At 41.2% G+C, this 57,671-nt stretch carries 46 protein-coding genes, 1 pseudogene, 1 riboswitch and 1 other annotated feature (1 of these 49 running past the window's edge); of the genes and pseudogenes, 18 read left to right on the forward strand and 29 right to left on the reverse strand.

Annotated elements, in window-relative coordinates; genetic code table 11:
• Nucleotides 1–631 precede the first annotated feature (631 nt).
• The 4 genes from EKM81_RS00825 (at nt 632) to EKM81_RS00840 (ending at nt 3,886) form a co-directional block, all read left to right on the forward strand.
• Nucleotides 632–1,081, forward strand: a complete 450-nt coding sequence (locus EKM81_RS00825) for a helix-turn-helix domain-containing protein (protein ID WP_125646986.1) — start codon at nt 632–634, stop codon at nt 1,079–1,081.
• Complete coding sequence (locus EKM81_RS00830) at nt 1,032–1,493, forward strand: Rgg family transcriptional regulator (RefSeq protein WP_125646989.1); 462 nt, start codon at nt 1,032–1,034, stop codon at nt 1,491–1,493. The genes EKM81_RS00825 and EKM81_RS00830 overlap by 50 nt, the downstream gene beginning before the upstream one ends.
• 360 nt (nt 1,494–1,853) lie before the next feature.
• Nucleotides 1,854–3,452 (forward strand): Nramp family divalent metal transporter, encoded by a 1,599-nt coding sequence (locus EKM81_RS00835; protein WP_125646992.1) that lies wholly within the window; start codon nt 1,854–1,856, stop codon nt 3,450–3,452.
• A complete protein-coding gene (locus EKM81_RS00840; RefSeq protein WP_125646995.1) occupies nt 3,452–3,886 on the forward strand; it encodes a universal stress protein in 435 nt (144 codons plus the stop codon). The genes EKM81_RS00835 and EKM81_RS00840 overlap by 1 nt, the downstream gene beginning before the upstream one ends.
• A 965-nt stretch (nt 3,887–4,851) precedes the next feature.
• Here EKM81_RS00840 and EKM81_RS00845 read toward each other — a convergent pair.
• Nucleotides 4,852–5,361, reverse strand: coding sequence for a GNAT family N-acetyltransferase (locus tag EKM81_RS00845; protein WP_125646998.1), 510 nt, complete (start codon nt 5,359–5,361; stop codon nt 4,852–4,854).
• A gap of 242 nt (nt 5,362–5,603) precedes the next feature.
• Entirely contained in the window at nt 5,604–6,044 is a 441-nt protein-coding gene (msrB, locus tag EKM81_RS00850; protein ID WP_125647001.1) for a peptide-methionine (R)-S-oxide reductase MsrB, read from the reverse strand.
• A gap of 206 nt (nt 6,045–6,250) precedes the next feature.
• Between msrB and EKM81_RS00855 the strand changes: the two genes are divergently transcribed.
• Nucleotides 6,251–7,381, forward strand: a complete 1,131-nt coding sequence (locus EKM81_RS00855; protein ID WP_125647004.1) for a metallophosphoesterase family protein — start codon at nt 6,251–6,253, stop codon at nt 7,379–7,381.
• Complete coding sequence (locus tag EKM81_RS00860) at nt 7,371–10,112, forward strand: AAA family ATPase (protein ID WP_125647007.1); 2,742 nt, start codon at nt 7,371–7,373, stop codon at nt 10,110–10,112. Before EKM81_RS00855 ends, EKM81_RS00860 begins: the two co-directional genes overlap by 11 nt.
• A gap of 889 nt (nt 10,113–11,001) precedes the next feature.
• Here the strand turns inward: EKM81_RS00860 and EKM81_RS00865 are convergent.
• From EKM81_RS00865 to EKM81_RS00905, 9 genes and pseudogenes are all read right to left on the reverse strand, one after another.
• Entirely contained in the window at nt 11,002–11,502 is a 501-nt protein-coding gene (locus tag EKM81_RS00865) for a nucleoside deaminase (protein ID WP_125647010.1), read from the reverse strand.
• Between the two features lie 585 nt (nt 11,503–12,087).
• Complete coding sequence (locus tag EKM81_RS00870; RefSeq protein ID WP_125647013.1) at nt 12,088–14,427, reverse strand: glycosyl hydrolase family 65 protein; 2,340 nt, start codon at nt 14,425–14,427, stop codon at nt 12,088–12,090.
• 11 nt (nt 14,428–14,438) lie between these two features.
• Nucleotides 14,439–15,950 carry a PTS transporter subunit EIIC gene (locus tag EKM81_RS00875; RefSeq protein ID WP_225420135.1) on the reverse strand — a complete coding sequence of 504 codons (1,512 nt, stop codon included), beginning with the start codon at nt 15,948–15,950 and terminating at the stop codon, nt 14,439–14,441.
• Between the two features lie 18 nt (nt 15,951–15,968).
• Complete coding sequence (locus tag EKM81_RS11300) at nt 15,969–16,451, reverse strand: PTS sugar transporter subunit IIA (RefSeq protein ID WP_225420136.1); 483 nt, start codon at nt 16,449–16,451, stop codon at nt 15,969–15,971.
• 148 nt (nt 16,452–16,599) lie between these two features.
• Complete coding sequence (locus EKM81_RS00880; protein WP_125647016.1) at nt 16,600–17,169, reverse strand: UTRA domain-containing protein; 570 nt, start codon at nt 17,167–17,169, stop codon at nt 16,600–16,602.
• Nucleotides 17,170–17,190: 21 nt separating this feature from the next.
• Nucleotides 17,191–17,313: a GntR family transcriptional regulator gene (locus tag EKM81_RS11540; protein WP_125647019.1), complete on the reverse strand. Its 123-nt coding sequence runs from the start codon at nt 17,311–17,313 to the stop codon at nt 17,191–17,193.
• An 836-nt stretch (nt 17,314–18,149) separates the two neighbouring features.
• Complete coding sequence (locus EKM81_RS00890; RefSeq protein WP_125647022.1) at nt 18,150–18,986, reverse strand: TMEM175 family protein; 837 nt, start codon at nt 18,984–18,986, stop codon at nt 18,150–18,152.
• 270 nt (nt 18,987–19,256) lie between these two features.
• Nucleotides 19,257–19,934: pseudogene (locus tag EKM81_RS00895) on the reverse strand (histidine phosphatase family protein).
• A 420-nt stretch (nt 19,935–20,354) separates the two neighbouring features.
• Nucleotides 20,355–21,542: an MDR family MFS transporter gene (locus EKM81_RS00905; protein ID WP_125647032.1), complete on the reverse strand. Its 1,188-nt coding sequence runs from the start codon at nt 21,540–21,542 to the stop codon at nt 20,355–20,357.
• Nucleotides 21,543–21,761: 219 nt separating this feature from the next.
• On the opposite strand from EKM81_RS00905, the gene EKM81_RS00910 reads away from it, so the two are divergent.
• Nucleotides 21,762–22,601 (forward strand): alpha/beta fold hydrolase, encoded by an 840-nt coding sequence (locus EKM81_RS00910; RefSeq protein WP_125647035.1) that lies wholly within the window; start codon nt 21,762–21,764, stop codon nt 22,599–22,601.
• A gap of 763 nt (nt 22,602–23,364) precedes the next feature.
• Here the strand turns inward: EKM81_RS00910 and EKM81_RS00915 are convergent.
• The 3 genes from EKM81_RS00915 to EKM81_RS00925 all read right to left on the reverse strand — a co-directional run bounded on the left by EKM81_RS00915 (nt 23,365) and on the right by EKM81_RS00925 (nt 26,260).
• Nucleotides 23,365–23,922 (reverse strand): ferritin-like domain-containing protein, encoded by a 558-nt coding sequence (locus tag EKM81_RS00915; RefSeq protein ID WP_125647038.1) that lies wholly within the window; start codon nt 23,920–23,922, stop codon nt 23,365–23,367.
• Between the two features lie 95 nt (nt 23,923–24,017).
• On the reverse strand, nt 24,018–24,248 hold the full coding sequence (locus EKM81_RS00920) for a heavy-metal-associated domain-containing protein (RefSeq protein ID WP_125647041.1): 231 nt from the start codon (nt 24,246–24,248) through the stop codon (nt 24,018–24,020).
• A gap of 95 nt (nt 24,249–24,343) precedes the next feature.
• A complete protein-coding gene (locus tag EKM81_RS00925; protein ID WP_125647044.1) occupies nt 24,344–26,260 on the reverse strand; it encodes a heavy metal translocating P-type ATPase in 1,917 nt (638 codons plus the stop codon).
• Nucleotides 26,261–27,348: 1,088 nt separating this feature from the next.
• Here EKM81_RS00925 and EKM81_RS00930 point away from each other — a divergent pair.
• From EKM81_RS00930 to asnS, 5 genes are all read left to right on the forward strand, one after another.
• Complete coding sequence (locus EKM81_RS00930; protein ID WP_125647047.1) at nt 27,349–27,570, forward strand: P8 family protein; 222 nt, start codon at nt 27,349–27,351, stop codon at nt 27,568–27,570.
• A 255-nt stretch (nt 27,571–27,825) separates the two neighbouring features.
• Nucleotides 27,826–29,052: an ABC transporter permease gene (locus EKM81_RS00935; protein ID WP_125647050.1), complete on the forward strand. Its 1,227-nt coding sequence runs from the start codon at nt 27,826–27,828 to the stop codon at nt 29,050–29,052.
• Nucleotides 29,049–29,762, forward strand: coding sequence for an ABC transporter ATP-binding protein (locus tag EKM81_RS00940; protein ID WP_125647053.1), 714 nt, complete (start codon nt 29,049–29,051; stop codon nt 29,760–29,762). The genes EKM81_RS00935 and EKM81_RS00940 overlap by 4 nt, the downstream gene beginning before the upstream one ends.
• Nucleotides 29,752–30,870 carry a hypothetical protein gene (locus EKM81_RS00945; protein WP_125647056.1) on the forward strand — a complete coding sequence of 373 codons (1,119 nt, stop codon included), beginning with the start codon at nt 29,752–29,754 and terminating at the stop codon, nt 30,868–30,870. Before EKM81_RS00940 ends, EKM81_RS00945 begins: the two co-directional genes overlap by 11 nt.
• 90 nt (nt 30,871–30,960) lie before the next feature.
• Nucleotides 30,961–31,209, forward strand: a binding site (T-box leader).
• A gap of 65 nt (nt 31,210–31,274) precedes the next feature.
• Complete coding sequence (gene asnS, locus EKM81_RS00950) at nt 31,275–32,669, forward strand: asparagine--tRNA ligase (RefSeq protein WP_125647281.1); 1,395 nt, start codon at nt 31,275–31,277, stop codon at nt 32,667–32,669.
• Nucleotides 32,670–32,783: 114 nt separating this feature from the next.
• Here the strand turns inward: asnS and EKM81_RS00955 are convergent, their stop codons facing one another.
• Nucleotides 32,784–33,944, reverse strand: a complete 1,161-nt coding sequence (locus EKM81_RS00955) for a cation:proton antiporter (protein WP_125647059.1) — start codon at nt 33,942–33,944, stop codon at nt 32,784–32,786.
• A 169-nt stretch (nt 33,945–34,113) separates the two neighbouring features.
• Here EKM81_RS00955 and EKM81_RS00960 point away from each other — a divergent pair, with 169 nt between their 5' ends.
• The gene (locus EKM81_RS00960) at nt 34,114–34,935 is read left to right on the forward strand and encodes an alpha/beta hydrolase (RefSeq protein ID WP_125647062.1); all 822 of its coding nucleotides are present in this window, start codon (nt 34,114–34,116) and stop codon (nt 34,933–34,935) included.
• A 246-nt stretch (nt 34,936–35,181) separates the two neighbouring features.
• On the opposite strand, the gene EKM81_RS00965 is transcribed toward EKM81_RS00960, so the two are convergent.
• From EKM81_RS00965 to EKM81_RS00975, 3 genes are all read right to left on the reverse strand, one after another.
• Nucleotides 35,182–36,087, reverse strand: a complete 906-nt coding sequence (locus EKM81_RS00965; protein ID WP_164509143.1) for a cation diffusion facilitator family transporter — start codon at nt 36,085–36,087, stop codon at nt 35,182–35,184.
• Between the two features lie 128 nt (nt 36,088–36,215).
• Nucleotides 36,216–36,662 (reverse strand): Hsp20/alpha crystallin family protein, encoded by a 447-nt coding sequence (locus EKM81_RS00970; RefSeq protein ID WP_125647065.1) that lies wholly within the window; start codon nt 36,660–36,662, stop codon nt 36,216–36,218.
• A 149-nt stretch (nt 36,663–36,811) separates the two neighbouring features.
• A complete protein-coding gene (locus EKM81_RS00975) occupies nt 36,812–37,717 on the reverse strand; it encodes a YitT family protein (protein ID WP_125647068.1) in 906 nt (301 codons plus the stop codon).
• Between the two features lie 289 nt (nt 37,718–38,006).
• Between EKM81_RS00975 and EKM81_RS00980 the strand changes: the two genes are divergently transcribed.
• From EKM81_RS00980 to EKM81_RS00995, 4 genes are all read left to right on the forward strand, one after another.
• Nucleotides 38,007–38,876: a GRP family sugar transporter gene (locus EKM81_RS00980; protein WP_125647071.1), complete on the forward strand. Its 870-nt coding sequence runs from the start codon at nt 38,007–38,009 to the stop codon at nt 38,874–38,876.
• Nucleotides 38,877–39,582: 706 nt separating this feature from the next.
• The gene (locus EKM81_RS00985) at nt 39,583–40,482 is read left to right on the forward strand and encodes a helix-turn-helix domain-containing protein (protein WP_225420137.1); all 900 of its coding nucleotides are present in this window, start codon (nt 39,583–39,585) and stop codon (nt 40,480–40,482) included.
• Nucleotides 40,483–40,567: 85 nt separating this feature from the next.
• Nucleotides 40,568–40,745, forward strand: a riboswitch (Lysine riboswitch).
• Nucleotides 40,746–40,893: 148 nt separating this feature from the next.
• Nucleotides 40,894–42,477, forward strand: a complete 1,584-nt coding sequence (locus EKM81_RS00990; RefSeq protein ID WP_125647074.1) for an ABC transporter permease subunit — start codon at nt 40,894–40,896, stop codon at nt 42,475–42,477.
• On the forward strand, nt 42,477–43,229 hold the full coding sequence (locus EKM81_RS00995; RefSeq protein ID WP_125647077.1) for an amino acid ABC transporter ATP-binding protein: 753 nt from the start codon (nt 42,477–42,479) through the stop codon (nt 43,227–43,229). Before EKM81_RS00990 ends, EKM81_RS00995 begins: the two co-directional genes overlap by 1 nt.
• A gap of 176 nt (nt 43,230–43,405) precedes the next feature.
• Here the strand turns inward: EKM81_RS00995 and EKM81_RS01000 are convergent, their stop codons facing one another.
• The 4 genes from EKM81_RS01000 to EKM81_RS01015 all read right to left on the reverse strand — a co-directional run bounded on the left by EKM81_RS01000 (nt 43,406) and on the right by EKM81_RS01015 (nt 49,048).
• The gene (locus EKM81_RS01000) at nt 43,406–46,576 is read right to left on the reverse strand and encodes an AAA family ATPase (protein WP_125647080.1); all 3,171 of its coding nucleotides are present in this window, start codon (nt 46,574–46,576) and stop codon (nt 43,406–43,408) included.
• The gene (locus tag EKM81_RS01005) at nt 46,576–47,697 is read right to left on the reverse strand and encodes an exonuclease SbcCD subunit D (RefSeq protein WP_125647083.1); all 1,122 of its coding nucleotides are present in this window, start codon (nt 47,695–47,697) and stop codon (nt 46,576–46,578) included. The genes EKM81_RS01000 and EKM81_RS01005 overlap by 1 nt, the downstream gene beginning before the upstream one ends.
• On the reverse strand, nt 47,698–48,624 hold the full coding sequence (locus EKM81_RS01010) for an HNH endonuclease (RefSeq protein WP_125647086.1): 927 nt from the start codon (nt 48,622–48,624) through the stop codon (nt 47,698–47,700). It abuts the gene before it with no gap.
• Between the two features lie 100 nt (nt 48,625–48,724).
• Nucleotides 48,725–49,048: a hypothetical protein gene (locus EKM81_RS01015; RefSeq protein WP_125647090.1), complete on the reverse strand. Its 324-nt coding sequence runs from the start codon at nt 49,046–49,048 to the stop codon at nt 48,725–48,727.
• Nucleotides 49,049–49,229: 181 nt separating this feature from the next.
• On the opposite strand from EKM81_RS01015, the gene EKM81_RS01020 reads away from it, so the two are divergent.
• Nucleotides 49,230–49,481, forward strand: coding sequence for a hypothetical protein (locus EKM81_RS01020; RefSeq protein ID WP_125647093.1), 252 nt, complete (start codon nt 49,230–49,232; stop codon nt 49,479–49,481).
• A 52-nt stretch (nt 49,482–49,533) separates the two neighbouring features.
• Here EKM81_RS01020 and EKM81_RS11420 read toward each other — a convergent pair whose 3' ends face one another.
• From EKM81_RS11420 to rnpA, 7 genes are all read right to left on the reverse strand, one after another.
• Nucleotides 49,534–49,665 (reverse strand): hypothetical protein, encoded by a 132-nt coding sequence (locus EKM81_RS11420; protein WP_263853310.1) that lies wholly within the window; start codon nt 49,663–49,665, stop codon nt 49,534–49,536.
• A gap of 118 nt (nt 49,666–49,783) precedes the next feature.
• Nucleotides 49,784–51,349, reverse strand: coding sequence for a ClC family H(+)/Cl(-) exchange transporter (locus tag EKM81_RS01025; RefSeq protein WP_379880214.1), 1,566 nt, complete (start codon nt 51,347–51,349; stop codon nt 49,784–49,786).
• A 106-nt stretch (nt 51,350–51,455) separates the two neighbouring features.
• Entirely contained in the window at nt 51,456–53,360 is a 1,905-nt protein-coding gene (mnmG, locus tag EKM81_RS01030) for a tRNA uridine-5-carboxymethylaminomethyl(34) synthesis enzyme MnmG (protein WP_125647098.1), read from the reverse strand.
• 8 nt (nt 53,361–53,368) lie between these two features.
• Complete coding sequence (gene mnmE, locus EKM81_RS01035) at nt 53,369–54,754, reverse strand: tRNA uridine-5-carboxymethylaminomethyl(34) synthesis GTPase MnmE (protein ID WP_125647101.1); 1,386 nt, start codon at nt 54,752–54,754, stop codon at nt 53,369–53,371.
• 906 nt (nt 54,755–55,660) lie between these two features.
• The gene (jag, locus tag EKM81_RS01040) at nt 55,661–56,485 is read right to left on the reverse strand and encodes an RNA-binding cell elongation regulator Jag/EloR (protein WP_125647104.1); all 825 of its coding nucleotides are present in this window, start codon (nt 56,483–56,485) and stop codon (nt 55,661–55,663) included.
• A gap of 32 nt (nt 56,486–56,517) precedes the next feature.
• The gene (yidC, locus tag EKM81_RS01045; RefSeq protein ID WP_125647107.1) at nt 56,518–57,360 is read right to left on the reverse strand and encodes a membrane protein insertase YidC; all 843 of its coding nucleotides are present in this window, start codon (nt 57,358–57,360) and stop codon (nt 56,518–56,520) included.
• A gap of 17 nt (nt 57,361–57,377) precedes the next feature.
• Nucleotides 57,378–57,671, reverse strand: partial view of a ribonuclease P protein component gene (gene rnpA, locus EKM81_RS01050; protein WP_125647110.1) — the 3' portion only. It continues 72 nt past the right edge of the window; the window shows 294 of its 366 coding nt (coding positions 73–366); its start codon lies beyond the right edge, outside the window — the gene reads right to left on this strand; its stop codon occupies nt 57,378–57,380.

A 57,671-nucleotide genomic window follows, 5' to 3' on the forward strand; every position in this document is an offset into this window, starting at 1 on the left:
TAGGTGTTGTCATCGGAATGCCTCGATTCGTTTTTCCTCAGATTATACCTGAATTTTTAGTTTTCAGACAGTCCCTAGTTAAAAATTTTAATTTCCTTGTTTAACGAACTTCAAAGCATTAAAATTTCATCAAAAATTCAATCTATGGTTATAACTATATTACAATTATTAAATAAGTAAATGATTTTCATTAAATAATCTCATAATTATATTTTATTTAGAGCATTTTAGTCGAAGTATATCTCTTTCATTGCAAGTCTTATCAAAGTATCATTTATATTGTTCGCTTTTTATTAATCTCATTTTTCGCTAATATTGTGGTACCTTATGAAAAATATTTTCCCAGATAATCTGCCGAATCTTTTTTAAAAAAACCAATTAATTGTCACTAACTAAATAACCATCGTTTAATTTAATAATTCTTATTTCTGGGCCATAAGCAGCACGCGAACTTGATGTCGCTTAAGATATTCTTTCATTTGATTTATCCTTGTTCTCACAATAATTTTTCGCCTAACAAATTAATAGTTGAACACTTCTTTCTTTTAACGTTAAAATTAAGTGTACTTTATTAGTTCTAAAAGTACTGTTTTTTTAAGTATTGCGTCATCAATAATCGAGGTGTATCTATATGAATGATGGTGAATTATTTAGAAAGCTCCGCCAAGAACGGGGGCTGACTCAAGCTCAACTAGCCCGTGGCATTACTAGTCGTACGGCGTTATCTTCTTTTGAACTGCGACAAACTGAAATTAGCTTGCCTCATGCAATTAAATATTTAAATCGCTTAAACATCACTCTTGAAGAATACGAATTCATCTATCGTCAAAAAAGCACCTCGAAAAAACATACCTTTTCTCAATATTTAGAGAATAAAGATACCACTGAGGCTGAAAAAAATAGCAGATTGTTATTACAACAATTCCAGAAAACTGGCGACAATTACTTCTTCTATTTATATGCTCAAAGTGAACTGCTCAATCAAGTGCAATATGGACAAGTATTTACAACAAGCTATGACCTCTTAGTGAATGAAATCAAAGCTTATTTGGATCACGTTGAAACCTGGGGGCCATTTTGAAATCATTATGTTCTCAAATTGTATGTACGTCTTCAGCTCGGAATACATTGCCCACATCCTCAAAAACGTGTTGCCTCTATCCGAGGAGTATCAAGAAACTATTTATTATTCAAATAATATTGTTTTACTGTGTCAAAATGGTCTTGGCCTAGGTATCCAACGACAGAATTCTGAACTAATTAAGCTGTTCAAGGAAAAAATATATGCTCTTGAAAACACCGATAATAGTACCATCAGTGCCATTATTCGACTTTTCTTTCAGGCAATTGATACCTTCAAAACATCTGCTGATAAGGCGCAATTAAATAAAAAAATAAATGATGTCTGGCAATTAATAAAACTGCTACACCAAGAAAAATGGCAACCAATTCTGCAAAAGTATTTAACCGACAATCATATGGATCACTTTTAAAATATGGCCTTAATAATTAAGCAGTGATCGCATCGCGCTAGCATGTGGTTGCTGTTTTTCTGATTGAAACAATTCTATTTCTACTTTAGATTAATTCTCCCAACTTACAACACATCAAAAACTTTTAACTTGACTTCGCGAAGTTTTCAAGCGGTCACAAACGGCGAGCCTAACCAGATAGCTAACGATTTTTATTTTGTTTCTATAAATAAAAGTTTTACCCCAGACTAATTTTTTTATTCAACTAGGCTATATTTGTTGTATACTAAGTTTGGCCGATTACTGTTTTAAATATCACCACGCCAGTGATGGCAGTTGCATCGCAGTTGTGTCACGCGAGCAACAGAAGGGGAGGTTTCTATGAAAGAAGCACCAAATACAGCCCATAAGCATAAATTAATTGAATATGCGAATGGACCCTCACTAGAGGAAATCAACGGTACGGTGGAAGTACCTAAGGGCAAGGGGTTCTGGCGAACATTATTCGCTTATTCCGGACCGGGCGCACTAGTAGCAGTTGGCTATATGGATCCAGGTAACTGGTCAACAAGTATTACTGGTGGTCAAAATTTCGGCTATCTATTGATGTCGATTATTTTAATCTCGAGTTTAATTGCGATGTTACTGCAAAACATGGCAGCTAAACTGGGGATTGTCAGCCGGATGGATTTAGCCCAAGCTATTCGGGCGCGCACTAGTAAAACCCTAGGAATTATTCTTTGGATCATGACTGAGTTTGCCATTATGGCAACAGATATTGCTGAAGTTATCGGTGCAGCAATTGCCTTATACTTGTTATTTCATATTCCACTAGTCATCGCCGTTTTCTTAACCGTTTTAGATGTTCTGGTCTTATTGTTATTAACTAAAATTGGCTTTCGCAAAATCGAAGCGATTGTTGTTTGTTTGATTTTAGTGATTCTACTCGTTTTTGTTTATCAAGTTGCCTTATCCAATCCTGATTGGGCCGCAATTATCAAAGGGACTATTCCAGCTGCAGGTGCTGTAGCAACCCATCCAGAAGTCGGGGGCATGACACCATTAAGTGGGGCACTAGGCATTATTGGCGCCACCGTCATGCCCCATAATCTTTACTTACACTCAGCCATTTCGCAAACTCGGAAAATTGATCATGAAGATGAAGAAGACGTGGCAACTGCTGTTCGTTTTAGTCAGTGGGATTCTAATATTCAATTGGGATTTGCCTTTATCGTTAACTCATTGCTCTTGATCATGGGTGTCGCTGTCTTCAAATCTGGTGCCGTCAAAGATCCTTCATTCTTCGGTTTGTTTGAAGCCTTGTCTGACACTTCAACTTTGAGTAATGGCGTGCTGATTACCGTTGCCAAATCTGGCGTACTATCAATTCTTTTCGCCGTAGCTTTATTGGCTTCTGGCCAAAATTCAACCATTACAGGTACTTTAACCGGCCAAGTCATTATGGAAGGGTTCGTCCACATGCGGATGCCATTATGGGCGCGTCGTTTAGTAACCCGTTTGATTTCAGTGATTCCCGTACTGATCTGCGTCATGATGACTGGCAAATTAAATCAGGTCGATCAACACGAAGCACTAAACAATCTAATGAATAACTCCCAGGTCTTCTTGGCTTTTGCCTTACCATTTTCGATGCTGCCATTATTAATGTTGACTGATAGCAAAGCAGAAATGGGCCAGCGCTTCAAAAACTCAACTTGGGTCAAAATTTGTGGTTGGATTTCAGTAATTGGGCTAACATTTCTTAATTTATTGAACTTGCCGAAATCTTTCACTGATTTTCTGGGTGACAAACCCAGTGCTGACGCCGTCTTGAAAGCGCATATTGGTGCTTATATCTCAATCGCCTTGATTCTCGCATTATTAGTTTGGTGCCTAATCGATCTTTATCATGGCAACCAACGTTTAGCTAAACATCAAGCTGAAGTCACAAAAGAATATCATGCACAGGAGGCAAAATAATGACCAGTGATTATCAGAAAATTTTAGTTGCAGTGGATGATTCTAGCGATGCCCTGGCAGCCTTTCAATATGCCCTCCATCGTGCCAAAGTTGATCATGCGGCTTTAGTGATCACCTCAATTCTAGAGTCCGCTGAAATGAATGTTTATCAAGTCTTGAATAAAGATTACATTCATGGTGAACGAGCAGCACTAGAACACCACGTGAATAACTATGTCCAGCTAGCTCAACAAGCTGGTATTACTAATGTCCGCGCCGTCATCGCTGAAGGCGACCCTGGTGAAACCATTGTCAAAACGTTAATTCCCAAGTATCAACCTGATTTACTAATTGTTGGTGCCGAAGCCAAAAAAGGGCTAGCTAAACATTTTGGCAGTCAAGCAGCCTATATGGCAAAACATGCCAACATTTCAGTTATGATCGTCCGCGAATAATTAACGTTACTAAATATAGTCAGGATACTTCCAATTTAAAGTTGGTTTGGGGCAGAATAGATGACAACTCCGTTGCGGCCGGCGGGTTGTGGAACGCAAATAGTGCCAAGTCTTCCCCAATTTGAGAAGGTGGTTGCTGGGCGATTTTGAGGGCGTGGAACGGCGTGGGCGTTGATTTAAGCTTTTTCTACGAAAAATCTTAAATACAAGCCTTATTCTAAACGGTAAACCGTTAAGAATAATTTCACACCTGACGCCAATCGCCCAGCAACCACCAGATAAAACTAACAGAATTGAGCACCACTGTAAGCAAACTAGATTGCAGTATACAACAAAGCCTGTGTGACAATCTTTCAAGATAAAATTGAAAGATATCACACAGGCTATTTTTATCTAACTGTTCATTTATTATTGCTGAATGAACTAAGTTGCTTAGTCTCACTACAACTGCCTTAATCACTAGCGACAGTTAGGATTACTAACTTAACTCCAGACGGAATGGAGGGATCTTGTCGTCAGGCGCGAAATTATTGTTGGTGCTTTAGCACTTACAATAAGCCTCGAATTTGAGATTTTCGAAGAAAAGCTCAAATCGATGGCCGCACCGTTCCACGACAAGCAGCCCGGAATGCAGTCAGAACCAATTCCGTTTCAACAACCTCACCGGCTTTAGTGTCTTTGAGATTTGGTTTGTAATTGGCTTAAATCGATGTCGGCCGCGTTCCACAACCCGCAGCCCGGAATGCAGTCAGAATCAATTCCGTTTTGACTGCTTCACTGGATTTTAGTACTTTGAGCTTTAGTCTGTAATTGGCATCAATCAGTGTCGGCCGCGTTCCACGACGAGCAGTCCGGAATGCAGTCAGAACCAATTCTGCCTTAACAACTTCACTAGATTTTGGTTTCCTTGAACGTTGTTTGGCGACTAGTTTCAACGCTTCACTAGTAAACTAATCACACTTAGCCTACACGCCAAACTCTGGCGCATAAACAACTGAGCCATGCAATGGCGGTGCTAACGTTAACAATCGACAAGCAAAGAAATTTGTCGCCGGAAAATCAGCAGGCACAGTTACGCCCAAGCTAGCTGCTGGCTGATAACCAAACTTACGATAATAATGTTCGTGACCTAAAACAAGAACATAATTATAGCCTAATCGGCGTGCTAAGCGATGTCCCTGTTGAATGAGTTGGCGGCCAATTCCTTGATTTTGATATTTGGGTAAAACAGCCAGTGGTGCCAACGCCAACACTGTTTGCGCACCAACTTGTGCTTTAGTAAATAGAATATAACCAACAATTTGTTGATCAATTTCCGCCACTAGTGACAACTCAGGAATAAAAGCCGCACTAGTACGCAAAGCGGCAACTAACTCTTGTTCATGACCATCTGAATATTCTGCGCTGGCAAAAGCTGTCGTTACGACCTGCTCAACTTGATGATAATCTTTGGACTGTTCTGGACGAATCAACATGCGTGAAACTCCCCTTAAATGTACAATAAATAAAATTAATTGGCTTATTCAGAAAATAGCCAAACTAGCCAGCAGCAAAAGGCGTTAAAGCAATTTAAGTGCTGGCGCCATTCTGGTACTAACTAGTTAACGCAGCGTGGCGGCCATTATCAACAGCTTCATGACCCGCCTATTTAAGCATCAATTAATTCTAGCACATTTAAGCTTAGTCACTAGTTTCTGACCACAAATTACAAAACTTCCTATTGGAATAACTGGGCAAACTCGCCATAACCAGCCGTCGCTAATTGACTAACTGGGATAAACTTTAAAGCGGCTGAATTGATGCAGTAACGCAACCCACCACGATCAGCAGGACCATCCGTAAAAACATGGCCTAAATGGGAATGCGCTGTTTGACTAACCACTTCTTGGCGAACCATTCCGAAAGAATGATCCGCATGTTCAACAACATTTTCTGGCGCAATCGGTTGAGAAAACGCTGGCCAGCCACAACCGGAATCATATTTGTCAGTTGAACTAAATAACGGTTGACCACTAACTACGTCTACATAAATACCAGGCTCAAAGAACTGATCATATTTACCAGTAAAAGGTGCTTCAGTCGCTGCCTTTTGCGTGACTTGATATTCTTCTGCTGTTAATCGTCGTTGGAGATCTGCTTGCGTTTCATTTTTAGTCATGGCAATTCCTCCCGAAAATAAATTGTAGGCAATCTTTTCTTGCTTATATTATTCTAATTAAATTACCAGCGAAAGCAATTAATTTGCTCTCACTGCCGATTGTTTCCTAACAAAGATTGACGCCAACCCGCCTTAACGCTAACATATCATTATGGGAACAATTGTTCTACCCACTGTTATTTTAACCAACAAGGAGTTTTTCAATCATGACGAAAATCGTCCAAATCAGCGACGTCCATCTCGGTTTTGCTTATGCCGGACTAGCTTACCCTCGTCGTCAAAAGCAGCGCCAGCAGGATCTTTGGCAAACTTTTCTTGACGCGCTTCATTATTGCCAAAAAATTGACGCCAAATTATTATTAATTCCCGGTGATTTATTTGACACCCCTAATCCTGACGCAGCGCTAGTGCAGGATGTCCAGGATGCCTTTCGTGAAATTGCCCCGATCAAAGTAATGATTGCCACTGGTAATCATGATTTTGCTTACGCTGGTTCCTGTTGGGACGACTCGCAAAAGTGGCCTGATAATGTCTTCATATTTAAAAGTGCTTGGACGCAATTAGACTTGCCCGAATTACAACTGACTGTTTGGGGCGCGGGCTTTACAGCACCCTATGCGAAAACAAGTTTATTGCAGCCAGTACCCTCACAACCAAATCATTGGCAAATTGGCGTGCTTCATGGCGATGCTTTCACTCCTGACCACTCACCTTATAATCCATTAACAACTGCGCAAATTGCTGCTTCAGGTTTAAACTGGCTGGCATTAGGTCACATTCACAAAAGAATTCAAGCTCAAGCTGGGGCAACCGCATATGCTTACGCTGGCACGCCAGAAGGCCATGGTTTCGATGAGCAAGGGGCCAAGGGTATTTTAGTGCTTGATTTCAAACCTGGCCAAACTCAGCCGACTGTTACTTTTCAACCACTTGCCCAACGTCAGTACTTAGAATTAAAGATTGATTTAAGCGGTCTGGATAGTAATCGTGCCGCCGCGGCCAGAATCAAAACAACTTTAGCAGCTAACGACGGCCCAGACTATCTTCGTAATCTCTATAAGATTCATTTAACGGGCGCCTTACCACCTAATGCGCTAATTACTGAAAATGGTTTAGCAGCACAGTTACCAGTTTTTGATTTACGTTTGCATAACGAAACGCATTTAGCTATTGATTATCAACAACTGGCGCAATTGGATACCCTGACTGGGAATTTTACCAAAAAAATACTAGGTAAAATTGAGCACGCCACTGACGAAACCGAACGTCAGCACTGGCAGTTGGCTCTGGATCTAGGCCTGCGCGCCTTTCAGGAGGACTTAACTGATGCGCATTGAACAACTTAATTTAATCGATTTTGGCATGTTCCATCAATTCGAACTTAAATTGGATCAGTCAGCGCAGCTAATCTATGGCGCTAACGAACAAGGGAAAACCACTCTACTGAGTTTTATGCTATTAATGCTTTATGGCGACCAAGGTCGTGATCGTAAGGGCCAATTAACTATTCGCAGCAAGTATCAGCCTTGGAGTGGCCGAGAAATGGCCGGTAGTTTAATTCTATCGGCTCGGCACCAACGCTACCAAATTGAGAAACACTTTGGGAAAACATTCAGCAAAGATACGACTGAAATTATTAATCTCAAGACGGATGAAATTGTACCATTACCACCTAAAGTAGAAGTTGGCGAATGGCTTTTAGATTTAAACTTAGCCGGCTTTCTTAAAACTGGTTTTATTGGCCAACCTGGGATTTTCACTAACGGTCAAGGCCAAGATGATTTAACTGAGAAACTGGTTAAGAATTTGACCCAAAGTGGTGATGAGGCAGTTTCAGCTAATGACGTCTTGGCGCGCTTAACAAGTGCCAGCACTGATTTACGTTCAAAATCAGGTAGTAAGGGCCAACTAGTGGCCGCTACTGAACACTTAACGCAACTTAAATTGGAACAACAAGCCACCATTGAACGTCAGACCGCCCAAACCGCCCAAGTTGAACAACTGCAGACGCTTAGTCAACAACGGCAACAACGCGATCAAATTCAAACCAAACTGCAACAAGATCAGCAGCGCCAACAAACTCAGCAACGGCAACAACTTTTGCAAGCAATTCAAGCTAACGAGCAGCAAATCCAGGCCCTTAAGGCGCTAAATTTTCAACCGGAACAAGTCACAACAGTCCTGCCGAAACTGCAACAATTAGTTCAAGATGCAGTTAATGCGCAGCAAGCTGCAGCCGTTTTAACCCAAATAAACGGTCAGGAGTTAAGCCTGCCGATTAGTGATGCCGACTATGCCGCGACAGCCAAATTACAACAACAAACAACAACTATCCAGCAATTGCAGAATTTCTTTCAGCAAACATTAACGCCAGCCGCTGATCAAGCACTAACTCAACAAGCAACTTGGCGTGAGCTAACTCAACAACAGAAACAACTAACAGCGCAATTAGCCACTGCCAACGAATTAAAAACCCAAGCAACGCAATTAAAAATCGCACAACAACAAAATTTACAACAGCAGCAACGTTACCAGGACCTCATTGACCTTGCGCAACAGCGCCAACCAACTAATAGCCGCACTGTGAAACAGGCCAAACAGCAACAACAATCCCAGAAATTCATCACAGGTGCTGGCTTAATCGTGTTAATCGTCGGGTTATTGCTAGGCTTGACTAAGTTTACCTTCGGCTATGTTTTAGCTGGTGTTGGGTTACTGTTGGCTGTCAGCAGTTTACTGCGTAAATCAACCACCACATCCTCTACAACTACCTATTCAGATTTAACCGAGCCAAAAAATGCTTTACAAAAATTACAGGCCCAAGCGCTAGAATTGCAGCAAAAAGTAGCAGCATTAGCGCCACAATTAGGCCAGTTAACTGCCACTGAACAACAGTTACAACAAGTGGTTAATCAAATTCAGGCGGCTCAACCACGCTTAGCCACTGCTTGGGATCGCTGGAATACAAGCTTGGAACAATGGCAAACGCAATTAGCCACAACTAAACTGACCTTGCCTGAACTAACCTTAAACACCACCGCCCTAACCGAATTAAAACAGCAACTAGCCCTGCAATTAGCTAATACACAACAACAACTGATCCAACAACTCCACGCAAAACAAGTTGCCGATTTTACAACTTATCAAGTGAACTATCAATTACAACAAAAAGACCAAGTCCAACAGCAACAATGGCATGACTTACAGGCGCGACAACAAACAACTCAAACCGCCTTACTAGATTACTTTCACCAAATTGGCCACCCAGAAATAACTAATCTGACGCAAGCACAACAGGAATTAACAACTTTAAACCGAGTCGGCCAGCTTTACCAAACGACTAAAGCAACCGTTGATAGTCAACGACAAGTAACTGGTATCAAAATTAGTGCAGCTGAATTAGCAACTAGTCTGAAAGTAAATCCTAATGCCATCAGACTAACAACTGACCAACGCCAACAACTCCAAGACCAATTGGCCAAGTTTCCTAGTGATCTCGATGATCAATGGTATCAGTTACAGCATCAACTACAAGGGGTTGGTCGCTCACTGGATGAAATCAAACATGACCTACAAGAAGTTACCGAAACAGTCACTCATTTACAAACTCGCTATCAAGCTTTAACATTGGCTCAAACAACACTGCAACAAGTTATTGATGAACGGCGAAAATATTTCGCACCAGCATTAAAAGAAAAAGCCGGTCAATATTTAGCAACTTTAACCGACCGACGTTATCAAGAACTGCTAATTCCGAAAAGTTTCTCCCTAGAGGTTCGTGATCAGGGCCGCTACCACGAAGCTGATTATTTAAGTAATGGGACTGCGGATCAAGCTTACTTAGCATTGCGCTTGGCAATTACTAATTTACTAACTAGTAAGCCCGAGCAAAGTAGTTTACCACTCCTATTGGATGATATTTTGCGTGAGTATGATGACACTCGGGCAGCAAATGCTTTGAGATTTTTGCACGCGCAAAGTCAACAGCATCAGCTCATTATGTTTACCTGTCATCAGCACTTAGCTGATTTAGCAGCCAAAAATGGCTTCTCAGTTCGTAAGCTTTAAAACCGGTGACGATGTTAAAACCGAATTGGTTCTGACTGCATTCCGGGCTGCGGGTTGTGGAACGCGGCGGCCGTCGATTTGAGTTAACTACAGATCCAAGTTCAAAAACACTAAAACCTAGTGAAGCTTTTGAAACAGAATTAGTTTTGACTGCATTGCGGGCTGCTTGTCGTGGAACGCTGCCGGCATTGATTGAAGCCAATTACAAACCAAATTGTCTCCAATACAAGCCTTTGTCTAACCGCTAAAGCGGCAAGACAAATTTGGCTGCTACTCGCAAGCTCGGGCGCAAATAAAAACCATTGGCTGACGACAAGATCCCTCCATTCCGTCTGGAGTTGAGTTAGTGATTTTCACTGTTGTTAGTGGTTAAGGCAGTGCTAGTAGGATTGTTCAACTTAATTCACTCAGCAGTAATAATTAGACAAAAATAGCCTGTGTGGCATCTTTCGGTTTTATCTCGAAAGATTGTTACACAGGCTTTGTTGAATACTGTAATCTAGTTTTCTAATTATGCTACTCAATTTTACTGATTTCATTTAGTAGACGCTAAGCAATTTTTCCAGTACTGCCTTAAGATCGTTTAAATCTAAAGTGGACCAAACTAGCTCAAAACGCAGTGGAGGCCGCCGGGTTGTCAGGTGTGAAATTATCCTTGGCGCTTTAGCGCTTAGGATAAGCCTCGCATTTGAGATTTTCGCAGAAAAGCTCAAATCGATGGCCACGCCGTTCCACAACCCGCCGGCCGCAACGGAGTTGTCCACTATTTTGCCCAAAACCAACTTTAGATTTAATCCGCTGCTTGCGTTCGTACAATCGCCCAGCAACCACCTCTCCAAATTGGGGAAGACTTAAGCACCATTCCGCACCGCGCTTAACTTTTGCTTCATTAATAAAGCTGCTTATCCTTCTTAGCAGCAAACTGATTGAATGGCTCGATAGTCAAATCGTGATCATGTTGCTCCATTTGCAACACTTGATTATCTTGACAGCCATTGGCAATGTAATGATAAAGATAATCATCACGAAAACCGATCGCTGCAGCATCTTGAGCCGTATTGCCATAGTAAACAGTTTTAATATTGGCCCAAATAATGGCACTTAAACACATTGGACAAGGATAAGCGTTCGTATAGAGCACGCACCCGCTTAAATCATGACTACCTAATTTAGTACAGGCTTGTCGGATCGCCATAATCTCGCCATGGGCAGTTGGATCATGATTTTCTAACACCTGATTGTGCGCCGCAGCCAAGACATGGCCAGCTCGAACCACCACTGAACCAAAGGGACCACCTGCACCACTTTGCACATTCCCCAATGCTTCGGCTGTGGCCTCACTCATGAAATTCACTTGATAAGTTGGTGCTACTTCTTGATTCTGTGCCATCGTAATCCTCCTTGATTTAACTAAAACCATTTAGTGATATTCTTCATTAGTTGCTAACACCCACATTTTAACTGAATTTTTTTCAAAAAGATAGCCTATTTATCAGCTGATAACAGCAAAGTTTAATTATTTTTCGCCAATAAAATTCAAAGCTTGTTCTGACCGCTCGCTGATTCGTCTTGCTAACCAATCAACAGGACTTAAAAACAATTGGAACTGCTTAATACCAAATCAGTGTGTCCCCAAAAGGCGGTTAACAGGTGAGCATTAACGTAAAAATAGCGGGTAACAAAAGGCGAGCAGCTGGTGAGTATTAACGTAAAATACCGAACAATTCGTCAGAATTGCTCGGTACTTTGGCGTTAACAGCAACCGGCTACTTTTTAAAAATGCGTTTCAGCAGCTAAGGTTCATCTTATTTTTTGAGTGAACAGCCTATTATCACAGCTGGTTCTGCCATTAGCTCACTGACGAAACGGTCAGCTGACCCTCCGTCAACGTAGCTGCTTGCGCCTATTTAAATCATCACGAATTTAACAGACTTGCAACTGATTCTTTAGTTGGGCAACCTTTTAAACAGGACTGTTAAAATCTTGGGTTTAAAACAATTCGTGCTTCACGATTAGCAGTTAAGTGGATTTTATTCTCCTGAACAATAATACAAATATCCTGATCAGCCTCAACTGCCAAGGTATTGTTCTGGAAAGTAAAGCGTAACAAAGTGCCATGGAAGCGTTGCGTGAATGACAGGTACGTCCAATCATGGGGTATTTTGGGTTCGACTAGTACATGGTTGTCGTAGAACTTCACCCCAGCGAAAGCATGTTCAATCACCGATAAAGTCCCGCCCATCACCCCAGTATGAATGCCTTCTGCAGTCGTACCACCTTGAATATCATCAAAGTCAGACTTAATTGCCGTGATCAAATATTTCAGGGCATGATCCAACTCGCCTAGCACCACGTCAACCGTTGCAAAAACTGGCCGTGAAACAGTTGAACCATGAACTGTTCGTATTAAATAGTAATCACGATTGCGCCGTAGCCAATTCTTCGGTAGTTGATAACCAAGTTGTGCTACCAACTGCTGCATCATTTTTTCACCTAAATTATAAACAGCCATTAATGCATCAGCTTGTTTATTGACTTGATACTCATTCGCCGACTTATCTTCGGACTTCAAAATCCGATCGATTCGATGAATATCGCCGTATTTTTCACGATAAGCAGCTAAATCAAGGTCTTTTAAGCCGAAATAATGTTGATACTGTTCAATCACACCTGCTTCATCAATAAATAGTGCCAAATTGCTGGCCACGTCGCTCGCTTTTTGTAATAAGGTCTGATCAAAATCAGCTTCCGCACAAATCTCGGCGAAATCAAGATCGGAGTTTTTACGCAAATCTAGTAACCAGTTAAGTGACCACACTAGCATGATATTCGTGTAGGCATTATCTGACAGGCCGCCAATACTAGTATTCGGATAAGCCTCGTGGAATTCGTCGGGGCCCATTACACCTGAGAGATGGTAGCGTTGACCATCATAAGTGACCTTATTCAGCCAAAACTTAGTGGTCTCCAGGAGTACTTTCAGGCCACCCTCACGTAGTACGTCATAATCTCCAGTAATTCGCGTGTAAGACCAGATATTATAAACAACTGCCAAGGAGACATGCCGTTGCAGACGAGAATTGTCTTGATACCAGCGATGAGTCAATGGATTAAGATGAATACTCTGCGACTGCTCATCCCCATACATCGCCGACTGCCAAGGATACATCGCACCATGTTCGTACTGGGCGTGGGCATTCTTCTGTGCGGCTGTTAAACGTTTTAAGCGATAGCGCAAAATATCTTTGGCTGTTGCTGGCTCCACACTGGCATAATAAGGGACCAAGAATAATTCATCCCAGAAAATATGACCGCGATAACCCTCCCCAGTTAACGCGCGGGAACCAACTGATGCATCTAAATCCTTATTTGCTAATTGCTGAGCTGCCTGATGAAGATGGAAAATATTCATCCGCACTAAACGTTGCAGATCTGGATCATCACTATCGATTCTCACATCTGCATCTTTCCAGAAAGTCTGCCAATGTGCTAAACTAGTCGCCTGAATTTGGGCAAAGCTGCTGTGAGACAATCCCTTCATTACGACTGGTAATGGGTGCTCAGTCTCATAGCTAGTTGCCACTGCCATCACCCGCTCAATGGTGAAATCTTGTTGAGCTGCCAGATTTATTTGTGCTTGATCAACCACATTATGATCAGGATAGGTGGTCGTGAAAGTCGCCTGTTGACTTGTTGTTTTCCCACCAACAGCTAACGTAATCTTTGACTGATTAGTTTCGGCATGAACCAGATGATCAGTAGCTTTAATAACGTTAAATTCTTGACTATTGAATTCACGATAGCGCTGAACATTTTGATTCTTGATTTGGCTATCAACCAGCAACTGTACTTTTACTTGGGCAGCGAAATCAAGTCGAATATTTAACTTCAAGGCGAGCTGGTGATAATGAACGGGATCGCAAACCTTGACAGTATCTAATTTCAAGCGTCCGGCTGCTAGCTGATACTCGAAATGTTCAACTAGTGTTCCTTGATCCATATTCAGGCAAGCCTTACGTTGATCATAGGGTGCAGTCAGTTCTTGCCCGTCGATAAAGATTTTCACTAATTGTGGATTAGGTAAATTCACCATATCCTCATTCACAATGCTACGATGATTAACCATGGTTGTCGTTTGGTTGAAAATTCCAGCCACGTACAAACCTGGATAATGATCCTCACTAAATTGGGCGGTTACTGGCGCCCCCCGCCAGCCAAGATAACCATTTCCCAAAGTTAAAATTGACTCCTGACCATAAGATTTTGGTCCTTGGGGAATATTTTGATAAACAATTTGCCAATCTGTTGTCATCATAAACTCCTTATTTAGTTAACAGCACCTTTAAAGACATTCTTCTTCTGCGCGCCTTTGACTTTGTCAAGATCTGCATCAGTAAAGCCCCAGAAATAAACACAGAGGAAAGAAACAATTAAGGTCGCTGCTGAAGCAACTAGGAAGACCCAAATATTATTAGGATTGGTCTTTGAGAAGAAGGATGGGAAACCAATTAGTGAACCAGTAAAGCCAAACATATCAATGTGGAAAAGTCCGGCAATGAAACAACCAACAGTACTCCCAATACTAGCTGTCCAGAAAACATGCCCGTATTTCAAGTTGATCCCGTACATTGCTGGTTCAGTGACGCCGGCGAATCCTGAGAGTGCGCCTGCTAATGCCAAGCCCTTAATATCTGCGCGTTTTGACTTAGCCCAAACAGCTAATGCACCAGCACCTTGAGCAATCATTGTAAAGTTGATCAAAGCATTAAGCACGGAATGGCCGGTCATGGCAATATCGTTGGAAACAATCGGTACAATCATCCAGTGCAGCCCGAAGATAACTAAGGTCTGATATAAAGCCCCAATGACTAAGCCAGCAATTGCTTCATTGGCCGTAACTAAGAAGTTGATTCCTGTTGCCAATGCACTTGATAACAGGGAAATCACTGGGCCCATTAAAACTAACACAGCACTAGTCACAATGAATAAAGTAAACAATGGTTGGAAAATTGCCCGTAAACTTAGTGGTAAAACTTTCTTTAGCCAATTACCAACTGGGCGTGCTAGCCAAGCAGCAAAAATAATTGGGAAAATTGAGTAAGTGTATTGTGGAATGTGAATTGGTAAGCCGAAGAAAGTTGCATTTAATGGAATTCCCATTAATGTAGCCATCCCTTTAGTTGGTGCCGCCCACAAAGCAGCAATCGTTGGATGCACTAACACCCCAGCAATAGCAGCTACTGTAATTGGTTCTGAATGCAACTGCTTTGCTGCTGTATACCCTACTAGAATTGGTAAGAAATAAAATGCCGAGTCGCCCATTGCATTAATAATAATAAAGGTGGTTGATTTCGTATCGATCCAATGCAAGTTAAAAGTAAAGAGTGTCAGAAAACCCTTTAAAATACCTGAAGCTGCTAACAGTCCAATAATTGGAATCATGGAACCAGTAATCGTCCCAATTAATAGCTGGAACCCACGAGTAATCCAGCCCCATAAACTAGTTGGCCGTTGTGCTGCTGCTTGACCAGCAGTTTCTCTGATTGCTTCCTCTGTGGCTGCCTCATCAGCAAATCCAGGTCCCAATTGCTTAATAACTTCATCGTAAACATCAGTCACTGCTGGACCAATAACAACTTGGTACTGACCTAAGCCAGCATTGTAGATTGCACCAGCAACACCCGTCAAATTCGAAATTTTATCAGTTTGGGCCTTGGTCTCATCCTTCAAATAGAAACGTAGCCGTGAAATACAATGAATCAATTTATTGATATTACTTGGTCCCCCGACCAATTCAATAATTTGTTTTGCTAAATCACTATAGTCTGTCTTCGCCATAATAACTCGCTCCCCCTCTTACTTGACTGTTGCGCTACCCGCGACAGCCCCTTGATTGATTTCGCCATAATTGGCCTGAAATTGATCCATATTAGTCTTTGAATTCGTGATTAATACCATCACTGTATCATCTAAATTATTTTGACTAATCATTGACCAATCAACTGTTATTAATTTCTCCCCCGCGTGAACTTGCTTGCCTTGTTTAATGTGAACAACAAACGGCGCACCCTTTAAATTAACTGTATCGATTCCAACATGAACTAAGAACTCCAAGCCATCATCCCGTTGAATACCGAAAGCATGCCCTTGGGCCACTGTGACTACCCCATCAACTGGTGCCACTACTTGGTCGTTTGTTGTATCAGGCGTAATTGCGAAGCCCTCACCCATCATTTTTTGTGCAAAAACTGGATCAGATACCTTGCTAAGTTCAATTACGGTACCAGCGACTGGCGCTAAAATATTGTCGGTATGCTCGTGCTTTTTAAAATGAAACATGTCCATTTCCCCCTCATCTGAGTCCGAATAATTTCGTATCATCTACCAATAATTCCTAGACAAATTTAAACTACCAAGTAAATTTACCTAAAAAATCAATTCATGAAAAATTAATCCTTGGTTAACTTTGAATTTATTCCCTGACAGATCAGTTATGAATGCTCTGCCTTCTTGCAAACTCAACACTACTGAATTTATCAGCACGATGGCGTGACTCAGTGTAACCCAAAACGCGATTGTCAGCTAAGTGCGTTTCACTGCGGACTACCACCATTGAGACACTTTGGTTAACCCCTAAGTAACAACAGTCATTATCATTAGCAGGTTCAATCGTGATGTGTTTGACAGCATAGTTGATCTTCAAATTAAGGTTCTTCTCGAAATAGTTGAATAACGAGTACTGTGCGGCCACTGCTGGCACTTCAGGAACAACTTGCTCATTAACGTAGTCATAGTCAAGCGTCACTGGCACATCATCAACCGTTCGCTTACGTAAGATCAATTGCGCGCGCATGCCCGGCGAACCGAATAATAATTGTTCCGGTACCAAAACATGATCTTGAATCGCAATCAGGCTATTCTCTGCTTCCAAGCCATTAGCTTCTGCGACTTCACGATAACTTTCAACCGAAGAAATCGGAAAATTTAGTCTTTCCGTATTCAGAATCAAACTACCTTTACCACGAATCGTTTGAATATAACCTTCGTTTGATAACAAATGAACCGCCTTACGAACGGTTTACCGAGATACTGTATAGCGCATCACCAGCTTCTGATCGCTAGGCAATAAATCCCCCTCTCGTAATTTCTTCGACTTGATATCTGACAACAAATCATTATAAATCTTTAAATATTTTTTCATGATTCCCCCCTGCTACAGTTTCCTGCAGCACATGACTAAAGCCTTTTTGCGTCAGAGCGTCTGATCAATGCAATTAATAATCTAGCAGATTATGGCCATAAATGAATTGTCCACAACACGATGGCTAGACAAGTTTATTAATTTGCTTAATCAAGATTACAGGCTAAAAAATTATCGGCGCTGCTTCCCACCTTTTGTATCATCCAAAAAGTGACCTTCAACTAACCGATTAATTGTTCCTATGTCTAATCAAAGAATAGCGTTACTGCTTCCCCCCAGAAGTAAGTAACAGTAATCAACAATGAAAAACCAAAAATAATTCTCAGCAACAAAAGATTTACCTGAACGACATTAGCAGTTACAGCCGCACTTTTAACTAGTCTTCGCCTTGACTTTCAACCAATTAAAATTAGTGACAGAATGTAACCCCTATCAACAAAAATAGAATAGCATATGTCTAGTTAAGATGACAACAAAAAAGCACTTACTTTTTTAGAAAAGCTTCTAAAGTAAGTGTTTTACTAACAAAAGGTTCGTGTAATTTTTATCAATTAAACAATTAAATCGCTATCAATTCTTTTTAAAATTGCCCATTCACTAAGTGTTCAGGCAACGAATTAGCAAAAATTAACACTGTCATCAGTTTAAAAAAGGCCGGATTTAGCCTCATAAACTTTTTTAACTAGGCGCTAAATATGTGCGATTATTTTTTAAAATTGAAGTGGTCATGTGACATTAGGTCTAACTGCAAACGATGTCACCAAAGCAACCGACCTTTACCACTATCAACTAGGAAACACCCTAAAATATTTGACTGCTCAGATTTGAAAAGGTTCTTAATTTAATCGCTGACGGCGAATATCCTGTGAACTCCGCAGCCAATTACGCAGTGTTTCATCAGAAATATTAAATTGCGTTTTAGCTGTTTCAGCGAAATGGTTCCAGGCCTCTGTTTGCTTCTGCTGATCATGGCGGCCCCAACGTGCTTGTCGAAAATATTCGTGGACCAAACGATAAAAAGCCCGCTGATCATCCGTTGATAAACCGGCAAATCCTCTTTTTTCTGTAGTGGCCATCTTTTCCAGTTCGCTGAAATCAGTATGCTCCTGGCCATGCTTCATGAAAGATTGAACCGACAAAGCAATCAATAGTACCAAGACAACATGCGGCCAAAAGTAGCCCACGGGAATCAAAATCAAATAGAGAATGCCAGAATCCCAAAAATTGGCACCATAAATAATATTATAGATGACTCGTAAATCACTTTTTTCAGTATACTTGTCACGAATAATAGTTCGCGTCATCATTCGGAAAATCAAGGAAATAATCAAGCACAGCCCACTGTATAGCATCACATTATAATTAGTCGTGGCCGAAGTCATCAAGCGAGTAAAAGTCGGAATCAACGATAAGAAGAATAAGAAAATCAAGTCCAAAATCACAATCGCATTCGGTACTTGTTCGGCCTCATTAAATGTCACTGCGTGTTGGTACCAAAGATTAGCAATGAAACAGAAACTAACTGAATAAATTCCGATCGATTTAAATAATTGTAAATAAACCACAGCGCCATGGCGCATCGTAATTGGCAATTCCAATACCATCACCGTAATTAAAATAGCAATCACAGCATCACTAAAAACATCTAGTCGTTCTTTTAATTTCTTCTGCATCCCTATCACCCCAAATAATAATCGTTTCTAGTGTACCACGGCTAGCCAACATTTAGGGTCTTTTCGTAAAGCAATCGCGGGTATTATCACCAGTGGCATTGTCAAGAATAAGTCTTGAAAAACGTCAGTCTGCCAAGTGCTAGGTTTGATAGAAGAATTGACTTATTTTTAAGTAATGGCGACGTGAAGAAGCTGTGAGATCAGTCCTGTGATCAAAATAAAATAGACTTTAGTAGCGGAAACGGCTGCTCAAAAAGCAACCGAATCCAGTTAATCGCCTTTGATCACGCGCTGGCTTTGTTGATTATAGCTGACCACTTTAATTGTCAAAGTAGGTGTCATTGTTAATCTTACTTTGGTGATTTTACTATTTTCGGGGTTTAAGGGACTTAACTGATCCGGCGCAAAGCGGGCAATTAAAGCGCGAATATTAGCGCTGTGCGATATTAGCAACACTGGCCGATTGCTTTGATTTTCATGAAAGATGCGTTGTAATCCCGATAAAAAGCGCGTCCAAAATTGGGCACTGGTTTCGGCCAATTGAGCTGGGTCAACGGCTGCCAGGAAATCCTGAGAAGTATCAACTGAATAATGGGCGACCAAATCAGCATAATCACGGTACTGATGGCTCTGCGCAATTAATTGCCAAGTAGCCGTAACATTTTTACCTTCAAAGGCACCATAGAAATGTTCGCGTAAATCGGCCCAACTAATTACCGGTAGCTGCCACTGATTGATTTGCTAAATCTGGGCTGCACTCGTCATTGCTCGTGCAGTATCACTGGTATAAATTTTTGAAAAAATTAGTGGTTGCAAAATTCGTGCAGTGATTGCTAATTGCTGCTGCCCATGAGCCGTTAATGGTGTATCACTCCAACCTTGAAACTCATCGAAAATATTAAAATAGGTTTCCCCATGGCGGACCAGATAAACTGTGACTTCCTTCATCAGAATTCCCTCCTTATCATTGACCTCAGTCTACAACATCCCCTTCAAAAACACCGTCAATTAACTTTAACAGTGGTGCCGTGGTACCATTTAACAATAAATCAAATTATCGGTTAGCCTGCCCGTAAATCATCTAACGCCAAAAAAGCTGGTAACATCAGTCACGTTATCAAAGACAAACCAAATTTTAGCTTCTCCGTGTTCTCAAAAACAGTCGGCTCCGCTTAACGACAAAATCCCGAGCAATTCTGACGAATTGTTCGGGATTTTACGTTAGTGCTCACTGTCTGACCGCCTTTTACCACACTGTTTGACATTAGCACTCACTAGCCAACTGGCTTGAGACAGCCGTTATTTTCACCGGGTGCTTTACTGACGGGTCTATTTTAAGCGCCAATCATCGCAATTAAACCTGACTACCTACTTTTGATCAGTTGCGGGTTTTCTTTTACCGCGACCAATCAAAATAAATGCTAACGTTGCTAAAATAACAATTGCCGCACAGAAGATAAACAGCACTGGATAGGACAATGATTCAATAATTAGGGCACCAATTAAGGGACCCACGGCCCGACCTGCCGAAGCAGCCATCGTCACCAAGCCCTGATATTTGCCTTTTTCTTGGTAAGAAGCCCGCTCGTTAACAAAAGTCGAGACTGCTGGGAAGGCAATCACTTCGCCAATTGTCAAAACAGCCATTGCTAAAATAAAGAAGGCATAGTGTTTCGCCGTTAATAAAATCGCGAAAGATCCTGTGAACATGAAGAAGCCAGTATAAAGGCGACCACGTAAATGTTTTAATAAATAATCATCAAAATGAGTCAATAATGGTTGCAAGGTGACAATCAAGACAGCATTAACTGTCCATAAGAAACTATAAGAACGCACTGTCATTCCTAAATGCAGCATATAGGCAGAGATATTACTTTGCCACTGCTCATAGCCGACCCAGGCCACAAATAACATCAACAACAATAAATAAATGGGTAACTTTTCACGGGTGCGCCCATCACCAGTATCCGTGACCTTACTACGGCGAATAGCTTGCTTCGCTTGATTTAGATTGCGGAACGTCAACAACGCCACAATTAAGAACAACACAAATAAAATAAACGCTGTTAAAAAGACATATTGGATACCCAGTGGCAAAATAAACCCAACCACTAAGGAACCAAAAACCAAGCCTAAATTACTAGTAAAATACAGGACATTAAAAACATAACTCGGCTGTTTACTACGCACTAATGTCGCGATTGAGTTGATACAGGTCACCACAATCCCGTTACCCAGCCCGAGGATAACTAACAAAATCGCATAAATTGGCCACCCATGCCAGAAAATCAATGCCCCTGCTGAAGCAGTCGCAATCACGATTCCGGCCACAATTGTCTCATAAGGTTTCCAATGATCAAATAACCACCCGCCCAGGTAATTACCGATAATGGTGGCTACTGAGTTAATCAATAATACCAGACCAGCCACGGTCAAAGTTTCGTGTAAATATTCATGCATGTAAATCGTGGTCAATGGCCAAATAAAACTAATTCCTGTGTTAGTAATCAACGACCCCAAAAATAACCACTTTAACTGAATTGGATCCTTCCGCAAAACGTCCGACTCTCCTTAAAAAACTGCTGTTTATAGCGTATCGCGAACCACCTAAAAAAAGCAAGCTAATATACACAATTTTTTTATAAAAGTTAGTTGGCGATCACTCAACAATCAGCAAACGTAACTAACGGCATGGTGAAGCATTACGATAATTTATTATATGGCAAAATCGGTCTACAATGAACTCATCATCAGATAAAAAAAGAGGTTATACTTATGAAATTTTCTAAGATTAAGGTAAATGGACTCAACGTTTTCTATCGTGAAAGTGGCTCGCAGGACAAGCCAGTATTCTTATTACTACATGGCTTCCCCACATCAAGTCAAATGTTTCGTAATCTGATGCCACTACTGGCCAATGATTTTCATGTGATTGCACCGGATTTCATTGGTTTTGGACAATCTGCTGCACCACGGCATACTGAATTTAATTACACCTTTGAGAACTTAACTAATTATGTGGACGATTTCCTTAAAGTTATGCAGATCAACCAGTTTTATCTATATGTTTTTGATTATGGTGCCCCAATTGGTTTCGAATTAGCAACTCGCCATCCCAACAGCATTCTTGGAATCGTTAGCCAAAATGGTAATATCTATCAAGCTGGTTTAGGCGCGAAATGGGCTGAGCGGGCAATCTACTGGCAGCACCCAACTGCAGCTTTACGTAAAAGCTATCAAAGTGCTTTTGCTCCCGAAACCATTAAGGGCCAATACCTAGGTGGTGAACAACCTGACAGTATTTCACCTGATGGTTACACTTTAGATATTCACTACACGGAATCACCGGACTATGCTGAACGTCAATCAGACTTAATTTTTGATTACCAAAATAATGTTAAAAATTATCCTAAGTTCCAGCAATACGTCCGCGACTATCAACCAGAAATTTTGGCTGCTTGGGGTAAAAACGATCCTAGTTTTGTTTATCAAGGTGCTGAAGCCTTCAAACAGGATGCGCCTAACACTGAGGTTCATTTACTTGATGGCGGCCACTTCGTTCTTGAGTCACACTGGCAAGAAATTGGTAAATTAATTCTGGCTAAATGGGCTTAAGAACTTTTAAATATTAACAATTTACGCTGACGTTGCTAAGCTGGTAACGACCTATGCAAAAAACCGTCATTTATCACAACATAATCATGCTCAAGGTGACAAAAGACCGTCACCTTTCACAACATAATTGCGTTCTAGGCGGTAAATGGCTATGGTTAACTCAAATAATTGCTTGATCTGGTTGCACCAGCTCAAGCAATTATTTGAAGTTACCCTACGCCAAAAGCCCACCGCCTGCCACAGCTTGAACACAAAAACACCACTTCTGGGCAGGAAGTGGTGTTCTTTTCATTTTAAAGGGGAGGAGTAAAATGAAGAAAATTAGTAATTTGGGTTTTAGGGTTTTGGGCTAGAAAGCTTAGTGACTAGCACTAAGTAACTTTCTATATTGATAACTATAACCTCATCCCATGAAAAACTAATGTCTTAAAAATGGTATTGCCATGATTTAAATGTGACTAAAACTTGAAGTTTGTTACTTAACTAGTGTGACTAATGATTACGGGGAATAATCATTGGCTGCGACCTAGCTAATTGATCACTAGTCAGTGGCTAGCCAGCTTTAGAATCATTATATGACGCGTAGTTGCTGGTAATCGTGAGCTTATCCTCTGCTTTGCAGTAATATGAAACTCAGGTTCAAAATTTAGTGCGGGCGCTGAAAACAAATGAATCAAATTGCTTAATCTAGGCCGGGCCCTAAATCTAGCTTGTCGTTCACTTATTACCACACCTAAGCAACTACGCCGTGGTTTTAACTAGTTTAATCCTCGTCATCTTCGTCAACTTCGACTAAGTCTTCCCAAGCCGTTTTACCAATCAAGGCCTGTAATTGACGAGTCCGATGATTATTACTACCACGCAAATTGATCAAGAAGTTAGCCAAGGCTGGGCGATTTTCACGTTGGGCCAAAATAATTGCCCGATCAATAAACATATTGGCTGTTGTGTAGTCATGAGCTGTTTCGTTAACTAAATCAGCTGCTGTAACATACTTCAAACGTGCGTCTTCACTCATTTTAGTATACTTCGTGTATTCAGCAACAGTTGCGGGTGGTAATTCATTTTCATCAAGAAGAATGGCACCTAGGTCATCTAACTGTTGGCGATTTTCTTGAATTAAAGTTTCATAAAAGTCCTGTAATTGAAGCGCCTGGGCACCCTTTACGAACCAGACAGCTTGATGAAGTTTAACATCAAAGTACCACAGGTTAGCAACAATGTGGCCTGCCATCGCCCCAGCAGTTGGTTTGTGATGATCAAGATCAGCTTGTCTTAACTCAGCTTGATATTTAGCGTCGATTTCAGAATTAAAGTTCATGATAATTCCTCCTTGGAATTGAATTTATTTAGAATGACTGAGCCTAGCTTGCAAATTGAACTCAGTTTGATTTTGACATTTAGAAAATAATCTGATTAGAGATCTTTTACTTTAACGCCTTGCACTTCGTAGCCTAACTTCGTCACAACATCACTTAAAGCGTCAGCACTAGTCTGGGAATCATCAATTTCAGCTTTGACTTTTCCGGCATTGAACAACACTTTAATGGTGCCAACACCTGGTTGTGCTTTCAGCGCACCTTCAATTTTAGTTAAGCAAGATGGGCAAGTTAAAGCATCTAGTTGTAAAATAACTTTCTTATTCATAAAACATAACTCCCTTTCATATCTGATAAATTTAGTATACGAGGAAAACTTCTTTAAAAAATTGACCGTGGTCAAGTTTGCTAAGCTTTTTAAAATTAATTTGTTTGCGTCATTGCTTGTTGTTGGACGTCAGGATTATTTTTAACTGGCGAACCGCCGAAGTGAATTAAGCGCATGGCGTTGAAGATCACCACTAAAATACTAGCTTCATGAACAAACATCCCACTGGCCATGTAGATGAAGCCAGCAACTAAACCTAACAGTAGGAAGGCCACAACGGCAATGGCAATCACCACGTTTTCTTTAGTATTGAGCACCGTTTTCTTCGCCAAACGATAAGCGTGAACTAACGAAGTGAAATTAGATTGCATCAAGACCACATCAGAAGTCTCAATAGCCACATCAGTGCCGCTACCCATGGCAATCCCAATATCAGCTGTCGCCAAAGATGGGCTGTCATTAATACCATCGCCAACAAAAGCAACCTTTTGACCATTGGCTTGGAATTGTTTAACAAATTCGACTTTTTGATCAGGTAATAATTCAGCGTGAACTTCATCAATGCCTAATTCATTAGCTACATAATCAGCCGTCACTTGATTATCACCGGTTAACATGACTAAGTGCTTCGCGCCAGCGGCTTTTAATTTAGCCAATTGGGCTTTTACTTCTGGACGAATAATATCCGCCACACCAATCAAGGCAGCAATTTTACCAGCAACAGCGACAATCATGGTTGAGCTACCAGTAGCTTGTAAAGCTTGCAGATCAGCTTGTTGGTCAGCTGATAACGCTAGCTTGTACGTCGTCATTAATTTCAAGTTACCGACTAGCACTTGCTCGCCATTAATTTCGGCAGCAATTCCTTGACCCTTTAAAGTTTGATTATTGCTGACCACCAAATCCTGGTAAGCCACATTTTGATTATCGGCATATGTTAAGACTGCGCGACCTAAGGGATGATCAGATAAAGTTTCCATTTTAGCGGTTAACGCCAATACTTGAGCCGCATCAGTGGTGTAGTTTTTAATTTCGGAAACGGCAGTCTTACCTTGAGTCAACGTCCCTGTTTTATCAAACACAAAAGTATCAACATGGGCGAAGGTATCCATTGCTTCGCCACCTTTAATTAAAATGCCGCGTTTGGCACCATTACCAATACCTGCCACATTAGAAACCGGGGCGCCGATTACCAAGGCACCAGGGCAGCCAAGAACTAAAACAGTAATTGCTAACTTGAAGTCACGACTAATGATGAAGACGGCCAGTGCAATCAGTAAAACGGCTGGCGTGTAATATTTGGCAAATCGATCAATAAACTTCTCAGCGTGAGACTTGGTATCTTGCGCGTCCTCCACTAGTTCAATAATTTTAGCAAAAGTAGTATCATCACCGACTTTAGTGGCTTTCACTTGTAAATAACCATCGCTTAACATGGTGCCTGAAAAAACTTGGTCGTCAGTCGTTTTCTTAACCGCCCGCGACTCACCAGTCACCGCCGCCTCATCAGCGTAACCACTACCATCAACGACCACACCATCAACTGGAATTGCAGCACCTGTTTTAACTAAAACGCGATCACCTTTTTCCACGTCATCGACGTCAACGGTTTCGGTAGTGCCGTCGTCCTGTAAAACTAAGGCCGTCGTTGGTGTCATTTCGGTCAGCGTCTTAATTGAAGCCCGGGTTTTGTCCAAGGTCTTCTGCTCGAGAAAGTTCCCGAATAAGAATAAGAACGTGACGATTGCTGATTCGTTGTACTCGCCAATAATGAAAGCCCCAATGACGGCAATCGTAACCAGCAGTTCAATACTAACAACCTTAACCTTCAGTGCTTGGTACGCATGAATTGCAATTGGAATAATCGCAATGACACTAGCAATTGCTAAAAGAATGTTCGCTCCTAATTGGAAATGAGCTAAGTATTGTAAGGCCAAACCAGCAACAATTAAAGCGCCGGTTAGCCAAGTGATTTGTTTGGTGTGTTTCTGGATATACATTTGAAATTTCATCTCTGCCACCTCAAAACCTTTCGTAACATTTAATGACTTTAGTTTACCGAGTTGGTGGTCTTAATAAATTGACGGTGGTCAAGTTTTTGAAAACGATTTGATTTTATTGCAAATTTCCGACAATATGTAAAAGAACTGTTTTAAGTCGCTCCCTAGTTTGTTGGCGGCAGGGGCCCAGCGATTGAATGGGCGTGGAACATGGTGGGCATCGATTTGAGCTTATTGCTTTCAGCAACAATCTCAAATGCGAGCCTTATTCTAAGCAATAAATTGCTAAGAATAATTTCACCATTGACGCCAATCGCTGGGCCCCTGCCTGGATCAAACGGTTTAATTGAACACCACTCATAGAGAACCAAATTGATGTGACCTAATAACCAGATTGACAAGTTATCTAGAGTTGCGGGCCATCATTTAGAGAGCTGATAAGCAAATTTTTGAATTTCGCTATTCGAGTATAACAACAGTTTTGCTGAGTTGAGCCGTTCTGCTATAACTGCCTTAAGCACTAGCAAAAATGGAGTGCGTGGTTGTCAGCCAATGGTCTTTATTTGCTTCTGAGCCTGCGAGGAGCAGCCAAATTATTCTTAAAGTGTGAGGAGCAACGTTTTTCCGGCGTAGAGTAACTGCAAATAATTGCTTGAGCTGGTGCAACCAGATCGAGTGATTATTTTAGTTAATCATAGCCGTTTGCTGCTCTGAACACGTTTGATGCTTCAGTACTTACGATAAGACCTGTCTTGGAGACTGTGACATAAGTCTATTTTCCAAAAATAAAACGAACTTTAGCTGCTGAAACGTGTTCTCAAAAGGCAACGGGTTCCGCTTAACGCCTTTTGTCACACTCTAAATCAGCGTCGGCCGCGTTCCACAACCAACAAGACCGCAATGGCGTTAAAACTGGTTCTGTTTTTTCAGTGTCATTACAGGTTTGATTTCAAAATAATAAGCTTCCTTTTTAGCAGTCCGCAAAACGCCGTACTAGCAGTCTTTTACTTAGTCTGCTAAATTTATGAGCCTTTTTCTATACTACTTAAGTTTAAATGACTTATAATGAACTTGTTTAAATAATCAAGGAGGTTTTCATTATGGCTGAAAATATTGAAACAGAACCAGAAGTATTGAACTTGCCAATGGCAGATGTATTCGAATGGAGCGACGACAAGACGGTTGTTCGTGACGCAATCTGGGATTTCATCATGGAAAGCAATGGTCGCGACACAATCAAGACTGAAGAAACTATGAAACCATTCCTAGATATGACCGAAGCACAAGTTAAGGACTACGTCGAAAAGAACTTAAAGAAGTAGTCACTGATTTCAATTTAGTGATATAAAGAGCCCACTAACGATTTGTCGTTAGTGGGCTTTTGTTGTAGCAAGAATTAATTTGATTTTTAATCAAACTGCGTAAATTTGGTCAATAATAGTTCAATTGTTCTTGAGAAAGCGCTTTATAGGCGTTATCTTCAGGGTAGTAACTGTTAATCAATCAACAAGCTATTATCAAACAAAAGGTTGGTGACCTGAGTGCTTTCTTTTGAGATTAAAAAAGTATTTAAACGAATGCCAATTAAGAGTTTGTTCAGTATTATTTTGCTTATTTTTGCAGCCCTAGTCTTTAACGATTGGCGTCAACAACAAAACCAAACGACATTTATTCAAGAACAACTGGCCTTATATCATGAGACTTTTCAGCGCTGGCTACAACAAAAGCCAGCTGCTGACCGTCCAATTTACCAGCGTAATCTAACTCGCGTTGAACAATTACAGAAAAGTACTAACACCCAACAACCAACGGCCTTTATGAACGCTTACTATAACTACTTTATCGATCCCACAAAACTTCAAGCCTTTTGGGTGCCCTTCCTTGGTGAATCTTCAGATAATGGTGAATTTTACACGCTTTTAAAAGCCAACGAATTAAATGATACTTACTCCGAAATAAGTTGGCTCAAAAAAAAGCACGTCACACCAATATTTCCGCAAACAGTGCTCACTAATCCAGAAACTTTAGCCAACTTTAATGGCAGCCAAGCAACAATGCAAACTTTTAAGAAAGCAAATCAACGTCACTATTTAAGCGGTTGGGCTTTCATTTGGCAATTTTTCAAAGGAAATTATTTCTTGCTGCTATTACTGCTAATTAGTTTAGTCTGTGGCAATATTCTAGTCAGCGAATTGAATCGTCGTAATCCTACCATTGATTTTCTACTCTTACGCCAATCACCGCGGCGGATTTTCTGGACTAAATATTGGACAGCAAATTTGTTAGGTTGTGGCTTAATCGCCAGCATTTTGCTGATTAGTTTTGTAGCCTTGAGTCTGATTTTCGGTGCTGGTTCACTAAATTATCCAGTCCTCAGTTGGCAACGTGGGACGGCGTCTGCCTCACCATATAATCAGATTAAATACGCACCGACATTCTTTGAGCCTTACCGCACCTCATTGCAACCATTGAGCCATTATTTAGCTAGTTGCTTTTTGTTACTAATTTTAGCGGTGCTACTATTCAATGCTTTGAGTTTCCTAATCGGTGTCTTAATTCGAAATACGCTAGTTACTACCGTAATTACTAGTGGCATCATCTGCCTAATTCCGATACTACCAAATTCGTCTTGGCTGCCCTTAACCTATTTAAAAATTGACGCAGTCGCCAGCAATTATTTAGGCTATCAGCTGCGTCAACCAGTTTTACTGCAAGGTGTAATTAGTCTCAGTATCAGCATTATTGTTGTCCTTATTTTAGCTCGGCTAGTGTTTGCCCGCCGTGAGAAAGGAGCCACCAGATGATTATCGATCTTGACCACCTAAACTTCAGTTATCATCAAAAAATGATTTTTAAAGACGCCCAATTGCAAATTAACACCCCAGGAATTTACGGTCTGATTGCACCCAATGGCACTGGTAAAACAACCTTACTGCAATTAATAGCGGGCCTATTAAAGCCGCAAAGTGGCACCATCGACATTCTGGCCCAACCTGCTTTAAAACAGTGGCAATTGGCTAAATTAGCTTTTCTGCAAGATAATTCGGTTTTATATCCCTACTTAACCGAACGCGATCACTTACGTTATGTTCAGCAGAATTATCAAACTTCCGATCAATACTTAGCTCGCCTGCTGGATATTGTTGAGCTGACTGACTTTGTTGACCGCAAAGTAAAAACCTATTCTCTCGGCCAAAAACAACGACTGCTAATTACCTTGGCCTTACTGATGAAGCCCCAAGTTATGCTTCTAGACGAACCTTTCAATGGGTTAGATCCGGATACGTTATTTATTCTGCGCGATATTTTTGCTAATTTAGCGGCACATCAAGTAACCATGTTGATTTCTTCCCACAATTTATTAGAACTTAATAAATTGACCAGCCAATTTTTCTTTATTGAACAGCAACAAATCGTTGCGAAAACTGCCACTGCTGAGCTGGAGCAAGAGTATCAGCGTCTATATAGTCAGAAACGGCAACATTTACAGCAGGTGAATCTTTATGAGCTTTGAATTCAAGAAGTTTTGGCGTAGTCATCTTTTATTAGTACTGTTAGTTTTAACGATTGTTTTTGCGGCAGGTAATTTTTATTTACAGCACGAGCGGCAAGTAGCTCAACGGCAACACCTACAACAACAAATTGAACAGGAATTATTAAATCTAAGTAGTTGTGCTAAGCAACTGGAGGACTTTGAAGCGCTGGAGCCCAATCAGAATTTAATCACCGTGCGCCAACAAATCATTCAAACCACCTTTGCGGACTTGGTAATTGAACGCGAGGCCCTCAAGAATCGCCAAGGGCAGAAATTCATTCAAGCCGAATTAAAAAAACGCCAAGATTATCGGCGCTTAAATCAAAAACTGCAACATGCACCCACTAGAAATGATTTTGCTAGTCGCATAAATTATCCACCAGCTATTTTAACGGTCATGGGCCAGCAACAATTCGTTTTTGACGATTTACAAGTCACGACCTTAACTGGTGGCGCCTGGTTAAACTTCACCCAACACTTCTTTCATCCCTTGGTACTACTACTCAGCAGTCTGCTGCTAACCGCAATTTTCAGTAGCGAAATTGCTGGCAGTCAAAAGCAGTTCATGGTGATGACTGCTCGTGGTGGTTGGCGTTATGCAGGCACTAGTTATCTTACCGCGCTAACAATTGGGGCGAGTTGTTACATGGTAGGTAGTTTGAGCACACTCTTGCTGAGTTGGTGGGCTGGTAGCGGCCTGTTTAAAAACAGTACTGATTCTTGGCAAATGCCACTGCAAGCAACCACTAAACAGACACTGCAACTGGGACAAGGACTGGGTCTAGCCATCATATTGGGTGGCTTATTGGCCGCCAGTCTACTCTGGACACTGTTTGTGCTTTTAACAGTCAGTCAAAACTTGACCATTAGTTTTGCTGGCGCCACGGTAATGGCCGGTGGTTGCCTCAGTTTCAATTATTTATTGCCAACTAAATTTGGATTGACTAGCTATCTTAACTTATTCACTCAGTTGCCAAAGTTTAGCGGTCTGCTGATTAGTAGCTTGATCAGCCTGATATTAATTGATTTTGCCTTACTTATTTGGCCAACGCTGGTACCAACAAAAATGGACGGTCTCCTAAATTGAGGGCGGATTATTTGGTAATCACTTTTTTCTTATTTACTCTTGCCATCATAATTCTTTAGTGTTAGACTAGCTTCAATCAAATATGACAGTTTAAAAACAATGAGAAAGAGGAGTACGTTTCGTCGGATTGCGCAGCGAATTGAGGTAGGTGGAAGCTCAATCAAGACGATGATTCTGGAAAAACACTTTCTTAGTTTCGACCTGAAAGAATTTCTGACTTCAAGTAGGGTGCGACGTGACCAATCCGTTACCATTGGGGAGTATGTTAGTACTCTGATAAAGTGGTTAAGCATGTAACAATTTGGGTGGTACCGCGAAAGTGAATCTTTCGTCCCTTGTCTGGGGACGGAGGATTTTTTTATACTCTAAAACTCATTGGCTGTCGAAAAAATGGAGGTATTATGATGAAAGAGGTATTTGCTCGTGATTTATTTCAAGCCAAGCCCACAACAATCGACCAGCTGGTTACCATGACTGGTTGGGTTAAAACTATTCGCAGTGGCGCTCACGTCAGCTTTCTAGAATTAAACGATGGGACTGATTTGCGCAACATTCAAGTAGTTTTAAGCGCCGCTGAATTAGAAAATTATCAAGCTGTAATCAAATTGAATCTTAGTGCCACTGTCAAAGTTGTTGGTCAAATTGCCTTAACACCTAAAGCTGCTCAACCTTTTGAGATTCAAGCAACAGCAGTTGAAGTTTTAGGACAAGCCGCTGCTGACTATCCGTTGCAAAAGAAACAGCACAGCTTTGAATTCTTGCGTACTCAAGCTCACTTACGACCACGCACTGCCACTTTCTATGCCGTTTTTAAAATTCGTTCTTTAGCAGCTTTCGCCATTCATCAGTTTTTTCAAGAGCGCGGTTATGTTTATGTCAACACCCCGATTATTACCAGTAGCGATAGCGAGGGGGCTGGAGAAATGTTTAAAGTTTCCGCACTTGATTTCGATCACTTACCCTTGACATCCACGGGAACAGTCGACTTCTCCAAAGAATTCTTCAAAAAAGCCACTAACTTAACTGTCAGTGGTCAATTACCTGATGAAGGATTTGCTTTAGCTTTTCGAAACACTTACACCTTTGGTCCCGCTTTTCGAGCCGAAGATTCCCACACTACTCGCCATACTGCCGAATTCTGGATGATTGAACCAGAAATGGCCTTCTGTGATTTGGCAGAAATGCTACAAATCGAGGAGCAATTAATCAAATACGTTATCAATTATCTGATGACCAAAGCACAACCAGAGCTAATGCTACTCACTGAAAAAGTTGATGCGGATTTAATCAAAAAATTAAAAGCCACTACAACTAGTGACTTCGAAGTTATTAGCTATGACCACGCTATCGAGTTATTGCAGCAAGCACCACAAACGTTTACTTATCCTGTAAAATGGGGTGTCGCTTTGCAAAGCGAACATGAACGCTATCTTTGCGAAGAAGTTTATCAACGACCGGTTTTTGTTATCAACTATCCTGAAGCAATTAAAGCTTTCTATATGCGCCGCAATGATGATGGCAAAACCGTCGCCGCTGCTGATTTACTGGTACCGGGAATCGGCGAATTAGTTGGTGGTAGTCAGCGTGAAGAACGTCCGCAAATTTTATCTGAGAAAATCGCCACTGCTGGATTAAATCCGGCCGAATATCAATGGTATTTAGATTTACGGCGTTACGGTGAAACCAGCCATTCCGGGTTTGGCTTAGGATTTGAACGCTTAATCATGTTTTTAACTGGCATGACCAATATTCGCGATGTCATCCCTTATCCACGAACCCCTGGTGAAGCTGAATTTTAAATTGCGTTTAGAAGATAATTTCGTTACGACCAACCACAGCAGGTCACAACTGGCACAGCTCACACGCAGTCAAAACTAGTGCCATTTTAACAAGTGCACTTAATATTTTTGTTCTCAGCTTTCGTTCACTTTAGCTTGATGATTAATTGCCAACTTCAAGAATAATGGTGCAACTAAGGTTGTCAGAATAATCGCGGCGATCACTGCGGAATAGTGCGCCGTCGACATTAAATGATTAGTCAACCCAATCTGAGCAATGATTAACGCCATTTCACCTCGAGAAACCATGCCTGAACCAACAATTAGCGCGCTCGGCCGATTAAAGCCCAGTAGGCGAACGCCGCCACCACAACCAATTAATTTCGTCAGAATAGCAACGACTGTTAATACTAAAATAAAGCCGATTTGCGGCACAAAATTTTTAAAAGTCATATTCAGGCCAATGTTAACAAAGAAAATTGGCATAAATAATCCCTGACCCAAATTATCAACCGCTTGGCTGATTTGTTCGCGAAATTTAGTTTGGCTAACCGCAACCCCGGCAAAGAAAGCACCGACAACATCACTTAACCCAACAACTTCAGCAAGATAGGCCAGACCAAAAGCAATAATCATCGCAATCACTAAACTGGCATAACGCATTTGTAATTTTTCAGCAATATGGAAAATCACCGGCGTTACCCACTTGATGACCACAAAGATACCGACAAAGTAACCAATTTGCAAGGCAAAATGACCAATCAATGCTGGTGTACTTAAATTTTGTTCGCCTAGAAACGACATCATTAAGCTAAGAATGATTACCGCCAAAATATCATCGACAACTGCTGCACCAAGAATCGTGCTGGCTTCACGGTTTTTTGTAAAATCCAATTCTTGCATAACGACTACGGAAATCGATACTGAAGTCGCTGCGAAAACAACGCCCAAGAATAACGCATGTTGGCTACTCATGCCAAACATCTGTGCGAGCGGCCAAATCGTGACGATTGGTAAGATTGCGCCTAAAAACGCTGCCACCATACTAGGTTTGAAATATTTACGCAGTAGCACTAAATCACTTTCGCAACCAGCCGCAAACATCAATAAAATTACCCCAATCTCGGCCATTTGGTGCAGAAAATTAGTTGGTGTTACCCAATTAAGCAGGGCCGGCCCGATTAAAACTCCGGCAACTAATTCGCCTAAAACTGCTGGAATACCAATGCGATTGCACAAGTAGCCCACAACCAAAGTTGCTAATAAAATAATGGTGATTTGCCCTAAATACGTCATAAATTCGCTCCCAATTTTTTACTGATACTTTCATTATAACAAAAACTAAATCCGAAACCGATTCCGTCAATCGAACTTACTATTGACAAGGCGGGGCACGCTTACCACATTAGCCAATTTTTTGACGTATAATTAGAGCAACTAATACGTTTAGAGGGGAGCTTTTTTTATGAAATATTTACAAGAAACTTTGACAACACCACTATCCAAAACGGCCACTTTAACTGGCTATATTTTAGATAATTCACCAGAAATGGACTCTAAGCGGCAACGACCAGCAGTCATTATTTTGCCAGGTGGTGGCTACGAATTCTTATCTGACCGCGAGGCGGAACCAGTAGCAATGCAATTTGCTGCCCGCGGTTTTCAGGCTTTCATTTTACGTTACAGTGTTGCGCCAGCTCACTTTCCAGTTGCACTACTAGAGGTTGCTCAGGCAGTGGCAACTGTTCGTCAGCATGCCAGCGATTGGCATGTCAAGCCTGATGAAATTGCGGTGCAAGGTTTTTCAGCTGGTGGGCACTTAGCGGCTAGCTTAGCCGTCTTCTGGAATTCCGATCTGCTGCGCGAATATGGCTTCAAGGCTGAAGATATCCAACCAAACGGCTTAAGTTTGGGCTACTCAGTCATCACTTCCGGTGAATTCGCCCATGAAGGATCAATTAAGGCGCTACTTGGTGATGACTACAGTGATCCGGCAAAACGCGCTGAAGTTTCTTTGGAAAACAAAGTCACCCCAGCTACGCCGCCAACTTTCCTCTGGTGCACCTACACAGATGGTTTAGTCCCAATGGAAAACAGTCTGATGTTTGCCGGTGCTTTACGCAAAGCAAAAGTTTCCTGCGAGCTACACATTTTTCCTGAAGGCGGCCACGGCCTAAGTCTGGCCAATGCGGAAACCCAACATGTTTCCGGCACTGGCATTCAACCGCAAGTTGCTGTTTGGCCAGATTTATTTACTACTTGGATGCATCATATTATTGAGAAATAAAACCTGAATAACATTTCAAAACGAAACTGATTCTGACGCCATTCCGTCTAGAGTTAAATTAGTTCACATCAATCTGTCTTTCTGCCAGTGGTGCTGCGTCAAACTTCTTAATCCAGGCAAGGAGCGTAAACCAATTTCTACCTACATTCCCAGAAAGCCAAATTTCTGAACAACAAACAAATTCAACCACAAAAAAAGCCCGGTCAATTGTCCATGCAACAATTGATCAGGCTTCTTTATTATTGTTTAAATACTGTCATCCGTCAACTCAGGACTACATTTTCCTAATTCAGTTTGAATCGTCAGGTGACAGATTTTAAACCCTTGATTTAATTCGCGATTCATTTTCTCAATGAATTCGTTATTGTCCGCCAGTGTTGTCCGCACAACGTGGACAGTCATGGCCACTTCAGTCGTGCTCATCGCCCAGACATGTAAATCATGAACGTCTGCAACTGTTGGTTCAGCCATGATTATTTTTTTAACTTGGTCAATATCTATGCCTTCTGGAACAGCATTCAAGGCTAAGTTAACGGACTGCCGTAATAAGCTCCAAGTGCCAATCAAAATAATTACCGCAATCACTAAACTAACAATAGCATCAAGTTGTTGCCAGCCAGTCATTAAAGCGATAAAGCCAGCAACGACTACGCCTAAAGAAACACCGGCATCAGCGGCCATATGAAGAAATGCGCCGCGAATATTTAAATCACCATGCTGGTCCTTCATAAATAAGACCGCTGTTAAACCGTTAATGACAATCCCAATCGCCGCCACAATAATAACGATCCAGTCGGAAGTTGGTTGCGGATGCGCCCAGCGTTGAATTGCTTCAACAATAATGCCGCCAACAGCCACTAATAAAAATACCGCATTAGCCAAGGCTGCGAGGATTGAGGACGACTTATAACCGTATGTGCGCTGTTTAGTCGGCTTTTTTTGGGATAACCACAGGGCTAGCCAAGAAATTAATAAGCCTAAAACATCACTTAAGTTATGGCCAGCATCAGCCAATAAAGCCAATGAACCAGCAGCGACACCGGCAATTGCCTCAGCAATAATAAAAACAACGTTGAGACTGATGCCCCACTTGAACATGCGTGACTTATGTTGAAACTGTTGATTATCCGCAATCTGAGAATGTTCCGCCATAAAAGTCACCCCTTTTTAATGATTGTTTTATAAAAATTTGTTACTAAAAAAACTGCAAATCTAGTGTACTTAATTTCATCGTAGCACTAAACTTACAGCTTCACAACGCACTAATTAACAGCGCGTGACTATTCAATTTCAATCCGATGATCTGCAGGCGTTTCTTGCTTTTCCTTAGGTAACGTAATCTTTAGAATACCATCTTCATACTTACCCTTAATGCCAGCAGCATCAACCCGAGGAATCCGATATTGCCGAGTAAAACTACCATAACTCCGTTCACTCATTAAGGTATTGCCCTCTTTATCGGCTTCGTCTGAGAAACTATCCTTTTTCCCGCTGATTGTCAAAACATCATTGTCATAACGAACGTTGATGTCCTTCTTATCCAAACCAGGAACTTCTACTGTAACTTTATAATCATGATCAGTTTCTTTAATATCTGTTTTCAAATCATTGTGTTCGGCCAAACCATAATACATCCGACCTAGATTGTTAAAGAAGTGATCATCATCAAAGAAATCATTTAATCCTCCAAATAAATCATTACGACGATTCATTAATTCATGTGCCATAACTGTTTACTTCCTTTCTTTAACCTTCAACATCTATTATAGTCGGACTGTATAATGATTCAAGAAATTAGCACTTGAATATACGGAGTGCTAACAAAAAGAAAGGAAGTTTGGTAAGTCACAGTCTCGGCGCAACTTAGCACATTTTCTTAATTGGTTGGATGCTCATTGGCAGCCGGTGAATCGCTGGGGATTTCCACTTTCACGTTATACTGGTCACCGTCATTCCAAATTCCGCCCCGCGCTTCGGATGCATTCATCACTAATACAAACGCACTAGCATCAATTTCGTGAACTACTTCTAGCATTTGATGGTAATCTGGATTTTCTACCACGACCATTAGCATTTCTTTGTCATGGCCGGTAAAACCGCCCGTCACATTGAAAATAGTTAAAGCTTTTCCTAGAAAACCAAGCTTGGCCTTAATCTCTTCCAAGACATCATCACTCATAATGTAAATAATTTTCTTACGATCTAAACCAGTTTCAATAAAATTCATGACAATCGTGGTCAGTACTTGCGACGTAATCGCCAAAGCCATCGTCTCAAAACCAGAAACAAACACGTTTAGCAAACAAATAAAACCATCGATTGCCAACAATGACAAGGAAGTTTTAACGCCCCAGAACTTTTTAATAATCAATGGTGGTACAGTAGTTCCGCCGCTGGAAGCATTAATTTGATACAACATCGAAATACCCACAGCGAAAACAGAACCACCGACAATCACCGTCAATAAGGGGTCTTTAATTAACTTAATTTGTGGTGTTAACGCCAGACATAAAGGTAATACGAAGCTACCAACAGCAATTTTCAAGACTGTTTGTTTCGACAAAAAGAAATAAGCCAAAATCAACATGGCCATGTTGATGATCAAGACCACTAAGGACAAGTTAAAGCCAAAAGCCGCTTCAAGTAAAATACCCAGACCAGTCGCCCCACCAGCAGCAATATCATGCGGGGCATAAAACATATTAATACTGATTGCAATAATTTCTAGCGCAACCAACATCACGAGATATTGTAAAATTTTTGAACGTCGAATTTGCGACATCCTACCACTTCCTTAGATTTATTTTAGAATATTTTTGCGATTACACTTAATTAGGAATACCTAAACCTTTTTGATTATAACATAGGAATTTGAAGCTTTTGTGTCCAACCACTGATTAACGACTACATGTGATATGACACACTGTCACGCAATCTAGCTTATTATAACAAAGTAATTTGTAGCGTTTTTTCTGAAAGTACGATAGAATATAATTCTGAGTTTTACCCACTATCAATCTGCCAGGTTCAAGCCTGACAATCGCGAAACGAGAGGACAGGAAAAACAAATTATGAACTTATTAATTGGGCTGATCCCTGCTTTAGGATGGGGCATTATGCCACTGGTAGCAACGAAAGCCGGCGGTGACCATATTAATCAAATTATGGGAACTACCTACGCAACTTTTCTGACCGCAATTGTGATTTTTATTAGCAGTCAACCTCATATCTCCTGGCAACTATTACTAATGGGCATGTTATCAGGTGCTTGCTGGGCCACTGGTCAAATGTTGCAATATCAATTGTTTCAGAAAATGACCGTGTCTAAGGCCATGCCGATTTCAACTGGATTGCAAATTATTGGTACTGCTTTAATCGGTGTTTTAGTTTTCGGTGAATGGGCTAGTGCTCGGATGAAAATCATTGGCACCTTAGCAATTGTCGGCATTATTATTGGTATGTATTTCACGACAATTCGTTCTCACCAACAAGACAACCAGACTAAGGGCGATGTTGGCATGTTGATTTTTACATTCTTCATTTCCACCTTAGGCTATCTCGGTTACAATGTCTTTCCTCAGTTAGTTGGCGCTGATCCTTGGGCTGGCTTCCTCCCTCAAGGAATTGGCATGGCGTTGATGTCAACGATTTTTGCCCTATTTTCTGGTCGTAATAAGCAACATAATTATTTCCAAGATAAATCAACTTGGTATAACTTAGCCTCTGGTTTCTTCTTCGCAATTGCGGCACTCTTCTACATCATTTCGGCACGTCGTAATGGTGTAGCAACTGGTTTTGCCTTAACTCAAATGAGTGTCGTCCTTTCAACCATCGGTGGTATTCTCTTCCTTCACGAGCACAAAACTCGTAAAGAATTAATCTTCACACTAATGGGCTTGGCCTTAGTTATGGTTGGCGGGATCACCATTGGGATTATGTAATTAACCCTAGTTAATAAAAATAATTTTAAACTTCAAATAAAAACGCTAGCGTGCACAATAGTTGGTAGTTATCATCCTAATTAAAGTGGCCACAGACAATTAGTCAGTGCACACTATCAAAAGAGCGTGTGCCAAAAGGCGGTCAGCCAGTGAGCATTACCGTAAAATGCCGAACAATTCGTTAGAATTGCTCGGCATTTTTGCTTTAAGCGGAACCGGCTGTCTTTTGTGACTATGTTCCGACAGCCAACATTTTGGGGACGGTCAAAAACTGCAGTCTCATTTTCAGTATCTTTTCATGATGTGACTTGGGTATTAACCGACAAATTCTCTTATAATTATGATGATTTACCGATTAATTAGTCTTCGTAAATGTTCATAAGTACTCAAATTGGCCAATAAAAAACATCTTCTTAATGTCAAAGCAATCATAGCAGTCAAATAGATAGTGGCCAATTAAAATATTTTTTCACGAAAATAATAATTTCATCTTGACAGTTGCCAACGACAGCGCTTACAGTAAAACTGATAGCTTGTAAAGAAAAATATTATCATCTAGTTTGAACGGAGGCTGACTGGCGAATTTCCAGTCATCATAAGTGGCGAAACTATTCGGCACTGGTTTTTTTGTTGATTAAAAAGAATGCTTATAATTGTTGCAATCCGCTCATCAGTGTAAGTATGATTGGATTTAAGCAGGAATGTGATGGGATTTATGAATATTGAAAGATTTGTGTTAACACGTAAAAAGATGGGTTTCTCACAACAAGAACTGGCTGCAGGAATTTGTACGCAAGCAACCCTAAGTCGGTTGGAGAATAACGGCCAAATTCCCACCATGAAGATTTTAATTCAACTATGTCGTCGACTCCAGTTAACATTGGACGAGCTTTTTCCTAAGGTTGGTGTGCCCGAATCCCAACTCAATCAGAAAATGGATCGCGCTGAATTTAATTTCGTTATTAGTGAATATCAAGCAGCCCAGAAGATCGTTGATAGTATTAACGAACAAGATGCCGCCAATGATGAGCAGCATTGGCGTTTCCTTTATTTGCGTGGCTATCTGGCCACCCTTTTAGATAAACCAATTACGGATGCCTTATTTGATTTCAATCAAATCTTAATGGCCGCGGAACACGCGCCCTTGATCTATAAACTTCTGGCTCATACTGGTTGTGGCATGGCTTATGCCCGTCATCAACAAATTGACAAGGCCGATTTCTATTTCAGCAAAGTCCTAGATCAGATTTATCAGTGCCCTACCCAGTCAACGAAGGATGTTTGGCGCGTTCTCAGCATTGTTTATAATTGTGGCGATTTCTATGGCGCCTACAAAAAGAACTATTTGATTAGTGATGAGTTATTACATTACGCTATTTCGATTTGCTCAGATAACCATGTCACCTACTATTTAGCCAAGATCCAATATCAGTTGGCGCTAAATGCCATTGCTCAAGCTAAAGAACCAGCGATTGTCTTAGCACATATTGAAGATTCTCGAGCCTTCTCACGGATCAACGGCAATCATATTATGTTGACCCAACTTGCCGAACTCCAGAAAAAACTTTATCCAGAAACCGTCTTAAATCCTGAAACTTTATTTTAGCCAGCCGTCGGTAACCAATCATTTTTTGCGTGCCCTTGACAATCACCTTTTCTTTCAGTAAAATGCAATTAAGTTAAAATGCCACAAAGCAAATAGAGGTCGCATGAATCACTAACCTTGGGAAGTGTCCAAACACGTCGAACCAAGTCTAAGGAGGATTGCCGAAATTGCCGCGAGTTTTGGAAGTCGCGGAGGTTGGGGCAACAGTTGAAAGGCTGTTGAACTGTCTTGACAGTTTTCTGTCAGGGAGCGCTATGATTTTGGGATGATTTGCACGACGAGTTTCAATCATTCAGTATTAAAATTATGGTAAAGACCTTTATTGAATTAACGTTCAGTAAAGGTCTTTTTGTTGGCTCTTAACATTGGAATTGGCGATAATTAAGCCAACGACACTAGGAGGAGTTCATCATGAAGCAACAGCACAAGTTTTTGGTTTGGTTAGGGTTATTATTTTTTGCCCTTCTTGCAATCCCAACGCACACCAGTCAGGCTGCTGACAATACGTTTAAAGTCGGCATGGAAGCTGGCTACCCACCATTCAACTGGACCCAAACGGACAGCAGTAATGGCGCCGTACAAATTCAAGGCTCATCATCTTACGCCGGTGGTTACGACGTACAGATGGCCAAGAAAGTCGCCAAATCTTTAGGCAAAAAATTAGTCGTCGTCAAAACTAGTTGGGATGGCCTAGCACCAGCCTTAACTTCAGGTAAAATTGATGCCATCATCGCTGGCATGTCCCCAACACCGGAACGACGCAAAACAATTGATTTCAGTGATACTTATTACAAATCGCAATTAGTGATCATCGTTCGTAAAAACGGGAAATATGCGGATGCTACTAAGTTAAGTGATTTTAAAAATGCCAAATTAACTGGCCAATTAAACACCTATCATTACACGGCACTCAACCAAATTAAAGGGGTCATTAAAGAACCAGCCATGAAAGATTTCCCTTCAATGCGGGTCGCTTTGGAATCTGGTACGATTGACGGCTACGTTTCTGAAAAACCCGAAGGAATTAGCGTTACGCGCGCCAATCCTAATGTGAAAATGTTGGAATTTAGTGGTACTGCTGGTTTTCATACCAATCCAGCCGACACCGATTTAGCTATCGGTTTACGAAAGAATGATCCTGATAAAGAGAGAATCAATGCGGCTTTAGCAAAAATCTCAGCTCATGAACGTGATCAAATTATGACGACAGCTGTCGAACAACAGCCACAAAGTAAGAGTTCTGGTAACTGGGTCATTGCCCTTTTGAAACAATATGGCGGCATGCTCGCAAGTGGTACTGGGATTACCTTGTTGATCTCGATGGTCGGGACAATTGTTGGTTTCATCATTGGCTTATTAGTCGGCATTCTACGGACCATTCCGCGAACTGGTTCAAAAGCGCGACGTGGTTTACTGCGGGTAATGGATTGGTTATTATCTGTCTACATTGAGGTCTTCCGTGGTACACCTATGATTGTGCAAGCTGCGGTCGTTTATTATGGCGCCGCGCAAGCATTCGGTTGGAATATGAACCGTTTGGCTGCCGCCTTGGTCATCGTTTCAGTCAACACTGGGGCCTATCTTGCTGAAATCATGCGCGGTGGGATCATTGCTGTTGATGCTGGCCAATTTGAGGCTGCTCACGCTTTGGGCATGACTCATTTACAAACCATGAATAAAATTATTTTGCCGCAAGCAATTCGCAATAGCTTACCGGCCGTTACGAATGAATTCGTGATCAACATCAAGGATACTTCCGTCTTAAGTGTGATTTCCGTTTCTGAATTGTTCTTCCAGGGTTCAACTATTGCGGGGCAGAACTTCCAATTCTTCCATACTTATCTGATTATTTCGGCAATTTACTTGATTTTAACTTTCACAATTACCCGAATTTTACGCGCTATCGAGCGCCACATGGCTGGCCCCCAGAATTACAATTTAATGGCCAACCAAGATCAAGTCTCTGTTCCCAAAGTTAATTCGGAGGTAGAATAATGACTAACGAAAAAATTATTACAGTCGAACATCTAGAGAAAACCTTCGGCGACCATCGTGTCCTGAAAGATATTAATTTAGAAGTCAATCACGGCGAAGTACTTTCCATTATTGGTGCTTCTGGCTCCGGTAAATCAACACTGCTACGTTGCATTAATTTGCTGGAACATCCCACTAATGGCGATATTAAATTTCACCAGCAAAGTATCTTAACCAGCGACTTTGACTTAACTGATTACCAAGCAAAAGTTGGGATGGTCTTTCAGTCATTCAATTTATTCAATAATTTAAACGTGTTAGAAAATTGTATGATTGGGCAAACGACCGTTCTAAAACGCGATCCAGCTCAGGCCAAAAAAGTTGCCCTAGAACAATTAGATAAAGTTGCGATGTCACCATATGTAAACGCCAAACCAGCCCAATTATCCGGCGGTCAGAAACAACGAGTAGGAATTGCCCGAGCTGTTTCAATGAACCCAGAAGTTTTACTCTTTGATGAACCAACTTCTGCCCTTGACCCAGAAATGGTTGATGACGTGCTCGATTCAATGCGAGCGCTGGCTCACACTGGGCTCACTATGATCCTAGTTACCCATGAGATGGCCTTTGCTCGTGATATTTCAGACCATGTCGTTTTCATGGATCAGGGTGTCATCGCCGAAGAGGGTTCAGCCGAAGCAATCTTCACTAACCCTCAAAAAGAACGGACTCAAACCTTCCTGAAACGCTACTTACAGGGCGGGATGCGCTAAAAATAGTCATTTTTCCAATTAAATGATCGTATTTAAGCGATGGTATTAGGTTCCAGTGACTTTTTTCATATTCGGACCGTTTATCATTTTGAAAAGACAGCAAATAAATAACACGTTTAAATTCAAAGGCCAATGATGGTCAGCGAATTTAAACGTTTTTTTGATAATGTTGATGGTTATTCTGCTAATACCTGATATTGAACATGACTCTCACCATTACCGTCTGGAACAACCTGTAATTGATTAGGTAGTTGGACTTGTAACTCACGTACATGACTAATAATGCCGATCAGACGCTGTTGACCTTCTAAACTAGTTAAAGCTGCAATTGCAGTTTGCAGTGACGTTTCATCTAAAGAACCAAACCCTTCGTCAACAAACAGCGCATTAATTTCAATAGCGCCAGTCTGCTGTTGGACAACTTCACCTAAGGCTAGTGCTAAAGCCAACGCGGCAATAAAACTTTCCCCACCAGATAAAGTGCGCACGCTGCGATAATCACCGGTGTAATCATCATAAACATTCAGCTCCAACCCGGAGTTCTTCCGATTAGTACCAAGTTCATCAGCTAATGCCAACTGATAACGACCAGCAGTAAGTTGACTGAGCCGACTATTTGCAACCTTGAGCACTTCATTAAGATACATTTGTAACACATAGCGTTCCAAACCTAATTTTTGCGAGCCTAAACCGCGAGTAACTTCGCTAAGTTCTTGTAATGAAGTTAAATCAGTCATTTGCTGGCTAATCTCGACTAATTGGTCAGCAATTTTCTGCAGCTGCTGTTGTTGATTTTCGATTTCAGTAACTTGGCGTTGCTGAACACTAGCCTGCTCTTTCAAAGCTTGTAGCTCAGCCTGAACTGTCGTTAAATCAGGTGCCGTTTCAACTCCGACCAATTTTGCAGCTAATTCATTGACCAATGTTTCCAAGCGGATTTTATTGTGTTCATAATCCGTGATTTGCTGTTGCAAAATATCGAGATCAACGGATACCGAAATCAGCTCATCTAATTTAGCCTGCTGTTCGGCAAAAGTCAGTGTTGGCCACTGTCTCTGCCAAACAGCTGCCAACTTAGCTTGTTGTTGCTGCAATGTTGCAGTTACTTGACGCAATTGTTCTTGATAGTGTTTTTGATCAGTATTTTGTTCAGCCAACGTTTGCTGTAATTGCTGTAAACCTTGTTGTTGTGACTTTGTTTCTGCTTGATAGTGTTGAATAGCCTGTTGCCCCTGCTGCAAAGAAGCCGTGAGCGCTGTTAACGTCGGAAATTCTGTTGGCAATTGTTGTTGTTGATCGTGTAATTGCGTCTGTGTCACTAATAATTCATTGGCTAGTTGTTGCTGCTGAGCTGTCGACTGCTGCTGTTGCGTCAGTAACTGTTCTTGTTGCAACGTTAATCGCTTAAAGGACACACTGGCTTGAGCTAAATTTTGTTGTTCTTGAGCCAATTCCTGAAGTTGCTCGTGATTAGCCTGTTGTTCCGCTTGCAAAAGTGCCATTAACTGCGCAAGCTCAATGTTCGACTGACAATCAGTTCTTGTGGTCAACCAAGCAGCCATTTGTACCTCATTAATTAATTGTTGTAAAGCCGCTTGATTCTCAGTAGTAGTCAGATCCACTTGCTTTTGTAACGACGTTATACTTGCTACTGTATTGGCCAATTGGGTCGCTGCTTGCTGACGCTTTTGATCAGCTGCTTCTACCTCAGCCTGAGTGACTGGATCTGCAGTAATAACAGTCGTTGCTAATTGCGGGTGATCCGTTGACCCACAAACGGGGCACGGTGTACCGGGCAATAGGTCTTGGCTCAACAAGGCAATCTGATTCTTAGCAAAATCACTTTTCAACTGTTGATAGTTTTGTGTTGCTGTTACTTGCGCTTGATTTTCGACTACTTGTTTAGCCTTTAATTGTTGCAAGGTCTGCGCTTGTTGCGCAAGTTGTGCTGCTACTTGCGCAAGTGCCTTAGCCGTATGTTGCCAATGTTTTAATTGCTGACTTTGCTGTTGTAAAGCCGCTTGTCTAGTTAATAGTGGCGTTTGTCGCTCAGTTTGCTGTTTTAATTCAGTCAGGCGTTGTTGATTGTCCGCAAGCGTTACTTGCTGTTGTGCCAGTGCTGCTTGCCCCTGGTCAACCTGTGCTTGCTGTCGCTTAGCCTTAGTTGTTAAGTGCGCAACAGTTTCATATAACGGTTGTAACGCCTGCCAGTGTGTTAATTGTTGCTGTTGTTGCTCATATGCTGGTGCTTGGGCTAACAATCCATTCACTTGGGCTTGTGTCAGCTTAATTTGCCGTTGCGTTTGCTCTTGCTCCTGTTGTTTGGTTTGCAGGCGTACTTGCCATTGTTGCTGTTGAGCAATTTGTTGCTGATATTGCTCCCAGGATGGTGCTTGTTGCTGGGCCCACTGATATAAATCACGCTGATTAATCAACTGTTGAATCTTAGGCTGCTGTGCTAGCAGTGTTTGCTGTTCTTTTAGCACTTGTTCTCGCTGCTGAAAATCACTTAAAACTTGCTGCTGTTGATTGAATAACTGTTGCTGTTGATTAACCGCTGCCTCTTTTTGTTGATAACTTTGTTGGGCCTGCTCTTGCGCACGCATTAAAGCTGTTAACTGTTGTTTTAATAAACTTTGCCGTTGCGCGAGTGGCGCCGTAGCTGCTGGCTGATAGGCTGGCTGCCAAGGAATCTGCGCCAATAAAAAGTCCAACTGATCTTGATGAGCTTTATTTTTAGCACTGGCAGTTTTATAAAGCTGTTGAATCTGGTCGACCCAGCGTTCATAACGCTGAGTTTGAAATAAATTCCGCAAAACCGCTTCTTTTTGATCACTGTCACCATCTAAAAATTGTCGAAACTCGCCTTGAGGCAACAGCACAATTTGCCGAAACTGATCCGCATTCATTTGCAGTAAATCAGCTAAATACAAATTGACCTGATTAACACGCGTTAATTGTTTTACCTCAGTTTGATCTGTCTCATCTTGATAAATCGTCAGTTCAGCCGAACTGGTTACATCCGTCGTCCCATTGCCACGTTTTTTAGCTAATGTTTGGGCGGGTTTGCGAATAAGTTCATACAGCTGGCCTTGTTGCGTGAAGCTAACCTTAACACTCGTTTCATCTGCTGGCGTAGCAAACTCCGAGCGAAAATCTTGAGGGCGCCGTTGTGGTCCAGAACCGCTACCATATAACGCAAAAACTAATCCATCAAAAATAGTCGACTTGCCGGCACCAGTTGGACCGCTGATCAGAAACATTGATTGCTGGTCAAACTTAGTAAAGTCGATTTTTTGTTGCCGATAGGGACCGAAATAATTTAATTCCAATTGTAGTGGTCGCATTATTGCTCTGTCTCCTTTAACGCCTTAGCTGCCCAAGCAACCTGCTGATCAGTTAGCGGCTGCCCAGTAACTGTCTGATAAAAGTCAGCTAATAAATCTTGCGGCGTTTGTTGTTTCGTGGTAGCTAAGGTTCGCTGTTGACTAAATTGAACACCATTAGCCCGACTCATCGTTAAGAATCTTGGAAATTGTTGCTTCAGCCGATTACTGGCATTACTGATCACATTCGTATCCGTTAAAACAATTCCCGTATAAGCTGCTTGATCAATGCCATGCTTTTGCAAGTAATTGGCATCGCTTAAGTCGGCAAAGGCTCCAGTTAATTGTTGCACTTCATGTAACGGCGTTATGGGACGAAATCGTACCTTGATTTCTGGTTCTGTATCGACAATCAAGACGCCCTTAGTTTGGTTTACTTCTGATAAAGAGAATTTATTTAAGGACCCACTATAACGAACTCGCGGCTCATGTAACGCATCTTTATTATGAATATGACCCAGCGCAACATAGTCAAAATCCGTTAATAAATTCAATGGCACTGCATCTAAACCACCCACATTGATACTGGTCTCTGAGTCAGAGTGCGTGCTACCAGCCGCAAAAAAATGGGCCACCAAAATATGCTTCTTGCTAGCATCAAACTGAGCCATCATGCGTGCTACTAAAGCTGTCATTGCTTGCGCCAATGTATGAATTGTCTCATCGTCAAAAAATTGCCGTGCTTGATACAACTCAAAATATGGTAATAAGAAAAATTGACTATCACCAATCACAATCGGGTGATCCACCGAATTCAGAGTCGTTCGTAAATAGTAGCCCGTTTGTTCGAACCACTGAGAACCCACACCAAGTCGCACGGCACTATCGTGATTCCCATTGATCACTAATAACGGCTGTTTTAAAGTTAAGTTCAAATCACTGATCATCTGATTTAACAAGCGGACAGCCTCTTCACTGGGATTTTGACGATCGTACAAATCACCAGCAATCACGACGGCATCCACCTGCTCCGCTTGAGCAATTTTGACAACTTGGGCAAAGCTGGCCTGTTGTTCAGCTAATAAATCATAACCAAATAACTTACGCCCCAAATGCCAATCAGCAGTATGTAAGAATCGCATTTACTTTTCCTCCTCCGCCTCAAGTGACTGACGCAACTGCCAAACTCGAAACTTACTAATTATATAATCGTGCCTTAATTGAATTAGCTTTTGATAATCACTGTCTTCGCCATCACGTAATCCCTGAACCAGTTTAATCTCTTGACGAAGCGCGTTTAATCGGGGACTAGTGACCGCACCAGTTAGATGCCGTTGCGCTGCTAATTGATTTTGCAAATGTTGTTGCTGTGTGGTTAAACGTTGTAGCGTTTGTTCTGAATGAACTAACTGTGGTAATAAAATCGATAACTCTTGATTCCATCTGACAAACAAGTCATAAGGCATATCACCTTTGAGTCGATTGCATTCACGACACGATAAAGTCAAATTTTCCCAACTATTATCATTTGATAGCGTCACCGGATTTTTATGATCCACGCTATCACCATAACGGCCGCAATACTGACACTGATAATGATAAAATTCCCGCACTCGTGCGCGCGTTGTATAGCTAAGTGTGTTTTTATCAAATAATCCCGTTGTGTCACAACCTAGTTTGCTTAAGTCTGTTGGTAAGTTTCCTGTGAAAATAAAGCTAGGCTGATCCTGCCAATGGATTAACTCCGCATAGAATTGCTGGCGGCGGTCAACTGTTTGCCAATCTGCTGGTAACGCATCAAAACTATTAATCAAACTCATACAACTTTTACGTTGCTCTCGCGTAAGCTGTAACGTTGCTGGCATTGGCGTCATTTGTAATTCTTGCGGTAATCCCAAGAACGTCCACTGTCGAGCTGCTGCAAAATAACTTATTTGTTGGTTACTAAAGCTGGCCGGCTGTAGACCGCGTTTTTGACAGAGATCACAAACACTGGTCACAACTGTCGTCCCCACCTGAAAATGTTGTAAATTTAAATCTAATTGACAGTACGCACATCGTAAATGCATAGCGCTGATCCCTACCTTATTGAATACGTTAAACCTCACCGATAATTCGCAACTACTTGATTAAAAAAACCAAGTCTGGCTAATAACCAAACTCGGCTTTTTATACAAAATCATCATACACAATTTCAACCAATTGTTTCTTAGTCGCAAAGTTGACTTGATAAACCATTTGCTCTAACGCCTTCTGATATTCATCCAGAACATCTTCTGGTAATGGCGTGACTGTGGCTAACTTTGTAATCACTTCATGAGGATCATTGACCGCATTTAAATCCACAAACAGATAAATCTTAGTCAACAAATCATGAACCAAATCAGTCATCACGCCATTAGGTTTACCATTTAAGTCAGTTAATGTTACCTGATCTGGCGAAACGCTTTGATGATTAACTGTGATAAATTTCAATACTTGAAAGACATTCATGGCATTTACCCCATTTAAACCAATTTACTCTTATCTTAGCACAAACCTAAGACCTTTAGCATTCGTTAATAAAAAAAATCAATTCTTCAAAAATTAATCATGATTTATCGCCACTTTTAAACTCAGAACTATCATTTTTATTGGTTATGATTTATTCATCGTCAACGAAAGGATGATAGTCATGTTGATTAACGATAACAACCAAGAAATTACAACAATTCAAATTAAAAAAATTATTAATGCTAAAAATATTGAATGTAAATCTGAAGACGGTGAATTAGTTAAGCTCCATCTAACAAAAAGCCAAAAAAGTGATTCCTTGTTCTGGTGGAGCCTAGTCAAAATTTACACCGCCCAATTATGGATTCCAATCATGAAAAATACCCAAACCCTATTGAGCTTTGACTGGTTAACTGATAGTGCGACTATTTAAAAAAGTAAGCAAAAAGAGCTGGAAAATTCCCAGCTCTTTTTTTATACTAAAATTATTTATCAGCGTCAGCTAATTTCTTCAAAGTAGCTAATACTTTGTCTTGAGCCTTAGCATTCTTTTTAACGTTAGCATGATTAATGGGACGACGATCGCCGTTCATACCAGTATGAGTGTTTTGTGACATGATGATCCTCCTAACTTATTCAATTAATTCTATTGCATTTGAACAAATATTTCAACTATCAATTCAAATCTCATCATTTCATCAGCAAATTATTGCCCGGGAAATAAATTGACCCAAATTACGGTCGTAATTGTTCTGATTCGCGACTGAAATCTAATAGTGCTCGTTTTACTTGGGCGCGTTGTTGATGATCAGTCAGGACAATCAACGTATCTCCAGCGCGAATCTCAGTATCGCCTTTAGGAATCAAATCTTTTGAACCGCGGCGAATCGACATTAACAAAGTATTCTTCGGCCAAGCAATATCACGAACTTCCGTACCAACAAAGCGGGTCCCTTCAAAAACTGGAATCTCTAGCCGATCATTGCGCCCAGTTAATTGAGCCAGCGTTTGGTTAAGGTTCATCCGTGCTGATAAAGATTCATAAATTGGCTCACCACCGAGCACATCAACGACTAGATAAGCAGTTAAAGAAACAACTGCTAGTGGCATTAAATGACTCAAACTACCGACCATTTCCGTAATTAATAGAATTGCCGTAAAAGGTGCTTTACCAATCCCGGCAAAATAACCCGCCATTGCAAAAATAACTAAATTCATAACTAGTGATGCTGGCAACAGCTTGGCCTGAACCATTAAAACACCATATAAATCACCGATTAAAGCACCTAACGTTAAAATTGGTAAGAAAATGCCTCCCGGTAAACCAGAACCGTAGGAAACCATTGAGAAAACAAAGCGGAGACTAAAGAGTCCTAATACAATAATCGCTGCTGGTTGTTGCTTAGCCAAGCTCAAAATTAGGCCATTGCCACCGCCAAGTGTTTGTGGCCAAAAATATCCCACTACCATGACTAACATTAGTGGCACAATATCATTCCAACGTCGAGGCAAACGCGGTATTTTCTGGTAGAGTCGTGGCATATATAGTAAGATTCGTTGATACAAAATTCCTAACAAGCCTAAAAAAATACCTAATAATAACAGATGCCAATACAGCCGCAAGGGAAAACTAGTATCATAGTGAATCTGCAAGACTGGCGTGAGCCCAAAGAAATTCAAAGAAATAAAATTAGCCCCTAATGCCCCAGCCAATGATGACATCCAGACTAATGGTGAGAAGTTATGATAGACTTCCTCCAAAACAAACATCGTCCCCGCCATCGGCGCATTAAAAGCTGCAGACAAACCGCTAGCCGCTCCGGCCGCTAAAAGCACTCGTTCATTGGTTTCGTGTTCATGGGTCAACTGAGCAAAGCCTTGACCAATTGAAGAACCTAACTGAATCGACGGTCCTTCACGCCCTAGAAACAGGCCAGAACCAATCGCTAAGACCCCACCGACAAACTTACGCCATAAAATCGACCACCAATTTAAATGCAGGGTTGTTGCCAGTTGAGCCTCAACTTCTGGAATCCCTGATCCCATAATATGAGGTTCTCGCTTAATTAAATAAGCATTGATAATCGCAATTACGATCAGAATTGCGGCAATTAACAGTAACCATTGCCACTGTTGGTGAGCTTTGCCGTACCAAAATTGCCACAGCAACAACGATTTTTCAATGATCAAGCGAAATAAGCTCACCACCAGCCCAGAAATCAAACCGACGACTAGGCCCTTGCCAATAAAGGTTACATGATTAAAGTCCAATTTTGCCCTAATTCTTCCCACATTCAACACCTCTACTACTATTAAAGGACAAAAAAGCGTTGATTGCTAGATTAAAATTGCAATCAACGCTTATTTTTAGCATCATTAACTCATTTTATTGTTTGAAAAAAGTTGATTACTGCACCTTGGCAATTCGTCCCTGTTCAATATAAACACTTAAAATAGCTAAGTCAGCTGGATTGACCCCACTAATTCTTGATGCTTGGGCAATCGTTTCTGGCTGAATTTTCGTCAATTTCTGGCGAGCTTCAGTTGCTAAACCATTAATAGCCTCATAATCGATTCCAGTTGGAATTTGCTTAGCTTCTAAGCGACGTAAGCGCGCGATTTTCTGCTGTTCTTTATCAATATAGCCAGCATACTTTGTTTGAATCTCAACTTGTTCAGCGCTATAACGGTCCAATGCTGGTTCCGCTGCCGGAATAATCGTCAATAAATCAGCATAACTAATTTGCGGCCGCTTGAGAAATTCACTGGCCAAAATACCATCTTGTAACGGCGCCATCTCTTTAGCAGCTAACAATTCAGCTACACCAGGTTGTTTAGGCTTGATTCGATAAGTCGCCAGTCGTTTTAACTCCGCAGTAATGGCAGCTTTTTTTGCTAAGAACTGCTGATAACGTTCTTCAGAAATTAGGCCTAACTGATAACCTTTCTCAGTTAACCGTAAATCAGCGTTATCATGGCGTAAAATCAAGCGATATTCAGCACGACTAGTTAATAAACGATAAGGCTCATTAGTACCCTTCGTCACTAAATCATCAATCATAACGCCGATATAAGCCTCATCACGACCTAAAGTAAAGGCTGGTTTACCTGCCGCCCGTAAAGCAGCATTGATTCCAGCAACAATTCCTTGGCCACCGGCTTCTTCATAGCCAGAAGTGCCATTCATCTGTCCGGCAGTAAATAAGTTTTTAACTACTTTAGTCTCTAAACTATGCGTTAATTGCCAAGGCTCCACAACATCATATTCAATCGCATAACCAGGACGCATTAATTCAGCATGCTCTAATCCAGCAACTGAATGCAACATCTTTAACTGAATTTCTTCGGGCATTGAGGTTGAGAAGTCGCCGACATAATATTCCTCAGTGTGACGGCCCTCTGGCTCCAAAAATAATTGATGCCGTGGTTTGTCAGCAAAGCGGACAATTTTATCTTCGATTGATGGGCAATAACGGGGCCCAACCCCTTCAATAATCCCGGAGAACATTGGCGCCCGATCTAAATTATCACGAATAATTTGATGAGTCGTACCATTCGTATAAGTCATCCAGCAGGATAATTGATCTTTAACATAAGCTGAATCTGGCGTTAAATATGAGAAATGATGTGGCGTTTTGTCGCCAGGTTGTTCAATTGTTTTATCGTAATCAATCGTATTACCATCAACACGTGGCGGTGTTCCTGTCTTAAAGCGCCGTAACTTGAAGCCTAATTTTTCCAAGTTTTCTGATAACTTAATGGAAGGTAATGAATTATTAGGACCAGATGAATAAGTTAATTCACCAATAATAATTTTACCCCGTGAAGAAGTACCGGCCGTTAAAACCACACTTTTAGCAAAATATTCAGCGCCGGTTGCAGTTACAACCCCCTGACAAACACCATCTTTAACGATTACTTCATCAACGACGCCTTGCCGTAAAGTTAGGTTCGGTTCTTTCTCAATCGTGTCTTTCATAACGGCGTGATAATCGGCCTTGTCAGCTTGGGCGCGTAAGGCGCGGACTGCTGGTCCCTTACCAGTATTCAACATGCGCATCTGAATGTAAGTCGCATCAATATTGCGCCCCATTTGGCCACCGAGAGCATCAATTTCGCGAACGACGGTCCCTTTAGCCGGACCACCAACAGAAGGATTACATGGCATAAAGGCCACCATATCCAAATTAATTGTTAATAATAATGTTTTTTGTCCCATACGTGCTGCTGCCAAAGCTGCTTCTGAACCAGCGTGACCTGCACCAACGACAATAACATCATATTCTTTTGAAGGATACCGCTTTACTTCCAAATTTTAACCTACTTTCCTAAACAAAACTGACTAAACAGTTGGGTAATTAATTCATCAGGGGCACTTTCACCGGTAATTTCGCCTAGTTTATCCCAACAAGTTGTCATATCGATTTGTACTAAATCGACTGGCAAGCCTTGATTCAGACCAGCTAGCACTTGTTGTAACGAAGCCCGTGCTTGTTGTAACAAGCCAATTTGCCGATTATTCGACACTAAAATATCTTTTTGTTGATTTTCAATCCCACCGAAGAATAAAGTTTTAATCTCGGTTTCAATCTTAGTCAAACCAACTTTAGTTTTAACTGAAGCCACAATGGGATCTTCAGTGACACCAAGTGCTGCCAGAGTTGCTGGCGTAATTTGTGAGGTTAAATCGGCTTTGTTTAATACAATCATTCGTTTTTGTTGAGCCGTCAAATCAAGTAATTGCCGATCCTCTTTAGTTAGCGCCTCACTGGCGTCCAGTACCAAGATCACTAAATCAGCTTCCGACAAAGCCTTTTTACTTCGGGCAACCCCAATTTTCTCAACCTTATCATTCGTGTCATGAATCCCGGCAGTATCGATCAATTTCAGTGGCACGCCTTGAACATTAACATATTCTTCCAAGACATCCCGCGTGGTCCCAGCAACATCAGTGACAATTGCCTTATCTTCATGCAATAAATAATTTAACAGGGAAGACTTACCGACATTCGGCCGGCCAATGATGGCAGTCGCTAAACCTTCGCGTAAAATCTTGCCTTGATTGGCAGTCGCTAATAATTGATCAATTTCGTGTTCGACCTGAATTGCTTTTTCCCGCAACATTTGCGCGGTCAATTGTTCCTCATCATACTCAGGATAATCAATGTTCACTTCAACTTGTGCCAAAACTTGTAAAATTTCTTGACGAAGATTTTTGATCAAATGTTGCAGGTTACCATCTAATTGATTTAAAGCAACTTTCATCGCCTGATCAGTCTTAGCCCGGATCAAGTCCATCACTGATTCTGCTTGCGTTAGATCAATTCGACCGTTTAAGAAAGCTCGTTTGGTAAATTCACCAGGTTCGGCCATCCGCGCGCCAACAGCCAATAATAATTGTAAAATCCGATTAGTCGCTACAATGCCACCATGACAATTAATTTCCACAACATCTTCACGAGTAAAAGTCTTCGGTGCCAACATGACTGACACCATTACTTCATCCATTTCTTGCTGGTCACGCGGATCAACAATATGCCCATAATGAATCGTATGACTAGCTACTTTTGTTAAATTAGCACCCTTAAAAACGTGATTAGCCAAAGCCACTGCCTGATCACCAGATAGCCGCACAATTGAGATTGCCCCTTCACCAGGCGGTGTTGAAATGGCGGCGATGGTATCATACTCCGTTACAGTTGCCATATTTGCAAAAACCTCTTTCTATTTATAAACATAAAAAAAGTGCCTAAAATCCACCATTCCCGTCAGCTAACCAATTAAATTGATCCACTAAAAAGAGAATGGCAGATAAAGCACTTTGACTACTTCATCAATTCAGTTTGTAGACATAATATAAGCCAAAAAGAACAATTTGTCAAAAAATCAGAGTGTGAGGAGCGACGGGTTTTTGGCGTAGCGTAATTTCGATAATTTGATTGGGCACTGCGAGTGACCGAGCAAATTATCAAATTAGGCCTAGCCATTTGTCGCTCCGAACACGTTTCAGCATCACAAAAGATAAAACCATGGTGAAGTTTTGAAACAGAACTGGTTTTGACTCGATTCTGGGCTTGCTGGTTGTGGAACGCGGCCGGATTGAGGTTGACAACAACGCCCGCTATGTTGCTGGTACCTGCCTCTCTTAACTAGAAAATGGGGAACGACTTAAACTAATTCAAATTAGCGATGTTACACCTAAATTAAAACTTGTGTTTAAGATTGTTAGAATAACAGACTTGCTTTTGAACAGTTTAATGATACAATGAACTTACAAAAGTGATTCAATAGATTAGTCACCAAAGCCCACAACTATTGCTGGTAGTTGTGGGCTTTTTTTACATTTATTTAGTTAATAAACGGGTGGGTTGAATGATTGCCTTGGAATTACTACTTGTGGTTACTCAACCAATAATTAAAAAGTGCCAGTAAGACACCCACAAGTAACTGAACCAAAAGCGATTCAATCATGATTAGTCACCTCCAATCTGTTGCAGTTTTTGCCGACAGATTGACAGGGCCTATTAAGTAAATCCAACATTTATCCTGAGCCCAAACAAAAAGTACAACCCAACTGCCCTTCAGCAGTCACGGTTGTACTTTTTAAATTTTTTAAGGTAATTTAACTGTTTTCCGTGGTGCAATCACAACATAACGTTCAGGATCATTTCCCTCAGAGAATGTCTCAACATAAGGACTGTCAGCTAATAACGTATGAATTAGCTTTCGCTCAAATGAGGGCATTGGGTCCAAGTAAACCGCTTGATGATCAGCAATCACATCGCGAGCAGTCCGCTTGGCTAATGCCGTTAATGCGCGTTCCCGCCGTTCGCGGTAATCGCCAACATTCAAGACAATAATTTGATGAGTCCGGCCGCGATGGTTGAAGAACGTCTGACTTAAATACTGTAAAGAATTAATTGAACGACCATGCTTGCCAATCAGTAATCCTTCTTTAGCCGTATCTAAATGAAATGTAATTTCTTGTGGTTTCTGTTCAACGCGGACCAATGAAGGTGCACCTAACCGTTTCGTTAAGTCAGTTAAATAAACTGCCAAATCTTTAACTGCCTGTTCATCACTACGCGGTGTTTCCGTAGCTGACTTGGTTTTAGGCTTAGTTGCCACCGCAGTTTTAGGCGTGATCGCAGCTGATTGAGCTGACTGCACCTTAGACTTAGCTACTGACCGTTGTGGATCATTAGCCGCATCAGCCCGCATATGTTGCTGCATCTTTTGTTCATTGACTTGCTGTTTCTTAGCTTTGGCCGCTGATGAAATGACTACCTCAACTAAAGCTGTTTTCTTACCAATTCCAAGAAAACCACGACTTGCTGGACGAATGATTTGAATCGTGGCCTCAGCTTTGGTTAACTTTAATTCACTTAAACCTTTTGTAATTGCAGCGTCGACAGTGACGCCTTCGAATTGTGCCATTGATCACTCACTCCAGTTTCTTAAACTTGAAATTAATGACGGCGATAAGCACGTTTTCGTGCCCGTCGTAACGCCTTTTCTTTTTCGCGTTTTTCCGCTTCTTTTGCTTCACGCTCACGCCGAGCCTTGAATGGGTTTTGTAGAATCAGTGTCTGGACAACTTGGAAAGCATTGGAAACAACCCAGTACAAGGAAATAGCTGAGGCAATATTCAACGCTGGAATCATGATCATTAGAGGCATCACATACATCATCACTTTGCCAGAAGCACCGGACTGTGGCATCGACATATTACTGATATAAGTTGCTAAGAACGTAAAGATCCCGGCCAAAATCGCCATAATGTAATAAGGATCCTTTTGACCTAACTGCATCCAAAGGAAGGTCCCTTGACGCAATTCAGTTGTCCGAAAAATTGCTTGGTACAAGGCATACATAAATGGTAACTGAATCAACATTGGCAAACAGCCCATTAATGGATTAACGCCAGCTTCAGACATTAACTTCTGGGACTCTTGCCGTAATGTTTGTTGCGTCTCAGCATCTTTAGCACTGTATTTCTTTTGTAAAGCTTGCAATTCTGGTTGAATCGCACTTTGCTTCTGCATATTCTTAGTGCTGAAATGGTTCAGCGGTAATAAAATAATCCGCACAATAATGGTGAAAACCACAATTGCCCAGCCATAACTATTACCCAAGAATGATGCAATTTTCAAAATGAACCAAGAGAATGGATACAAAATATAATGATCCCAAAAACCAGGTGTTTTACTAGTAATTGGGGCATTTAAATTAGAACAGCCGGCCAAAATAATAACAAGACTTAATAATGAGACCAGCAAAATAATTTTCTTTAACTGTGGTCGTTTCTTCACTAATTTTCCCTCACGAATCAATCGACTTGATTTCCTTGTTTTGGATTCAACAACTGACTCAATTTTAGCACATGGATCAGATTTGTTTTAGTCTCTTTCATATCTAAATTTTTAGCATTCTTACGCGCAATCACTAAAAAGTCCACATCTTGCCGCAATTGCGGTTCCAATTCCTGCAGACTTTGACGGATATAACGTTTAATTTGATTACGACAAACGGCGGTGTGGCCAACTTTTTTGCCCACAGAAATACCCACACGAAAATGAGCTTGCCCAGGCTTGGTCAGCTGATAAATCACAAAATTACGATT

The organism is Lapidilactobacillus gannanensis (assembly GCF_003946675.1).
Lineage (GTDB): Bacteria > Bacillota > Bacilli > Lactobacillales > Lactobacillaceae > Lapidilactobacillus > Lapidilactobacillus gannanensis.

Excerpts from the sequence above, each read along its gene's own strand:
- EKM81_RS00935 (WP_125647050.1), top strand. The coding sequence starts at position 27,826 with ATGCCAATTAAGAGTTTGTTCAGTATTATTTTGCTTATTTTTGCAGCC.
- mnmE (WP_125647101.1), bottom strand. The coding sequence starts at position 54,754 with ATGGCAACTGTAACGGAGTATGATACCATCGCCGCCATTTCAACACCG.
- EKM81_RS00860 (WP_125647007.1), top strand. The coding sequence starts at position 7,371 with ATGCGCATTGAACAACTTAATTTAATCGATTTTGGCATGTTCCATCAA.
- EKM81_RS00955 (WP_125647059.1), bottom strand. The coding sequence starts at position 33,944 with ATGACGTATTTAGGGCAAATCACCATTATTTTATTAGCAACTTTGGTT.
- EKM81_RS00830 (WP_125646989.1), top strand. The coding sequence starts at position 1,032 with ATGAAATCAAAGCTTATTTGGATCACGTTGAAACCTGGGGGCCATTTT.
- EKM81_RS11540 (WP_125647019.1), bottom strand. The coding sequence starts at position 17,313 with ATGAAAAAATATTTAAAGATTTATAATGATTTGTTGTCAGATATCAAG.
- EKM81_RS00975 (WP_125647068.1), bottom strand. The coding sequence starts at position 37,717 with ATGTCGCAAATTCGACGTTCAAAAATTTTACAATATCTCGTGATGTTG.
- EKM81_RS01020 (WP_125647093.1), top strand. The coding sequence starts at position 49,230 with ATGTTGATTAACGATAACAACCAAGAAATTACAACAATTCAAATTAAA.
- EKM81_RS00960 (WP_125647062.1), top strand. The coding sequence starts at position 34,114 with ATGAAATATTTACAAGAAACTTTGACAACACCACTATCCAAAACGGCC.
- EKM81_RS11420 (WP_263853310.1), bottom strand. The coding sequence starts at position 49,665 with ATGTCACAAAACACTCATACTGGTATGAACGGCGATCGTCGTCCCATT.
- EKM81_RS00835 (WP_125646992.1), top strand. The coding sequence starts at position 1,854 with ATGAAAGAAGCACCAAATACAGCCCATAAGCATAAATTAATTGAATAT.
- EKM81_RS00825 (WP_125646986.1), top strand. The coding sequence starts at position 632 with ATGAATGATGGTGAATTATTTAGAAAGCTCCGCCAAGAACGGGGGCTG.
- EKM81_RS01005 (WP_125647083.1), bottom strand. The coding sequence starts at position 47,697 with ATGCGATTCTTACATACTGCTGATTGGCATTTGGGGCGTAAGTTATTT.
- EKM81_RS00875 (WP_225420135.1), bottom strand. The coding sequence starts at position 15,950 with ATGGCGAAGACAGACTATAGTGATTTAGCAAAACAAATTATTGAATTG.
- EKM81_RS00910 (WP_125647035.1), top strand. The coding sequence starts at position 21,762 with ATGAAATTTTCTAAGATTAAGGTAAATGGACTCAACGTTTTCTATCGT.
- EKM81_RS00890 (WP_125647022.1), bottom strand. The coding sequence starts at position 18,986 with ATGCAGAAGAAATTAAAAGAACGACTAGATGTTTTTAGTGATGCTGTG.
- jag (WP_125647104.1), bottom strand. The coding sequence starts at position 56,485 with ATGGCACAATTCGAAGGCGTCACTGTCGACGCTGCAATTACAAAAGGT.
- EKM81_RS00925 (WP_125647044.1), bottom strand. The coding sequence starts at position 26,260 with ATGAAATTTCAAATGTATATCCAGAAACACACCAAACAAATCACTTGG.
- EKM81_RS01015 (WP_125647090.1), bottom strand. The coding sequence starts at position 49,048 with ATGAATGTCTTTCAAGTATTGAAATTTATCACAGTTAATCATCAAAGC.
- EKM81_RS00945 (WP_125647056.1), top strand. The coding sequence starts at position 29,752 with ATGAGCTTTGAATTCAAGAAGTTTTGGCGTAGTCATCTTTTATTAGTA.
- EKM81_RS00990 (WP_125647074.1), top strand. The coding sequence starts at position 40,894 with ATGAAGCAACAGCACAAGTTTTTGGTTTGGTTAGGGTTATTATTTTTT.
- EKM81_RS00915 (WP_125647038.1), bottom strand. The coding sequence starts at position 23,922 with ATGAACTTTAATTCTGAAATCGACGCTAAATATCAAGCTGAGTTAAGA.
- EKM81_RS00840 (WP_125646995.1), top strand. The coding sequence starts at position 3,452 with ATGACCAGTGATTATCAGAAAATTTTAGTTGCAGTGGATGATTCTAGC.
- EKM81_RS00980 (WP_125647071.1), top strand. The coding sequence starts at position 38,007 with ATGAACTTATTAATTGGGCTGATCCCTGCTTTAGGATGGGGCATTATG.
- EKM81_RS00920 (WP_125647041.1), bottom strand. The coding sequence starts at position 24,248 with ATGAATAAGAAAGTTATTTTACAACTAGATGCTTTAACTTGCCCATCT.
- EKM81_RS00970 (WP_125647065.1), bottom strand. The coding sequence starts at position 36,662 with ATGGCACATGAATTAATGAATCGTCGTAATGATTTATTTGGAGGATTA.
- EKM81_RS01010 (WP_125647086.1), bottom strand. The coding sequence starts at position 48,624 with ATGCATTTACGATGTGCGTACTGTCAATTAGATTTAAATTTACAACAT.
- EKM81_RS00995 (WP_125647077.1), top strand. The coding sequence starts at position 42,477 with ATGACTAACGAAAAAATTATTACAGTCGAACATCTAGAGAAAACCTTC.
- EKM81_RS00930 (WP_125647047.1), top strand. The coding sequence starts at position 27,349 with ATGGCTGAAAATATTGAAACAGAACCAGAAGTATTGAACTTGCCAATG.
- EKM81_RS00940 (WP_125647053.1), top strand. The coding sequence starts at position 29,049 with ATGATTATCGATCTTGACCACCTAAACTTCAGTTATCATCAAAAAATG.
- msrB (WP_125647001.1), bottom strand. The coding sequence starts at position 6,044 with ATGACTAAAAATGAAACGCAAGCAGATCTCCAACGACGATTAACAGCA.
- EKM81_RS00870 (WP_125647013.1), bottom strand. The coding sequence starts at position 14,427 with ATGATGACAACAGATTGGCAAATTGTTTATCAAAATATTCCCCAAGGA.
- EKM81_RS00845 (WP_125646998.1), bottom strand. The coding sequence starts at position 5,361 with ATGTTGATTCGTCCAGAACAGTCCAAAGATTATCATCAAGTTGAGCAG.
- EKM81_RS00965 (WP_164509143.1), bottom strand. The coding sequence starts at position 36,087 with ATGGCGGAACATTCTCAGATTGCGGATAATCAACAGTTTCAACATAAG.
- EKM81_RS01000 (WP_125647080.1), bottom strand. The coding sequence starts at position 46,576 with ATGCGACCACTACAATTGGAATTAAATTATTTCGGTCCCTATCGGCAA.
- EKM81_RS00855 (WP_125647004.1), top strand. The coding sequence starts at position 6,251 with ATGACGAAAATCGTCCAAATCAGCGACGTCCATCTCGGTTTTGCTTAT.
- EKM81_RS11300 (WP_225420136.1), bottom strand. The coding sequence starts at position 16,451 with ATGTTTCATTTTAAAAAGCACGAGCATACCGACAATATTTTAGCGCCA.
- EKM81_RS00985 (WP_225420137.1), top strand. The coding sequence starts at position 39,583 with ATGGGATTTATGAATATTGAAAGATTTGTGTTAACACGTAAAAAGATG.
- EKM81_RS00865 (WP_125647010.1), bottom strand. The coding sequence starts at position 11,502 with ATGGCACAGAATCAAGAAGTAGCACCAACTTATCAAGTGAATTTCATG.
- asnS (WP_125647281.1), top strand. The coding sequence starts at position 31,275 with ATGAAAGAGGTATTTGCTCGTGATTTATTTCAAGCCAAGCCCACAACA.